At 69.0% G+C, this 56,399-nt stretch carries 53 protein-coding genes (2 of these 53 cut by a window edge); 30 read left to right on the forward strand and 23 right to left on the reverse strand.

Annotated elements, in window-relative coordinates; all coding sequences use genetic code 11:
* The 8 genes from BLV96_RS17990 to BLV96_RS18025 all read left to right on the forward strand — a co-directional run.
* Positions 1–1,328, forward strand: partial view of a dynamin family protein gene (locus BLV96_RS17990; RefSeq protein ID WP_086670950.1) — the 3' portion only. The gene continues 511 nt to the left of window position 1, outside the view; 1,328 of the gene's 1,839 nt are visible here — the last part of the coding sequence; the start codon falls outside the window, past its left edge; it ends in the stop codon at positions 1,326–1,328.
* A 104-nt stretch (positions 1,329–1,432) separates the two neighbouring features.
* Positions 1,433–2,134 (forward strand): hypothetical protein, encoded by a 702-nt coding sequence (locus BLV96_RS17995; RefSeq protein ID WP_086670952.1) that lies wholly within the window; start codon positions 1,433–1,435, stop codon positions 2,132–2,134.
* Between the two features lie 294 nt (positions 2,135–2,428).
* Positions 2,429–4,249, forward strand: coding sequence for a phosphoenolpyruvate carboxykinase (GTP) (locus BLV96_RS18000; protein WP_086670954.1), 1,821 nt, complete (start codon positions 2,429–2,431; stop codon positions 4,247–4,249).
* 81 nt (positions 4,250–4,330) lie between these two features.
* The gene (locus BLV96_RS18005; RefSeq protein WP_086670956.1) at positions 4,331–5,173 is read left to right on the forward strand and encodes a TIGR03621 family F420-dependent LLM class oxidoreductase; all 843 of its coding nucleotides are present in this window, start codon (positions 4,331–4,333) and stop codon (positions 5,171–5,173) included.
* A 13-nt stretch (positions 5,174–5,186) separates the two neighbouring features.
* Positions 5,187–6,068, forward strand: coding sequence for an LLM class F420-dependent oxidoreductase (locus tag BLV96_RS18010; RefSeq protein WP_086670958.1), 882 nt, complete (start codon positions 5,187–5,189; stop codon positions 6,066–6,068).
* A complete protein-coding gene (locus BLV96_RS18015; RefSeq protein ID WP_086670960.1) occupies positions 6,065–6,670 on the forward strand; it encodes an ABC transporter ATP-binding protein in 606 nt (201 codons plus the stop codon). The genes BLV96_RS18010 and BLV96_RS18015 overlap by 4 nt, the downstream gene beginning before the upstream one ends.
* A complete protein-coding gene (locus tag BLV96_RS18020) occupies positions 6,664–7,941 on the forward strand; it encodes a hypothetical protein (RefSeq protein WP_086670962.1) in 1,278 nt (425 codons plus the stop codon). Before BLV96_RS18015 ends, BLV96_RS18020 begins: the two co-directional genes overlap by 7 nt.
* 30 nt (positions 7,942–7,971) lie before the next feature.
* Complete coding sequence (locus BLV96_RS18025) at positions 7,972–8,550, forward strand: EndoU domain-containing protein (protein ID WP_086670964.1); 579 nt, start codon at positions 7,972–7,974, stop codon at positions 8,548–8,550.
* On the opposite strand, the gene BLV96_RS18030 is transcribed toward BLV96_RS18025, so the two are convergent.
* The 3 genes from BLV96_RS18030 to BLV96_RS18040 form a co-directional block, all read right to left on the reverse strand.
* Positions 8,547–9,362, reverse strand: a complete 816-nt coding sequence (locus BLV96_RS18030; RefSeq protein ID WP_086670966.1) for a GNAT family N-acetyltransferase — start codon at positions 9,360–9,362, stop codon at positions 8,547–8,549. The two genes, BLV96_RS18025 and BLV96_RS18030, sit on opposite strands and share 4 nt — an antisense overlap.
* A gap of 9 nt (positions 9,363–9,371) precedes the next feature.
* Positions 9,372–9,644 carry a helix-turn-helix domain-containing protein gene (locus BLV96_RS18035; protein ID WP_086670968.1) on the reverse strand — a complete coding sequence of 91 codons (273 nt, stop codon included), beginning with the start codon at positions 9,642–9,644 and terminating at the stop codon, positions 9,372–9,374.
* A 113-nt stretch (positions 9,645–9,757) separates the two neighbouring features.
* The gene (locus tag BLV96_RS18040) at positions 9,758–11,377 is read right to left on the reverse strand and encodes an alpha/beta hydrolase (protein WP_086670970.1); all 1,620 of its coding nucleotides are present in this window, start codon (positions 11,375–11,377) and stop codon (positions 9,758–9,760) included.
* Between the two features lie 188 nt (positions 11,378–11,565).
* On the opposite strand from BLV96_RS18040, the gene BLV96_RS18045 reads away from it, so the two are divergent.
* Positions 11,566–11,844: a DUF3311 domain-containing protein gene (locus BLV96_RS18045; RefSeq protein ID WP_086670972.1), complete on the forward strand. Its 279-nt coding sequence runs from the start codon at positions 11,566–11,568 to the stop codon at positions 11,842–11,844.
* Positions 11,841–13,496 (forward strand): monocarboxylate uptake permease MctP, encoded by a 1,656-nt coding sequence (gene mctP / locus BLV96_RS18050; RefSeq protein ID WP_086670974.1) that lies wholly within the window; start codon positions 11,841–11,843, stop codon positions 13,494–13,496. Before BLV96_RS18045 ends, mctP begins: the two co-directional genes overlap by 4 nt.
* Here the strand turns inward: mctP and BLV96_RS18055 are convergent.
* Positions 13,493–14,095 (reverse strand): hypothetical protein, encoded by a 603-nt coding sequence (locus tag BLV96_RS18055; protein WP_086671132.1) that lies wholly within the window; start codon positions 14,093–14,095, stop codon positions 13,493–13,495. The two genes, mctP and BLV96_RS18055, sit on opposite strands and share 4 nt — an antisense overlap.
* A gap of 32 nt (positions 14,096–14,127) precedes the next feature.
* On the opposite strand from BLV96_RS18055, the gene BLV96_RS18060 reads away from it, so the two are divergent.
* Positions 14,128–14,700, forward strand: a complete 573-nt coding sequence (locus tag BLV96_RS18060; RefSeq protein ID WP_086670975.1) for a peroxidase-related enzyme — start codon at positions 14,128–14,130, stop codon at positions 14,698–14,700.
* On the opposite strand, the gene BLV96_RS18065 is transcribed toward BLV96_RS18060, so the two are convergent.
* The 4 genes from BLV96_RS18065 to BLV96_RS18075 form a co-directional block, all read right to left on the reverse strand.
* A complete protein-coding gene (locus BLV96_RS18065; protein ID WP_091389333.1) occupies positions 14,697–15,629 on the reverse strand; it encodes a bifunctional helix-turn-helix transcriptional regulator/GNAT family N-acetyltransferase in 933 nt (310 codons plus the stop codon). The two genes, BLV96_RS18060 and BLV96_RS18065, sit on opposite strands and share 4 nt — an antisense overlap.
* 227 nt (positions 15,630–15,856) lie before the next feature.
* The gene (locus BLV96_RS49890) at positions 15,857–16,006 is read right to left on the reverse strand and encodes a hypothetical protein (protein WP_167379635.1); all 150 of its coding nucleotides are present in this window, start codon (positions 16,004–16,006) and stop codon (positions 15,857–15,859) included.
* A gap of 237 nt (positions 16,007–16,243) precedes the next feature.
* Positions 16,244–17,434, reverse strand: coding sequence for an ATP-binding protein (locus tag BLV96_RS18070; RefSeq protein WP_086670979.1), 1,191 nt, complete (start codon positions 17,432–17,434; stop codon positions 16,244–16,246).
* Between the two features lie 154 nt (positions 17,435–17,588).
* On the reverse strand, positions 17,589–18,323 hold the full coding sequence (locus BLV96_RS18075; protein ID WP_086670981.1) for a MerR family transcriptional regulator: 735 nt from the start codon (positions 18,321–18,323) through the stop codon (positions 17,589–17,591).
* 178 nt (positions 18,324–18,501) lie between these two features.
* Between BLV96_RS18075 and BLV96_RS18080 the strand changes: the two genes are divergently transcribed.
* Positions 18,502–19,053 (forward strand): DoxX family protein, encoded by a 552-nt coding sequence (locus BLV96_RS18080; protein ID WP_086670982.1) that lies wholly within the window; start codon positions 18,502–18,504, stop codon positions 19,051–19,053.
* Between the two features lie 60 nt (positions 19,054–19,113).
* Here the strand turns inward: BLV96_RS18080 and BLV96_RS18085 are convergent, their stop codons facing one another.
* Positions 19,114–20,403, reverse strand: coding sequence for an acetyl-CoA C-acetyltransferase (locus BLV96_RS18085; protein WP_086670984.1), 1,290 nt, complete (start codon positions 20,401–20,403; stop codon positions 19,114–19,116).
* 92 nt (positions 20,404–20,495) lie between these two features.
* Here BLV96_RS18085 and BLV96_RS18090 point away from each other — a divergent pair, with 92 nt between their 5' ends.
* Together BLV96_RS18090 and BLV96_RS18095 are read left to right on the forward strand one after the other, a co-directional pair.
* Positions 20,496–21,830 carry a 3-oxoacyl-ACP reductase gene (locus BLV96_RS18090; protein ID WP_086670986.1) on the forward strand — a complete coding sequence of 445 codons (1,335 nt, stop codon included), beginning with the start codon at positions 20,496–20,498 and terminating at the stop codon, positions 21,828–21,830.
* 1 nt (position 21,831) lies between these two features.
* On the forward strand, positions 21,832–22,662 hold the full coding sequence (locus BLV96_RS18095; RefSeq protein ID WP_086670988.1) for a MaoC family dehydratase: 831 nt from the start codon (positions 21,832–21,834) through the stop codon (positions 22,660–22,662).
* Here the strand turns inward: BLV96_RS18095 and BLV96_RS18100 are convergent.
* Together BLV96_RS18100 and BLV96_RS18105 are read right to left on the reverse strand one after the other, a co-directional pair.
* Entirely contained in the window at positions 22,654–23,202 is a 549-nt protein-coding gene (locus BLV96_RS18100) for a plasmid pRiA4b ORF-3 family protein (RefSeq protein WP_086670990.1), read from the reverse strand. The genes BLV96_RS18095 and BLV96_RS18100 overlap by 9 nt on opposite strands.
* Positions 23,203–23,205: 3 nt before the next feature.
* Complete coding sequence (locus tag BLV96_RS18105) at positions 23,206–23,862, reverse strand: TetR/AcrR family transcriptional regulator (protein ID WP_086670992.1); 657 nt, start codon at positions 23,860–23,862, stop codon at positions 23,206–23,208.
* Between the two features lie 126 nt (positions 23,863–23,988).
* Between BLV96_RS18105 and BLV96_RS18110 the strand changes: the two genes are divergently transcribed.
* The 5 genes from BLV96_RS18110 to BLV96_RS18135 all read left to right on the forward strand — a co-directional run bounded on the left by BLV96_RS18110 (position 23,989) and on the right by BLV96_RS18135 (position 30,878).
* On the forward strand, positions 23,989–24,651 hold the full coding sequence (locus BLV96_RS18110) for an SCP2 sterol-binding domain-containing protein (RefSeq protein WP_208608258.1): 663 nt from the start codon (positions 23,989–23,991) through the stop codon (positions 24,649–24,651).
* 69 nt (positions 24,652–24,720) lie between these two features.
* Positions 24,721–25,272 (forward strand): SCP2 sterol-binding domain-containing protein, encoded by a 552-nt coding sequence (locus BLV96_RS18115; RefSeq protein ID WP_086670996.1) that lies wholly within the window; start codon positions 24,721–24,723, stop codon positions 25,270–25,272.
* A 1,666-nt stretch (positions 25,273–26,938) separates the two neighbouring features.
* Positions 26,939–27,577 carry a hypothetical protein gene (locus tag BLV96_RS18125; RefSeq protein WP_086671000.1) on the forward strand — a complete coding sequence of 213 codons (639 nt, stop codon included), beginning with the start codon at positions 26,939–26,941 and terminating at the stop codon, positions 27,575–27,577.
* A gap of 67 nt (positions 27,578–27,644) precedes the next feature.
* The gene (locus BLV96_RS18130; protein ID WP_086671001.1) at positions 27,645–29,051 is read left to right on the forward strand and encodes a ParB N-terminal domain-containing protein; all 1,407 of its coding nucleotides are present in this window, start codon (positions 27,645–27,647) and stop codon (positions 29,049–29,051) included.
* Positions 29,052–30,878, forward strand: a complete 1,827-nt coding sequence (locus BLV96_RS18135) for a DEAD/DEAH box helicase (protein WP_086671003.1) — start codon at positions 29,052–29,054, stop codon at positions 30,876–30,878.
* Here BLV96_RS18135 and BLV96_RS18140 read toward each other — a convergent pair.
* Entirely contained in the window at positions 30,871–32,178 is a 1,308-nt protein-coding gene (locus BLV96_RS18140; protein WP_086671005.1) for a DNA cytosine methyltransferase, read from the reverse strand. The genes BLV96_RS18135 and BLV96_RS18140 overlap by 8 nt on opposite strands.
* 53 nt (positions 32,179–32,231) lie before the next feature.
* Here BLV96_RS18140 and BLV96_RS18145 point away from each other — a divergent pair, with 53 nt between their 5' ends.
* On the forward strand, positions 32,232–32,690 hold the full coding sequence (locus BLV96_RS18145) for a very short patch repair endonuclease (protein ID WP_086671007.1): 459 nt from the start codon (positions 32,232–32,234) through the stop codon (positions 32,688–32,690).
* Between the two features lie 76 nt (positions 32,691–32,766).
* Here the strand turns inward: BLV96_RS18145 and BLV96_RS18150 are convergent, their stop codons facing one another.
* Positions 32,767–33,243: an FxsA family protein gene (locus BLV96_RS18150; protein ID WP_086671009.1), complete on the reverse strand. Its 477-nt coding sequence runs from the start codon at positions 33,241–33,243 to the stop codon at positions 32,767–32,769.
* A gap of 69 nt (positions 33,244–33,312) precedes the next feature.
* Here BLV96_RS18150 and BLV96_RS18155 point away from each other — a divergent pair, with 69 nt between their 5' ends.
* Positions 33,313–34,668: a hypothetical protein gene (locus BLV96_RS18155; RefSeq protein ID WP_086671012.1), complete on the forward strand. Its 1,356-nt coding sequence runs from the start codon at positions 33,313–33,315 to the stop codon at positions 34,666–34,668.
* Here BLV96_RS18155 and BLV96_RS18160 read toward each other — a convergent pair.
* The 5 genes from BLV96_RS18160 to pdhA all read right to left on the reverse strand — a co-directional run bounded on the left by BLV96_RS18160 (position 34,625) and on the right by pdhA (position 40,851).
* Positions 34,625–36,571: an ABC transporter ATP-binding protein gene (locus tag BLV96_RS18160; protein WP_086671014.1), complete on the reverse strand. Its 1,947-nt coding sequence runs from the start codon at positions 36,569–36,571 to the stop codon at positions 34,625–34,627. The genes BLV96_RS18155 and BLV96_RS18160 overlap by 44 nt on opposite strands.
* Positions 36,572–36,591: 20 nt before the next feature.
* On the reverse strand, positions 36,592–37,176 hold the full coding sequence (locus BLV96_RS18165) for a TetR/AcrR family transcriptional regulator (protein ID WP_086671016.1): 585 nt from the start codon (positions 37,174–37,176) through the stop codon (positions 36,592–36,594).
* A 123-nt stretch (positions 37,177–37,299) separates the two neighbouring features.
* Complete coding sequence (locus BLV96_RS18170; protein WP_086671018.1) at positions 37,300–38,637, reverse strand: dihydrolipoamide acetyltransferase family protein; 1,338 nt, start codon at positions 38,635–38,637, stop codon at positions 37,300–37,302.
* Positions 38,638–38,653: 16 nt separating this feature from the next.
* The gene (locus BLV96_RS18175) at positions 38,654–39,646 is read right to left on the reverse strand and encodes an alpha-ketoacid dehydrogenase subunit beta (RefSeq protein ID WP_086671019.1); all 993 of its coding nucleotides are present in this window, start codon (positions 39,644–39,646) and stop codon (positions 38,654–38,656) included.
* Complete coding sequence (pdhA, locus tag BLV96_RS18180; protein WP_086671021.1) at positions 39,646–40,851, reverse strand: pyruvate dehydrogenase (acetyl-transferring) E1 component subunit alpha; 1,206 nt, start codon at positions 40,849–40,851, stop codon at positions 39,646–39,648. The genes BLV96_RS18175 and pdhA overlap by 1 nt, the downstream gene beginning before the upstream one ends.
* 370 nt (positions 40,852–41,221) lie before the next feature.
* Between pdhA and BLV96_RS18185 the strand changes: the two genes are divergently transcribed.
* Entirely contained in the window at positions 41,222–42,643 is a 1,422-nt protein-coding gene (locus tag BLV96_RS18185) for a M20/M25/M40 family metallo-hydrolase (RefSeq protein WP_167379643.1), read from the forward strand.
* Between the two features lie 51 nt (positions 42,644–42,694).
* On the opposite strand, the gene BLV96_RS18190 is transcribed toward BLV96_RS18185, so the two are convergent.
* Complete coding sequence (locus BLV96_RS18190) at positions 42,695–43,267, reverse strand: TetR/AcrR family transcriptional regulator (RefSeq protein ID WP_086671023.1); 573 nt, start codon at positions 43,265–43,267, stop codon at positions 42,695–42,697.
* Positions 43,268–43,351: 84 nt separating this feature from the next.
* Here BLV96_RS18190 and BLV96_RS18195 point away from each other — a divergent pair, with 84 nt between their 5' ends.
* Positions 43,352–44,356 carry a saccharopine dehydrogenase NADP-binding domain-containing protein gene (locus BLV96_RS18195; RefSeq protein ID WP_086671025.1) on the forward strand — a complete coding sequence of 335 codons (1,005 nt, stop codon included), beginning with the start codon at positions 43,352–43,354 and terminating at the stop codon, positions 44,354–44,356.
* Here BLV96_RS18195 and BLV96_RS18200 read toward each other — a convergent pair.
* From BLV96_RS18200 to BLV96_RS18210, 3 genes are read right to left on the reverse strand one after another with little or no spacing between them, the layout of a single operon-like run.
* On the reverse strand, positions 44,353–45,195 hold the full coding sequence (locus tag BLV96_RS18200; protein WP_086671027.1) for a transglutaminase family protein: 843 nt from the start codon (positions 45,193–45,195) through the stop codon (positions 44,353–44,355). The two genes, BLV96_RS18195 and BLV96_RS18200, sit on opposite strands and share 4 nt — an antisense overlap.
* On the reverse strand, positions 45,192–46,139 hold the full coding sequence (locus BLV96_RS18205) for an alpha-E domain-containing protein (RefSeq protein ID WP_086671029.1): 948 nt from the start codon (positions 46,137–46,139) through the stop codon (positions 45,192–45,194). The genes BLV96_RS18200 and BLV96_RS18205 overlap by 4 nt, the downstream gene beginning before the upstream one ends.
* 9 nt (positions 46,140–46,148) lie before the next feature.
* Positions 46,149–47,804, reverse strand: coding sequence for a circularly permuted type 2 ATP-grasp protein (locus BLV96_RS18210; protein ID WP_086671031.1), 1,656 nt, complete (start codon positions 47,802–47,804; stop codon positions 46,149–46,151).
* 466 nt (positions 47,805–48,270) lie between these two features.
* On the opposite strand from BLV96_RS18210, the gene BLV96_RS18215 reads away from it, so the two are divergent.
* The 4 genes from BLV96_RS18215 (at position 48,271) to BLV96_RS18230 (ending at position 53,119) form a co-directional block, all read left to right on the forward strand.
* Entirely contained in the window at positions 48,271–49,095 is an 825-nt protein-coding gene (locus BLV96_RS18215) for a transporter substrate-binding domain-containing protein (RefSeq protein ID WP_244180300.1), read from the forward strand.
* Between the two features lie 91 nt (positions 49,096–49,186).
* Positions 49,187–49,990, forward strand: coding sequence for an amino acid ABC transporter permease (locus tag BLV96_RS18220; protein ID WP_086671033.1), 804 nt, complete (start codon positions 49,187–49,189; stop codon positions 49,988–49,990).
* The gene (locus BLV96_RS18225) at positions 49,987–50,745 is read left to right on the forward strand and encodes an amino acid ABC transporter ATP-binding protein (protein WP_086671035.1); all 759 of its coding nucleotides are present in this window, start codon (positions 49,987–49,989) and stop codon (positions 50,743–50,745) included. The genes BLV96_RS18220 and BLV96_RS18225 overlap by 4 nt, the downstream gene beginning before the upstream one ends.
* 61 nt (positions 50,746–50,806) lie before the next feature.
* A complete protein-coding gene (locus tag BLV96_RS18230) occupies positions 50,807–53,119 on the forward strand; it encodes an oxidoreductase (RefSeq protein ID WP_086671037.1) in 2,313 nt (770 codons plus the stop codon).
* A gap of 42 nt (positions 53,120–53,161) precedes the next feature.
* On the opposite strand, the gene BLV96_RS18235 is transcribed toward BLV96_RS18230, so the two are convergent.
* Complete coding sequence (locus tag BLV96_RS18235; RefSeq protein WP_086671039.1) at positions 53,162–53,737, reverse strand: hypothetical protein; 576 nt, start codon at positions 53,735–53,737, stop codon at positions 53,162–53,164.
* 164 nt (positions 53,738–53,901) lie between these two features.
* Here BLV96_RS18235 and BLV96_RS18240 point away from each other — a divergent pair, with 164 nt between their 5' ends.
* The 3 genes in view from BLV96_RS18240 to BLV96_RS18250 are tightly spaced (at most 26 nt apart) and all read left to right on the forward strand, a layout consistent with a single transcriptional unit that may run on beyond the window.
* Positions 53,902–55,713 carry an NHL domain-containing thioredoxin family protein gene (locus BLV96_RS18240; protein WP_086671042.1) on the forward strand — a complete coding sequence of 604 codons (1,812 nt, stop codon included), beginning with the start codon at positions 53,902–53,904 and terminating at the stop codon, positions 55,711–55,713.
* A gap of 1 nt (position 55,714) precedes the next feature.
* Entirely contained in the window at positions 55,715–56,047 is a 333-nt protein-coding gene (locus BLV96_RS18245; protein WP_086671044.1) for a GroES family chaperonin, read from the forward strand.
* 26 nt (positions 56,048–56,073) lie between these two features.
* Positions 56,074–56,399: the 5' portion of a VanW family protein gene (locus BLV96_RS18250; RefSeq protein ID WP_091389335.1), read on the forward strand. Its footprint extends 1,735 nt past the window's final position; only the first 326 of its 2,061 coding nucleotides appear in the window; it begins with the start codon at positions 56,074–56,076; its stop codon lies off the right edge, out of view.

The raw sequence follows: 56,399 nt of genomic DNA on the forward strand, positions 1-56,399 counted from the left end.
CCGCGCTGCTGTTCGTCGTCGACGCCTCGGCGCCGTTCACCTCGACCGAGCTGCAGTTCCTGCGCGACGTCGGCGAGCGCGTCGAGACCGTGGTGTTCGCGCTGACCAAGGTGGACATGTTCCGCGGCTGGCGCGAGGTCATGGAGGCCGACAAGCAACTGCTGCGCGAGCACGCGCCCCGCTTCGCCGACGCCGTGTTCCACCCGGTGTCGGCGCGGATGTTCGAGACGGCCTCGAAGGCGCCGAACGAGCAGATGGCCGCGATGCTGCGGGAGAAGTCCGGCGTCGCCGCGGTGCAGACCGCGCTGCAGGAGCTCCTCGTCGGCCGCTCGGCCATGCTCGGCGAAGCGAACACGCTGCGTGCGCTGTCCAGCGCGCTCGGCGAGCTGAAGGCGAAGCTACAGGCCGAGAGCCGAGCGCTGTCCGCGGGCGAGGCAGAGGCCGAGCAGCTGCGCGAACGCCGTGACCAGCTTCAGGCGGAACGCCGGACGTCGACGCGCGGCTGGCAGCTGAAGCTGCGCGGCGAGGTGCAGCGCACCCGCGTCGAGGTCGGGCACGAAAGCGCCCGGCAGATGCGGGACGCGCAGACCCACTTCCGCCAGCTGATCGACGCGGCCAAGCGCGACGAGCTGGCCGCGTTGCCGCAGCAGGTCGACATCGCGCTGCAGACGACGTCGCAGCGCATTTCGATGCTGCTCTCGCAACGGCTGAACCAGGTCACCAACGTCTCGCTGTCGGAGCTGTTCTCCCCCGAAGAGCTCGACGTCATCCGCGCGCAGTTCGCCCGGGCCGGCGGCCCGCCGGTGGTGCTGCGCCCGCCGGACAAGAAGCCGCCGACGGCCGAGGACAAGCTGCTCGTCTTCATGGGCATCTCGGGCGGGGTCGGCGCGGGCAAGGTGGCCGCGCTGCCGCTGGCCGGCGTCGCGATCCTCAACCCCGTCGTGCTGCCCGCGACGATCATCATCGGCCTCGGCGCCGGCTGGTGGATGGCCCGCACGCGCAAGCACGCGGCCGACAAGCAGCACATGAAGCAGTGGCTGGTCGAGGCCATCGCGGATGCCCGGTCCACGCTGGACCAGCTCGTCGCCGAGCAGCTGATCGAGGCCGAGCAGCAGCTGTCGATGGCGCTGGACGAGGCACTGGGCCGGCGGATCGACGCCATCGAGGCCGAGCTGAAGGAAGTCGACAAGACGATCAAGATGGGTGCGCAGGAGCGCGCCAAGAAGATCGCCATCGTGTCGAAGCGGCTCAAAGAGGTCTCCGAAGGCCGTGACCGCGCCGAAGCCTTCCTCACCCGGATCCGGGCACTGCGGGACAAGACGGCCTGAGCATCCGCCCGGTTGTGAAGCGGAACCGAACGGGCCTACGGTGAGTCATACCTTCCGATAGCAGGTCAGAGACGGCGTTACCCGGTTCTAAGGGGGCAGTTCCCATGTGGGTCGACGAGAGCGGCGGCAGCGACACCGACGCGAGCGGTACGAACGCGATGACCGTCCACGTCGACGGCCAGGAGTACCAGGCCGAGGTCAACTACGACGTGAACGAGGACGGCGTCAACGACACCGCGATCGTCGAGCACGACGACGGCACCGCCCAGGCCTTCATCGACAGCAACCACGACGGTGAAGCCGACCAGTACGCCGTGCTGGACGAGAACGGGAAGGTCGTCGAGCAGGCCGTCTACGACGAGGCCAGCGGCGAGTGGGTCGAGTCCTCCGGGGGCGGCCACGACGACTCCGGCAGGAGCGGTCACGACGACAGCTCCGGCGGCCACATCCACGCGGACCTGCCGGACGGCGAGGTCGACGCGGGTGCCGCGACCATCGACACCGACCACGACGGACACAACGACACCGCCATCGTCGAGACGAAGAGCGGCGGCACGATCGCCTTCACCGACAAGGACGGCGACGGCGAAGCTGACATCGCCGTGCAGACCGACGCGGACGGCACGACCACGACGTTCGAGCACAGCGGACCCGGCCAGTGGACCGAAGTCTCCAGTGGACTGATGGACTCCGGCGGCGAGGGCGACCCGGCGGGTGACGCCGAGTGGGGCGGCGCCGGCACGCAGACGCTGGAGGGCGTCGCGCGCATCGACTCCGGCACCGGGCAGTGGATCTCCCCCAACTGAAAGTTAGCCAGGTCACAGTTTGAAAGCCCGAGGCTCCGGCCTCGGGCTTTCTTCATGTCTTCAATGAAAGAGAATTGACCATCTGAATCGATTCCCTTATCGGTCCTGTGAGAGAACGTACACGTCAGCTCTCGGTTACCTGCTGGTCATGCGGTTACTCTCGAAGAATCCCAAAACCCGCACACCGGTCGTCAGCCGGTGTGCGAAGCCATTCGGCCGCAGGCAATGAAGCCCGCACCGGAACAGCGTCGTTCCCGGTGCGGGCTCATTTGTCGTCGGAAGTCAGGAGTAGAGATGACCGCAGTCGCCATCCCCGGACTGGACACCGCGCCGACGACGCACACCGGCGTGCTGTCCTTCGTCCGGGAGGTCGCCGAGCTGACCAACCCGGACCGCGTGGTGTGGGTCGACGGGTCCGACGAAGAAGCCGCCCGGATCAACCAGGAGCTGGTCGACGCCGGGACGTTCGTGCAGCTCAAGTCGAAGCCCAACTCCTTCTGGGCCACTTCCGACCCCAACGACGTCGCCCGCGTCGAGGACCGCACCTTCATCTGTTCGGAGCGCCCGGAGGACGCCGGCCCGACGAACAACTGGATGGACCCGGCCGAGATGAAGGCCACCATGACCGAGCTCTTCCGGGGCTCGATGCGCGGCCGCACGATGTACGTCATCCCGTTCTGCATGGGTCCGCTCGGCGCCGAGAACCCCAAGCTGGGTATCGAAATCACCGATTTCGCCTACGTTGTCGCCTCCATGCGCGTGATGACGCGCGCCGGTAAGGCGGCCCTCGACAAGTTCGTCGCGCCGGATGGCACCGAGCGTGAATTCGTGCCCGCGCTCCACTCCGTGGGTGCGCCGCTCGAACCGGGTCAGCAGGACGTTTCCTGGCCCTGCAACGAAACGAAGTACATTTCGCACTTCCCGGAAGAGCGCGCGATCTGGAGCTACGGCTCGGGTTACGGCGGCAACTCCCTGCTCGGCAAGAAGTGCTACTCGCTGCGCATCGCTTCGGTGATGGCCCGCGACGAGGGCTGGCTCGCCGAGCACATGCTGATCCTCAAGCTGATCTCGCCCGAGGACAAGGTCCACTACGTCGCGGCCGCGTTCCCGAGCGCCTGCGGCAAGACCAACCTCGCCATGCTGCAGCCGACCATCCCGGGCTGGCGCGCCGAGACCCTGGGCGACGACATCGCGTGGATGCGCTTCGGTGAAGACGGCCGCCTGTACGCGGTCAACCCCGAGTTCGGCTTCTTCGGCGTCGCGCCGGGCACCGACTGGCACACCAACCCGAACGCCATGCGCACGATCGAGAAGGGCAACACGGTCTTCACGAACGTCGCCCTGACCGACGACGGCGACATCTGGTGGGAGGGCATGGAGAACCAGCCCGAGCACGCCACCTCCTGGAAGCACCAGGACTGGACGCCGGACTCGGGCGAGAAGGCCGCCCACCCGAACTCGCGCTACTGCACGCCGATGTCGCAGTGCCCGATCCTCGCGCCGGAGTGGGACGACCCGAAGGGCGTGCCGATCTCGGCGATCCTGTTCGGCGGGCGCCGCAAGACGACGGTGCCGCTGGTGAACGAGGCCCGCGACTGGCAGCACGGCGTCTTCATGGGCGCCACGATGTCGTCGGAGACCACGGCGGCCGCGGCCGGCGCGGTCGGCAACGTCCGCCGCGACCCGATGGCGATGCTGCCGTTCCTCGGCTACCACGCCGGTGACTACTTCAAGCACTGGCTGAACCTGGGCAAGAACGCCGACGCGAACAAGCTGCCGAAGATCTTCTACGTCAACTGGTTCCGCCGCGGCGACGACGGCCGCTTCCTGTGGCCGGGCTTCGGCGAGAACTCGCGGATCCTCAAGTGGGTCATCGAGCGCGTCGAGGGCAAGGGCAACGCCGTCGAGACGCCGGTCGGCTTCGTGCCGCGCGCCGAGGACCTCGACACCGAGGGCCTGACCGAGCCGATCGAGGACATCCAGGCCGCCCTGGACGTCAAGCCCGAGGAGTGGCGCGAGGAGCTGCCGCTGATCGAGGAGTGGTTCGAGAAGATCGGCGAGGTGCCCACCTCGCTGCGTGACGAGCTCGACGCGCTGGCCCAGCGCCTCAGCTGAGCTCTCCGAGACAGAAGGGGACGCCTTCCGGCCGCATCCGGGAGGCGTCCCCTTCTACCTGTCCAGGGTAGTTTCGCGACCATGAAACCGTTTCGCTTCGGGGTGGCGCTCGTGGCGCCCGGCTCGCGAGCCGAGTGGGTGGCGAAGTGCCGGCAGGCCGAGGACCTCGGGTACGACGTCGTCGGCGTGGTCGACCACCTCGGGCGGGTCGCCCCGGTGCCCGCGCTGCTGCTCGCCGCCGAGGCCACCGAGCGGGTCCGGCTCAACACGTACGTGCTCAACGCGAGCTTCCACAACCCGGTGCTGCTGGCCCGCGACCTCAGTGGGCTCGACGACTTCACCGGGGGCCGTGTCGAAGTCGGCATCGGGGCCGGGTACGCCCGCGCGGAGTTCGAGGCCACGGGCATCGAGTGGGGTACCGCCGGGCAGCGGTTCGAACGGCTCGTCAACGCGGTCACCGAACTCGAGCGCGCCTACGAAGGCCGCCCCCGCCCACCGCTGCTGCTCGGTGGCCGCGGCGACCGCATGCTGACCTTCGCCGCGCAGCACGCCGACACCATCGCCTTCACCGGCACCGCGCCCGGCGCGGCCGAAGGCCGGCTCGCCCTGGCCGGCCCCGACGCGATCGCCGAGCGCGTCGCGTTCGCCAAGAGAGCGCTGGGTGGCCGCGACGCCGAGCTCAACCTGCTGATCCACTTCATCCGCGTCACCGACGACCGGCGCTCGGCGCTCGAAACCGCGCACCAGCTCGTGCCGCACCTCGGTGCCGACGAACTCGGTGCGCTGCCCACCGTCGTCATCGGCTCGGCGGAGGCGGCGGCCGAACAGCTGCTGCGCACCCGCGAGACGCTCGGCGTCAGCTACTTCACGGTGATCGAAGAAGACCTGACCCGGCTGGCCCCGGTGATCGGAAAACTCCGGTGAGTACGTTGGGATCATGACTCGGGATTTCCGCTTCGGTGTCAACATGGTCGTTCCGGACAGCCGCGCCGCGTGGGTCGAAAAGTGCCGCAAGGTCGAGGACCTCGGCTACGACGTGCTCTCGGTCGCCGACCACCTCGGCATGGCCACGCCGTTCCCGTCGCTGGTGCTCGCGGGCGAGGCCACTTCCCACGTCAAGCTGAACACCTTCGTGCTCAACGCGCCCTTCTACAACCCGGTGCTGCTCGCCCGCGACGTCACGGGCACCGACCAGTTCACCGACGGCCGGCTGGAGCTCGGGCTCGGCGCGGGGTACGTCAAGGCGGAGTTCGAAGCGGCCGGGATGCCGTTCCCGTCCGCCGGCGAGCGCGTCGACCACCTCGAGCGCACGATCCTCGAGCTGAAGCGGCGCTACGCCGACCCCGAGCACAAGCCGTCGCCCGTGCGCCCCCAAGGGCCGCCGCTGCTGCTCGGCGGACGCGGTGACCGCGTGCTCGGCCTGGCCGTCGAGCACGCCGACATCATCGGCTTCACCGCCACGGCGAAGACGCCGGACGGCGCGCCCATCGCGGCGGGCACCCTCGCGGACGTCGACGAGCGCGTGGCGTTCGTCCGCGCGAAGCTCGGCGAGCGAGCGTCCGAAGTGGAGTTCAACCTGCTCTGCCAGTTCGTGAAGGTGACGAACGACCGCGCGGCCGGCCTGGCGGAGCTCGAGCAGCTCGTCCCCGGCGGGATGAGCGCCGAGGAGATCGGGGAGCTGCCGATCGCGCTCGTCGGCACGCCGGCCCAGATCGCCGACCAGATCCGCGGGCACCGCGAGCGGTTCGGCTTCACCTACTTCACCATCCTCGAGATGTTCTTCGAAGAGTTCGCCCCGGTGCTCGAGCACCTCCGATGATCGACGCGCGGGGCATCGGCGTCCGGGCCGGCGAGCTGTGGCTGTTCGACGACCTGGACTTCTCCGTCGACCCGGGTGAGTGCGCGGCGATCGTCGGGCCGAACGGGGTCGGCAAGTCGACTCTGATGCGCTGCTTCTACGGGATGCAGAAGCCGCAGCGGGGTCGCGTGCTCGTCGACGGCAAAGAGCCGGACGAACGGGACGTCGAGTTCCGGCGCAAGGTGTCCGTGCTGTTCGACGACTCGGACTTCTTCGCCGAGCTGACGCCGGTGCAGCACCTGGAACTGCTGTCCGGCTCGTTCGGTGCCGACCTCGGCGACCACGAGGAACTGCTGCGCGACGCGGGCCTGGGCGATCGCATGCGCGTCACGTCCGGGCACTTCTCCGCGGGCCAGCGGCGTCGCCTGCTCCTGCTCGGCGTCACCGCGCGGCCGCACCGGCTCCTGCTGCTCGACGAGCCGGAGCGTGCGCTGGACACCGCGGGCAAGGAATGGCTGGTCGAGCTGATCGCCCGGTCGACGGCGGCCGGCGCGGCGGTCGTGGTGGCCACGCACCACCCGCCGCTGCTGGAAGCCGCCGACAGCACGCTCGAGCTGTGGTGACCCTCGCGCCGCGGCGGATGCGGATCCCGGGCCGCAAGCGGTTCGGCGGGATCTTCAGCGGTGACACGGCGTCGTTCGTCTTCCTGTTCGGCTTCGGGTTCCTGTTCACCGCGTTCTTCCACGTCGACGGCTGGCGCCAGGCCGTCTACGGCTCGGCCCACGTGGACTTCCCGGCCGTGCTCGGCCTGCTCACGCTCTGCTGCGCGGTGGGCTGGCGCGGCCTGCTGCGCCGCGGCTTCGCGTGGGTCGAACCGGCCGAACTGACCTGGCTCGACTTCGCGCCGGTGGACCGCGGCCGCGTCGTCACGCTGCGGCTGCTCGGCGCCTGGACCGGCGTCGCCGCGGTGACCGGTTACCTGGCCGCGCTGCTGCTCGCGGTCGGCGGCGCCGGGCTGGACCAGTGGCGGGCGGGTGTCGCCGTCGTGGCCGCCACCGCGGTGGCGGCGTTCGTGAGCGCGCGGCGGACGTCGTTGCGGTTCGACGCGTTCGGCCCGCTGGTGCTCGCGGTGGCCGGGCTGGCGATCGCCGCGTTCGGCCTCGGCCCGGTGACCGCGGAGCTCATCGCCGCCGGCGTGCTGGTCGCGGCGCTGCCGCTGGCTTTCGGCGGCGAGCCGGTCTCCCGCGCGGGCCGGTCGGTGCTGCTCGCCGGGTGGGACGGCCGCGTGTTGCGCTCGGTCGCCGTCACCTTCCTCGACCCGATGATGCTGCTCCCGCCGTCCGCGCCGGTCGGGCTTTCGGTCCGGCGGCCGACCCCGCTGCGGCTGGCGGTCGCGGGCACGCTCGGCCGGTCGCGGTACGCGGGCGCGGCGGTGCTGGTCGGCTTCGCGGTCGTCGTCGCGCACATCGCGTTGCCGACCCTGCCGGGCGCGGTCCTGGCCGGCCTCGGCGCGTACGTCGCGCTGACGCCGTTCGGCGCCGGGCTCGGCGAGCTGTGGCGCAACCCGGGCCGCCGCCGCTGGCTCGGGTCGCCGGACCGCGACCTCGTGCTCGCGCACGGCGTGGTGCTCGCGGGCACCGGCCTGCTCTGGACGGGTGTGCTCGCGGCGGTCACCCTCGCGGGTGGGACGTCGTTCGGCGCGGGCGCATGGCTCGCCGTGCCGCTGGCGGTGCTCTCGATCCTGCGCACGGTCACGCGGACCGCCGTTGACTACGCGAATCCGGCTTTCGTGGACACCCCGATGGGGCCGATGCCCGCCAACCTGGCCCGCCAGCTGTTCCGCGGCCCCGACCTGCTCGTGGTCGGCATCGTGGTGCTGTCGGCCGCCGTTTGACCTACGCTCGTTCCGTCGAAGGGAGCAGCGGTGGGCGGCGGACACGCACCGGGCGTCGGGCGGCGGGCGACCAGTGAGTTCCCGCCCGGCTGGACCGACGAGCACATCATCTCGGTGGTCAAGGACGTCGCGAACGACCCCAGCGAGGCCCGGCGGCGGCAGCCGAACGGCCGCTGGCGCTGCGCGGGCGAGCGGTACAACGTGCACCTGATCGTCCTGGTCGAGGAGAACGGTCACGTCCACACGGCGTACCCGGTGGCGGGCCCCGGCGTGGTCCGCAACCCGGACGCGGCCCGCGACCCGGCCAACCCGACGGTGGCGGACCTCAAGGAGAACCGGATCAGCTTCTTCGGCGACAGCGTCCTGACCCAGCTGGCCGACCGCCTGTCCCCGGCGGACTACACGCACTACCGGACGCTGCTGTGGTCCGGCGAGTGGGAGGAGCTGGCCGACGTCCTGGCCGCCCACGCGGTCAAGGTCGGCTTCGGCTTCTCGACCGACGAGTTCTCCGACTTCGAACGGCTGCTGAACAGCTACGACCTGCCGGTCCCGGCGTGCGCGTTCCTCAACGACCGCGAGCACATCCTGAACCAGCTCCGCCCGGTCTAGCGGAAGTCGTACCCGGTGAAGTTCGCGATCGGGACGTACCCGAGCCGCCGGTACAGGGCGTTGCTGGTGACGTTGCCGGGATCGGTGTAGAGGACGACGTCCGTCGCGCCCGCGGCCAGCGCGGCCTGGCTGACGGCGAACGTCACGGCGCCCGCGTAACCCCGGCCGCGGAACCGGGCCGGGGTGTAGACGGGGTCGACGCGGACCATGCCCGCCAGCACCGGGGTCGAGCCGGCCATGGCGACGGGAGCGTCGGTCTCCCAGAACGTGAACTGCTTGGCGGCGAAGTTCGAGGCGGCCCAGGACCGCTCGTCGGTGAGGGGCGCTTGCCCGACCGCGACGGCGAACTCACTGCACCAGCGGACGATCTCCGCGTGCTCCAGCGCGTTCGCCGGGTGGCCGTCGGGCATCGGCTCCGGTGGCACGAGCGTGCCGAGCCGGTGCAGCCGGACCCGCACCCCGGGCACCGGCACCGCGCCGGTTCGCCGTTGCCACGCCTCGGCGAACGCGGCGGCGGTGTCGTCCTCGGCGGTCACGCCGTTCACCGGCTCGCCGTCCAGTTCCGCGGCGAGCGTGTCGGCCTGCTCGGGGGCGACCGCGGTGAGGAGCAGCCGTTGCGACGGACGGCGGTAGCAGACCGCGCGGACCTCGCCGTCCTCCTCCAGCCGTCCGAAGACGGTGCCCTTTTCTTCGTTCGTCCGCAGCTGCTCGAGCCGGGTCAGCTGCGAGGTGTGCAACGCGGGTCGCGAGCGCAGGAAGTCCCCGGTCCGGGCGAGGAAGCCGTCGATGTCCTCGGTGAGGTGCCAGCCCATGTGCCGGGGTCAGCTCGCCTGCGAAAGCGGTGGTGACGGCGTCGACGCGACCGTTGCGCGCAGCTCATCCAGGGGCAGGCCCACGGCGTCCGCGATGGCCGTGACCGTGAAGAACGCCGGGGTCGGGATCCGCCCGGTCTCGATCTTGCGGAGCGTCTCGACCGAGATCCCGGCCTCCGCGGCGACGTCGACCATGCTCCGGCCGGCCCGCGCCGTCCGCAGTGCTTGGCCGAGGCGTTCGCCCCGTTCGCGCTCTTCGTCCGTAAGCGGTACCCGCACCATGACGCCAATACTAATACCAGAGTTGTCCACAGGTGGTGGACAACTCTGTGCACAGGTGTGGAAAAGCCCCGCCGAACGTCCGTCCGGCGGGGCTTCCACAACACCTAGTGGCGTCAGGCGCCCGGAGGCACCGGAAGTGCCACACCCGGCAGGCTCTGGTCGTTCGGCACGACGCCGTCGACCAGGTAGGCCTCCACGACCTTGTCCACACCCGCGTTGCCGCCGGCGTAGATGCCGTGGTCACCCTCACCGGTGATGGTCAGCATCCGCGAGTTCTCGAACGCCTTGTGCGCGCGCCGCGCACCCTCGATCGGCGTCGCCGGGTCGTGCTCCGACTCGACGATCAGCACCGGCGGGACACCCTTGCCGTTGAGCACGGGCAGCGGCGCCGGCTGCTTCTTCCAGAACAGGCACGGCTGGATGAACCAGCCCGCGCCGAGCAGGGGCAGCTGCTGGTCGATCAGCTTCTGCGACTGCTTGATGGCGCTCTGGGTGGAGCCGGTCCACGGACCCTCGTTGCACGGGATCGTCCAGAACGAGGCGTCGTAGGAGTCACCGTCGGTCGGCACCATCAGCGGCTGCGCGCCGGGCGTCACGGTGCTCTTGTCGGCGACCTTGACCTTCTGCGCGGCCGACGTCTTGGCCTGCGCGGACGCGGTGCCCTGGGTCAGCGTGCGGACGCTGACCAGGTAGTCGGCCAGCGCCGGGAAGGCGCGCTTCGAGTAGATCTGCGACGCGATGAAGGCGTCCAGGCCGTTGGCCGACACGCTCGAGCCGTCGGGCAGGGTGACCGCGCCCTGGGTCAGGGCGTAGCGGACCTGCTCGTAGGTCTGGCGGGCGGCTTCGCCGGAGGTGCCGAAGTGGTAGAGCTTGTCGTACTTCGCCATCCACGGGAGGAAGTCCGAGCGGAAGCGGCGCTCGAAGCCGAGCGGCTGCCAGTCGAACGACTTCTGCCAGGTCGTCGTGAACTCCGTCGAGGAGTCCAGGACGAACCGGCCCGTGCGCGTCGGGTAGGCCTGCGCGTAGTGCGCGCCCATCCAGGTGCCCGCCGAGTAGCCGACCCAGTTGATCTTGTCGCGGCCGAGCAGCACGCGCAGCAGGTCGATGTCCTTGACCGTCTGGTCGGTGTTGATCAGCGGGCCCAGCTCGCCGGACTTCGCCTGGCAGGACAGCGCCGCGTACTTCGTCGCCTGGTTGATCAGGTTCAGGTTCTGCTTGTTGCGGTCACGCGGGTCCAGGTCCGAGCCGGTGCCGATGGCGCCACCGCACGTGATGTTCGTGCTCTTGCCGGTGCCGCGCGGGTCGAACCCGACGATCTCCTGGTGCTCGCGCAGCTTGGGCTGGTTGCGCAGGCGGGCCGGGAAGTTGCGCCCGGGCGCCCCCGGGCCGCCCGGGTTGGTGACGACGCTGGCCGTCGCGTCCTTCGTCGCCTTCAGCCGGCTGACCGCGATGGTCAGGTCGATCTGGGCGTTCGCCTGGTACCAGTTGCGCGGCGTCTTGTAGGTCGCGCACTCCATGTCCTCGGCGCCCGCGGGCGGGGCCGTCGGCAGCTCGGAGGGGACAGCGCACTTGTGCCAGTCCAGCTTCTGGTTCGCGTACTGGGCCGGGATGTTCGTGGAGTTCAGCGGCTGCTTGCCGGCCGCGGCATCCTGGCCAGCGAACGCAGGGGTGAACCCGGCCAGCAGGGTGCCGGCGATCGCCGGGATCACCACCGCGTAGCGGAGTCGTGTCATACGGTTGCCCCTTATCGGGTTTCGCGTGCGGAGTCCGGCTATTGATATAGGCCGGGTGGGGGCGGGGCAACCGACGTTGGTCGGCAACGCGGACCGCGGCGATCAAATCGATATCGGACAGACGTGACTCCCTGTCACCCAGGTTCTAAGGTCAGGCGGTCGGTTACGGGAGTGTTAGGTGAGGTCCGATGTCGACTGCGAAGCACGACGGGAAGGTGCGCGGGCTGCGGTTCAGCCCGTGGAACCTGCTCCTGATCGTTCCGCTGCTGGTCCTGGTCACGCCACTGTTCAACATGGACGGTCCGCGGCTGTTCGGGATGCCGTTCTTCTACTGGTTCCAGTTCCTGATGGTGGCGGTCGGGGTGCTCAGCACCTGGATCGTCTACCTGATGACGCGGGACAAGCCGACCGCTGACGCGCCGGACAACCTGAGCGTCGAGGACCTGGACGAGGGGGACGCTCGATGAGCAACCTGCAGTGGCCCGAGCTGATCATCTTCACGATCCTGTTCGCGCTGGTGACCGTCCTCGGCTTCATGGCGTCGCGCTGGCAGCGCGGCAGCACGCTGGACCACCTGGACGAATGGGGTCTCGGCGGCCGCAAGTTCGGCTCGTGGATCACGTGGTTCCTGCTCGGCGGTGACCTCTACACGGCGTACACGTTCGTCGCGGTGCCCGCGCTGGTGTTCAGCGCCGGCGCGCTCGGCCTGTACGCGCTGCCGTACACGATCGTCGTCTACCCGATCGTGCTGCTCCCGGCGCTGCGGATGTGGTCGGTCTCGCGGGTCCGCGGTTACGTGACCCCGGCCGACTTCGTGCGCGGCCGCTTCGGCTCGCCGATCCTGGCGCTGCTGGTGGCGATCACCGGCATCGTCGCGACCATGCCGTACATCGCGCTGCAGCTGGTCGGCCTCGAAGCCGTGCTGCGGACGATGGGCATCAACGGCTCCGGCATCGTCGGGCACCTGCCGCTGCTGGTCGCGTTCGTGATCCTGGCCTTCTACACCTACCAGTCCGGCCTGCGGGCGCCCGCGCTGATCGCGTTCGTCAAGGACATCCTGATCTACATCGTGATCCTGGTGGCGATCATCTACCTGCCCTCGAAGCTGGGCGGCTGGTCGCACATCTTCGACGCGGCGGCGAAGAAGCTCGGCACGCCGAGCCCGACCACGGGCAAGCCGGCCGGGTCGATCCTGCTGACGGCCAACAACCAGCTGCAGTACGCGACGCTGGCCCTGGGTTCGGCGCTCGCGCTGTTCCTGTACCCGCACTCGCTGACCAGCGTGCTGGCTTCGCGCGGCCGCAACGTCATCAAGCGGAACATGGTCGCGCTGCCGGCGTACTCGCTGGTGCTGGGCCTGCTGGCGCTGCTCGGGTACGTGGCGATCACGGCCGGCGTCAAGCCGCTGACCAACGCGGCGACCGGCAAGGCGGACGGCAACACGATCGTCCCGGTGCTGTTCGACACCCAGTTCTCGTCGTGGTTCGCCGGCATCGCGTTCGCCGCGATCGGCATCGGCGCTCTGGTGCCGGCGGCGATCATGTCGATCGCCGCGGCCAACCTGTGGACGCGCAACATCTACAAGGAGTACATCCGCAAGAACGCGACCCCGGCCGAAGAGGCGAAGCAGGCCAAGCTGGCTTCGCTGGTCGTGAAGCTGGGCGCGGTGGCCGTGATCATCCTGATCGACCCGCAGTTTTCGATCGACCTCCAGCTCATCGGCGGCGTGCTGATCCTCCAGACGCTGCCGGCGGTCGCGCTGGCGCTGTACACGCGCTGGTTCCACCGCTGGGGCCTGATCGCGGGCTGGGTCGTCGGCATCGGCTGGGGCCTGATCATGCTGTACGGCATCCCCAACCCGGCCAACGGCAAGCAGCACTTCGGCGGTTCGGCGCTGGCGCTGGGCAACATGTCGATCTTCGGCTGGCACCCGTTCTCGGGTTCCCAGGTCCAGATCTACGTCGGCTTCGTGGCGCTGATCGCGAACCTGGTCGTGGCGGCGATCGTCACGGTGATCGCCCGGCAGCTGAAGGTCTTCAACGGCACGGACGACACCAACGCCGAGGACTACCACGCCGACGAGAACGACAAGGACCTGCGTCCCATCGGTGTCCACTAAGTCCACTGAGGACGGATGGCCGCCCGGGAAACGAGGTAGAGCACCAGCCCGTTGAGCAGGTGCCAGAGGAAGTGCGTGCCGACCGGGACGTAGTCGCACACGTCCCGGTCGAGCGTGCGCAAGGAGAGCGAGAGCGCGAAAACCGCGCCGGCGACGGCGAAGCGCGTCCAAGCGGTGTCGCGCTGGTAGGCGAGCACCGCGGCGAAGGCGAACAAGCCGATCAGCGGCGCGAGGTAGAGCCCACCGCCCAGCAAGGCGGTGACGACGGTGAGCGCGAGAAACCCCGGCGCGGCAACCCAAGCCCACCGCCGGCTCCAGAACTCCCGCACGAACACGACGGCGTACACCAGCACGAAGACGAGGATCGCCCCCGAGTCCGCGGCGCCCGCCCACCGCGTCGCGACCAGGTGGAAGACGCTGCTGGCGACGAAAACCAGCCCGATCAGCACGGCCAGCAGCCGTCCGATCCGATCCCCCTTGGCCAGCCGCCAGACGAGAATCGCGGCCACGAGGAAGGCGAGGTTGCTGAGATCGTTGAGCGGCTCACCCCAGAGCCCGGGCGCGACGCGTTCGCAGTACCCGTCGACGTAGTCCGTCACGAACACAGCCAACCACGACTAGCGTGCGGGGTATGAGCGACGTGAGCCGGTTCCCGGTGGTGGAACTCGAAGACCTGCCCGACGACCTGCGCGAGCGCGTCGGCGCGATCGCCGAGAAGTCGGGCTTCGTCCCCAACATCTTCCGCGCCCTCGGCCACCGGCCCGCCGAGCTGCGCGCCTTTCTCGACTACCACGACGCGCTGATGGAACGCTCCGACGGACTCAGCAAGGCCGAACGCGAGCTGGTCGTCGTCGCCACGTCCGGGGCGAACCACTGCACCTACTGCGTCGTCGCGCACGGCGCCATCCTGCGCATCCGCGCCAAGGACCCCGAGCTCGCCGACCGCGTGTCGAGCAACCCGTGGCAGGTCGAGCTGGACGAACGCGGCCGCGCGATCGTCGACCTCGCGCTCGCCCTCGCCCAGGACTCCGCGTTGTTCGGCGAAGGCGACCTCGAAGCCGCGCGCGACGCCGGCCTCACCGACGACGAAATCTGGGACGTCGGCGCGATCACGGCGTTGTTCGCGATGTCGAACCGGCTCGCCCACCTGACCGCGCTGCGCCCGAACCCCGAGTTCTTCCTGCTCGGCCGCACACCGCGTTAGAACTTCAAGCGCCAGGTCTCGTCGGTCAGCTTCGGCCCCCAGTCGGCGAAGTCCTCTTCGCGGACCAGCTCGAAGCCGGCCGCTCGGTAGATCGACCGCGCGGCGGTCAGGATCGAGACCGTCGACAGCTCCATCGCGCGGTACCCGTGCGCGCGGGCGAACTCGACGCACTCGGTGACCAGCCGCTTGCCGACGCCGTGGCCCCGGGCCGCCGGTTCGAGCAGCAGCAACCGCAGCTTCGCGGTGTTTTCGTCCGGACCTCGGGTGCACGCGATGCTGCCGACGCGCTCGCCGTCGAGCTCGGCGATCCAGAACGCCTGCCGGTCGTCGTCCCGCTCGGCGAAGTCGGCGATGATCCGGGCGACCAGGCCCTCGAACTGCGAACCGAAGCCGTACTCGCGGCCGTAGAGCGCGCCGTGGCGTTCCACCACCCATCCGAGGTCACCCGGTCGTGGTGGGCGAAGGACGAGCGTGGGGTCGTGACGGCGGTCGCCGACCAGGTCGCCGATCGTGCGCATCGCGGTCAGCAGCCGATGCTGGTCTTCGTCGGCGAACCGGCGCAGCAGCCCGCCGATCTGGTCGGTGGACCGGGCGTTCAGCACGGCGAACGCGTCCCGGCCCGCGGCCGTCGGGCGCACGAGCTGGCGCCGCGCGTCCTCGTCGGACCGCTCACGCGTAATCAGCCCGCGTGCTTCGAGTCGGGTGAGCAGCCTGCTGGCGTAGCCGGCGTCCAGGTCGAGACGTTTGCGCAGCTCGGTCACCGGCAGCGGGTCCTGCCGGAAGCCCGCGAGCTCGAAGAGCACGCGGGCTTCCGGCAGCGAGTACTCGGCGTCGGCCGGTCCCTCGTCGAGTACGCCGATGACTCCGGTGTACAGCCGGTTGAAGGCCCGGACCGCGGCCACGCGGTCGGCGAGCTGAGTGTCGTTCATTGACCACCTCAACAAGTTCGTTGACGAAGTCAAAGATTACTCGGCAAGCCGGCCTGGGCAAGGGGTTTACCGGGGAAATGGGAAACCCCGCGATGCTGCCAGGTCGGGGGTCCGCCAGCATCACGGGGTCGTAGGGGGTATCGACAGCACTTTGCGTGTCGTTACACCTTCAGCACTTTGTGGCATAGGTCACTCGAATGGGCGACCGCCACAGGGTGAAACAGAGGTCAGCGCATGTAGCCCGAGCGAGCCTGCGCGATCGCGATGAGTTCCTGACGGACCGTCGCGGTCGCGGCGGTGTCGATCGCCCGGTTCAGCGCCCGGCGAGTGCGAACCTCGGCGCGACGGGCACGGAGCTTGGCGGCGATGTTGTTCATCGTTTTCTGCATCCCCTTCGAGGGTCTTGGTGGCTTGTGCCTCTAGTATGCGCCTTTTTTCACAAGGAAGCCAACGAATATCCGGTGATGTGGCGCACTCGCCGATGAATCATCGGCAAACTTGGGTATGGGCCGGAGAGATCGGGGGTGGCGGCGGTCACGACGAGGCAACCCGCTACATGCCTCTAAGGCTCTCTAGCGCGAGAGCTAGAGAACCTTAGGAACGCGGATAGGCCGTCAGTCGCGGCCGAGCAGGTAGTGGCCGAAGTGCGGGACGGTGAAGGCGATCTGGCCCCGCTCGGCGGAGTAGACCAGGCCCTTCTTCATCAGGCTGTCGCGCGCCGGTGACAGCGAGGACGGCTTCCGCCCGAGGAAGACGGCGACGTCGGCGGTGCCGGCGGGCTCGTCGCGGCCCTGGGTCAGCTCGGCCATGGCCTGCAGGTACTCGCGCTCGGCCGGCGTCGCCCGGTCGTAGCGCGAGCCGAAGAAGCCGACCGCCAGCTCGGACTCCGCTTCGGGCGCCGCGACCTGGACGTCCTTGACGGTGATCGGGTCGGACGGCGCCGCGTCCCAGGCCGCCTTGCCATAGGCCTGGATGAAGTACGGGTAGCCGCCGGACGCGTCGAAGAGCGCGTCGAGGGCTTCGGGCTCGATGCCGGCGTCCTCGCGCTCGATCGGCGCCATCACCGCGTAGTCGGCGTCCTCGCGGTCGAGCCGGTCGATCCGCGAGTACCGGAAGAGCCGCTCGGAGTAGGACTTCGACGCCGACAGCACGGCGGGCAGGTGCGGCAGCCCGGCGCCGACGACCACGAGTGGCGCCCCGGACTGGGACAGCTCGTGGCAGGCCGCGCACAACGCCGAGACGTCGTCCGGCTGCAGGTCCTGCATTTCGTCGATGAGCAGCGCGACGCCGGTCCCGACGTCCGCGGCCAGCTCGGCGACGTCGGTGAACAGCTCGACGAGGTCGATTTCGATGTCCCCGGAGTCCGCGCGGCCCTGGGCGGCGGGCACGTCGATGCCGGGCTGCCACCGGTCGCGCAGCTTGGCGTCGGCCTTGTTGGCCCGCAGCGCGAACGCCTTGAGCACGCCGAGCACCTCTTCGACGCGGTCCGGAGCGCGGTGCCGCACGGCGAGGTCCCGGATGGCCCGGTGCAACGCGGCCGACAGTGGCCGCCGCAGTTCGGCGTCCGGCCGGGCTTCGATCTTCCCGGCCCCCCACTTGTGCCGCACGGCCATCGCGCGCAGCTCCCCGAGCAGCACGGTCTTCCCGACGCCCCGCAGTCCGGTGAGGACGAGACTGCGTTCGGGTCTCCCCCGCGCGACCCGTTCGAGCACGACCTCGAAGGCCTTGAGCTCACGCTCACGCCCGGCCAGCTCGGGCGGCCGTTGCCCGGCGCCCGGCGCGAAGGGGTTGCGGATGGGGTCCACTCTGCCAAGCTATCGACGTATCTAGCGCGAGCCCGATATTCCGCCATAGACGGCTAGGGCGTGTCGCCGGAGTTCGACCGGATGGCCGTACATAGAGACGAACAGGTCTGCAGCCCTGCTCGTCCCTACCCCCAGCGCGCACTACGACGTAGGACTAATCGCCGAGGTTCCGTTCCGCGTAGATCTTCATCGCATCCCGGACGAATTCCGCTCCGCCGCCTTCGAACCCGTACCGCGGGTCGTCGACGTACAACTGTCCGAGCCCCGCGAAGTAGCCCGCGGACACGGACGAAACCGCCGGCCGCAGCCACTCGTGCAGCCGCCGCGTGGTCGCCTGGACCTCGTCGCTGTCCGAAGCCAGACCCGAAGCGCGGGCCGCGCCGAACGCCGTCGCGATGTCCACCTGCTCCTGCTGGTGGGCCTTCTTCTCGTCGGCCGACAACGAACTCCACCACTGGTCACCGCGCCGGTAGGCGTCAGCGCCCCAGCGGCGCGTGACCTCCTCCTCGTACCGCGTGTGGTCGAAGCCGTCGAAGACTTCTTCTGCCATCAGTCGTTCACCTCCCTTCAGTTTCCGCAAAGTGGTCCGGACCGAATCGATCTGCCGTCCGATCCGCCGCCGCTCCTGTTCGAGCAGCTCCAGGTGGGTCTTGAGCGCCGCCGAGCTGTCGCGTTGCCCGTTCAGGACCTCCGCGATCGCCGGGAGCCCGAGGCCCAGTTCGCGCAGCAGCAGGATCCGCTGCAGCCGGACGAGCGCCTGCTCGTCGTAGTAGCGGTAGCCGTTGCTGCCGACGCGGCTGGGATCGAGCAGGCCGACCGCGCCGTAGTGGCGCAGCGTCCGGCTCGTGGTCCCGGCCGAGCGGGCGAGGTCCTGGATCGACCACTCCATGCCGACGACGATAGAAGTTGACGCAACGTCAAGGTCAACCGCTAAAGCTTTATAGCTCTCTCTAGTAATGATGCGATATTTTTGCAGAAAGCCCGATGAGGATTCGACGACGGGACGAGCGGGCACTCAGCGAGTAGGTTCGACCAGGCAGCGGCCCGTACGAGGAAGGCAAACGACCGTGATACTCCGTCGAGTGGCACGTCCCCTGCTCGCCACGATCTTCGTGACGGGCGGAATCAATGCGCTGAGGCAGGCCGAGGGGCACGCGAAGGCGGCGGAACCCTTCCTCAACAGCGCGTTCGACAAGGTCGGCGACAAGGTGCCGGAGCAGGTTCCGCGCGATCCGGTGACGCTCGTCCGCATCGACGCCGCCGTGAAGATCGGCGCCGGCCTCGCGTTCGCCGCCGGCAAGGCGCCGCGGCTCGCGGCCGGGCTGCTGCTCGGCAGCCTCGTGCCGACGACGCTCGCCGCGCACAGCTTCTGGACCATCAAGGACCCGCAAGAGAAGCAGAAGCAGCAGATCCAGTTCTTCAAGAACGCGAGCGTGGCCGGCGGCCTGCTGCTCGCGGTCAGCGACACGCACGGCAAGCCGTCGGCGGCGTGGCGCGCGAAGCACGCCGCGAAGGACGTCACGCGGGACGTCAGCAACGCGGCGGGCAAGTTGAGCCGCAAGGGCCAGAAGCGTGCCAACAAGCTCGCGAAGCGCGCCCAGAAGGCCCTCCCCAACTGACACTTTCATAGGGAAAGTGCCGCCCCGGGACTTCCGGAGGCGGCACTTTCCCTATGAAAGCTACTTTTCGAGGATCGCGGTGACGCCCTGACCGCCGGCCGCGCAGATCGAGATCAGGCCGCGGCCCGAGCCCTTCTCGTGCAGCAGCTTCGCCAGCGTCGCGACGATCCGGCCGCCGGTCGCGGCGAACGGGTGCCCGGCCGCCAGCGACGAGCCGTTGACGTTCAGCTTCGCCCGGTCGATCGCGCCGAGCGGCGCGTCCAGGTCCAGCTTCTCCTTGGCGAACGCCGGGTCCTCCCACGCCTTGAGCGTGGCCAGCACCTGCGACGCGAACGCCTCGTGGATCTCGTAGAAGTCGAAGTCCTGCAGCGAAAGCCCGGCGCGCGCGAGCATCCGCGGCACGGCGTACGCGGGCGCCATCAGCAGGCCCTCTTCACCGTGGACGTAGTCGACGGCCGCGGTCTGCGAGAACGTCAGGTACGCCAGCACCGGCAGCTTGTGCGCCTTCGCCCACTCGTCGGTGGCGAGCAGGACCGTCGACGCGCCGTCGGTCAGCGGCGTCGAGTTGCCCGCGGTCATCGTGCCGTCGGGGCCGCCGAACGCCGGCTTGAGCTTGGCGAGCTTCTCCGCGGTCGAGTCCGCGCGCAGGTTCTGGTCGCGCGCGAGCTTGAGGAACGGTGTCACGAGGTCGTCGAAGAACCCGCGGTCGTACGCGGCGGCGAGGTGCTGGTGGCTGGCCGCGGCCAGTTCGTCCTGCGCCTCGCGGGTGATTTCCCAGATCTTCGCGGTCAGCGCCGCGTGCTCGCCCATCGACAGGCCCGTGCGCGGCTCCTCGTTGCGCGGGATCGCCGGGACGATGTGGCCGGGCCGGATCTTCGCGACGAGCTTGAGGCGGTCGCCGAGCGTCTTCGCGGAGTTCAGCTGGATGAGGATCTGCCGGAGGTCCTCGTTGACGGCCAGCGGCGCGTCGCTCGTGGTGTCGACGCCGCCGGCGATGGCCGAGTCGATCTGGCCGAGCGCGATCTTGTTGGCGACGTTGACGATGGCCTGCAGGCCGGTGCCGCACGCCATCTGGACGTCGGACGCGGGCGTCGCGGGTGAGAGCTTGCTGCCCAGCACGCTCTCGCGGGCCAGGTTGAAGTCCTTGGAGTGCTTGAGCACGGCTCCGGCGGCGACCTCGCCGATCACCTCGCCCTGCAGTGAGAAGCGGCTGACCAGACCGTCGAGGGCGGCGGTGAACATGTCCTGGTTCGACGCCTTCGCGTACGGCCCGTTCGACCGCGCGAAGGGGATCCGGTTGCCCCCGATGATCGCGACCTTGCGTACAGCGGAAGTTTTCCTCGGCGGCATGACTTCACCTCTCTGGTCGTGTCCCTCACACTGTAACCTACTCGGGAGTAGGTTAGACTGCGACGTGACGCAGACTGCACGGGAGGCAACCGATGGCTGACAGGTACCAGCAGTTCACGAAATCCCCGGTGGGGAAGTTCGTGGTGCCGAAGCTCGGCCTGCCCAATCCCGCCACGCTGCGCCGCTTCAAGCCCGGGCAACCCGCCCTCGAGGGTCCCGCACTTCTCGGCTCCGCGCCTGGTAGCCGGCTCGAGAAGACCCTGCGCGACCGGCTCGCCGACGCCGGCATCGAGGTCGTCACGTCGGCGGCCGACCGGCACGCGGCGCTCGTCTTCGACGCCACCGGCGTCACCGACCCTTCGCGCCTGCGCGAGGTCTACGACTTCTTCCACCCGGTGATCCGTAGCGTCGGGCCGTCCGGCCGGGTCGTCGTCCTCGGCACGCCGCCGGAGCAGGTCGAAGGCCGCGAGCGGATCGCGCAGCGCGCTCTCGAGGGCTTCGTGCGCTCCGTCGGCAAGGAGCTGAAGCGCGGCGCGACGGCGCAGCTCGTGTACGTCGCCGAAGGCGCCGAAGAGGCGACGGAGTCGACGCTGCGCTTCCTGCTCTCGGCGAAGTCGGCGTTCGTCGACGCGCAGGTCATCCGGATCGGCGCCGAAGGCAAGACGGCTTCGGCGCCCGCGAACTGGGAAAAGCCCCTCGACGGCAAGGTCGCGCTGGTCACCGGCGCGTCCCGCGGCATCGGCGCGGCGATCGCCGAGGTGCTGGCCCGCGACGGCGCGCACGTCGTCGCGCTCGACATCCCCGCCCAGGGCGGCGACCTGTCGAAGGTGGCCAACAAGATCGGCGGGTCGTCGCTGCAGCTCGACATCACTTCGCCGAGCGCGCCCGCGAAGCTCGCGGAGTACCTGAAGGAGCGTCACGGCGGCGTCGACGTCGTTGTGCACAACGCCGGTATTACCCGCGACAAGACGCTGGGCAACATGAGCGAGAGCGCGTGGGACTCGGTGATCGCGGTGAACCTGGCGGCGCAGCTCGCGGTGAACGACAAGCTGCTCGGCGATCGCGTGCTGAACGAGAACGGCCGCATCATCGGCGTCTCGTCGATCGCGGGCATCGCCGGCAACGTCGGCCAGACGAACTACGCGACGTCGAAGGCGGGCGTCATCGGCATGGTGAACGTCGGCGCGCCGCAGCTGGCGGAGTACGGCGGCACGATCAACGCCGTCGCGCCGGGGTTCATTGAGACGAAGATGACGGCGGCGGTCCCGCTGTTCATCCGCGAGGCCGGCCGGCGCCTGTCCAGCCTCGGCCAGGGCGGCCTGCCGGTCGACGTCGCCGAGACGATCGCCTGGTACGCGAACCCGGCGTCGGCCGCGGTGAACGGCAACGTGGTCCGCGTCTGCGGCCAGGCCCTGCTGGGGGCGTGACGTGGCGATCCGCGAACTCGACAGCACGCCGAGCCTGGCGACGCTGTACCCGAAGGCGCTGCTCGGCTTTCGCAAGACGGGCTCATCGCTGCCCGACACGGAGCTGGTCCGCACGGGTGTCGTCGTCGACCCGGCGCACCTCGCGGCGTACAACGCGGTCTGCGGCTTCCGGCTGAGCGACGAGCTGCCGGCGACGTACCCGCACATGCTGGCGTTCCCGCTGCAGATGGCGCTGATGACCGAGCCGGGGTTCCCGTTCCCGCTGCTCGGCATGGTGCACGTGGCGAACCGGATCACCCAGCACCGCGCGTTGCGGCTGGGCGAGGCGTTGACGATCCGGGTGCGCGCGGAGAACCTGCGCCCGCACGAGAAGGGGCGTCAGTTCGACGTCGTCAGCGAAGCCTGGGTCGGCGACGACCTGGTGTGGAGCGACGTGAGCACGTACCTGCGTCGCGGAGGCGGCTCTTCTTCGTCGCGCCGCGAGCAGCTCGCCCCGCCGACGCCGGACGCGATCTGGCGGATCCCGGGCGACATCGGCCGCCGCTACGCGGAGGTCTCGGGCGACCGCAACCCGATCCACCTGCACCCGCTGACGGCCAAGCTGTTCGGCTTCCCGCGCGCGATCGCCCACGGCATGTGGACGAAGGCCCACGCGCTGGCGGCGTTCGAAGGCCGCCTGCCGGCGGCGTTCACGATCGACGTCAAGTTCAAGCAGCCGGTGCTGCTCCCGGCAAAGGCGGGCTTCACGTCATGGGCGGACGGCGACGGGTGGGCGTTCGAGCTGTGGAGCGGGTCGAAGCCGCACCTGGAGGGCTCGATCAGCTCACTCTGACGGGAAGCGGCCGGCGATCGCCCGGTTGACCGCGGCGATGTCGAACGCCGCCGGGTCGAACTCGTCGGCCGCCTCCAGCCCGAGCCATTCCAGGGTCTCTTCGTGGTCCTCGTGGCCGGGGTCGGCGAGGATGTCGAGCAGCTCTTCGTATCCGCCGATGCCGCCGCAGTCCTCCGGCGGTCCGGCCCGGCGTCCGTCGAGGCAGCGCGGACGGCCGCGCGCTGGTTCACGGGCTTCGAGCGTGACTTCGTGCAGCCAGTCGTCCCCGAAGTCGTACTGGTAGCTCAGCGTGTCGGCGGGAGCGCGGAGCACTTCACCGAGCCGCTTGGACCGGGCGTCGGCGTGGCTGAGCTCGGGATCCGGAAGCCCGTACGCGCCGTCCGCCGTCTCGAACACCCACAGGTGACTGCGCTCCCAGCCGAAGGCGTCCTGGATCAGCTCGTGCAGGTCGGCCAGCGAGAAGTCATCGGGGACGGCCACTCGCCGCCAGATCGCCGGCTTGCTGTCGGCCAAGGTCATTTTCAGCGTGAGTGTGGTCATGCGTTACTCCGAAGGTTTCCAGACTTCGCCCTCGATGAGGTCGTTGAAGCCCAGCCAGACGAGGTTCATCAGCCAGGACGCCAGGACGCCGTCGGAGATGTCGGGGTGGTCGAGGGCCCAGTCGGCCAGCGACTCGGCCGCCCCGACCAAGGCCGCGGACAGGCCTTCGCCGGAGAACTCGGCCTGCTCGCCGACGCCCTTGCGGGTGCCCGCCGACACGACCAGGGCCGCGACCAGCTGGATCGCCCGCGCTCGCATGTCGGTGATCTCCGCGGCGAACGCCCCGCCGACGGTGAGGGCCTGGCGGTGCAGGACCGTCCACGACTCGCGGTACTCCGCGACGAAGCGGTAGAACGACCGCAGGCCGTGCCAGAGCTGCATGTCGGGCGGCAGATCGGGCTGCACGCCGGCCTGGATCGCCTCGAGCAGCCGCGTCGCCTCGCGGCGGATGCACGCACCGAACAGGTCCTCTTTGGACCCGAGGTAGGTGTAGATCATCGGCTTCGAGACGCCGGCGACGTCGGAGATCTCGTCCATCGAGGCCGCGTGGTAGCCGTGGCGCGAGAAAACCTGGACGGCGGCGTCCAGGATCTGCCGCTCGCGCACCGCACGCGGCAGCCGCCTGGCCCGTTCGGGCGGACGCTGATCATCCTCTGACACGCTGGACCTCCCTGTTGCTGACCGGAGACGGTACCGGGCGCTGCCCCGTCAGGGTGATTTCGGCACGCTTGCCCGCCTACCTACTGGCGGGTAGCCTTACGCGTGAGTAACAGCAGAGGAGTGACCATGGCCGACAACGCCGGGATGACCAGCGCCGATCAGGTCGCGGTGCTCCGTGGGGCGGCGCTGCTGGACGCCCTGGAGCGGCTCGACCCGCTGAGCCCCGAGGCGCACGCCCTCGACGTCAACGCCCTCGCCGACGCGGTCAACCCACGCGACCTCGGCAAGGACGACTTCCGAAGACTTCTGAACGCGCTCCTGCGGCTCGCCGCCCAGGCCCCGGCGTTCGACTTGAGCAAGGTCGAGCCGGCCCGGTTCGCGTCCCTGGTGTCCTCGGCATCGCGAGCGCAGCTGGAGAGCGTCGTCGCGGAGAGGCCCCTGCGCGAGCGGGTACTGGACGAGATCTTCGCCCGCATGGGCGCGCACATCAGGTCCGACCGTGCCCGCGACCTGCACGCGGTGGTCCACTGGCGCCTGTCAGGAGGTGTCGGCGAGGGCGGCTACGACCGCTACGAGACGGCAATTTCGCACGGCGCGTGCACGGTGAGCCGCGAGATGCATTCAGCCCCGAGGGTCACGATCACGATCGCCCCGGCCGACTTCTTCCGGCTCATCACCCACCAGGCGACGCCGGCGGTGTTGTTCGTCACGGGAAGAATCAAGGTCAAGGGCGATCTGGCGTTCGCGGCGGGCCTGATCGGATACTTCGACCTACCCCATCCCGTGTAGTTTGTCGCTGTGCCCCGAAAAGCGAAGTGGCGCCTTTCCCGGCCCCGCGGAGTACGCGCCGGCCACGCGGTGAACGCGTTCGCGGACAAGCTCGTCATCGGCAACTTGACCCCCGCGCAGTTCATCCAGGTGTTGGAGACGCTGCACATGCTGGGTTCCGCGGGAGCGGGCATAGAGCTGAGCTCCCTGTCGACGGACGTCCTGGTAGACGTGGTCCGCCGAGCCTCCCGCGACCAGCTGAAGGCGATCGCTTCTCACGCTGAGCTACGTTCTGTGTTTCTAGACGAGATATTCCGCAGAATGTCGGAGCACTTTTCACCGGCCCGGGCGCGTCACGTGGATTTCGTGGTTTCCTGGCGCTTTTCCGAAGGAACGGGCGAGGACGGCTACGACCGTTTCCAGACGGTGATCGAGGACGGGGTGTGCGTATCGTCAACGGACCTGTCCCGCAGCCCGGACACCACGATCACGCTGTCGGTGGACGACTTCATCCGGATGGCCACGGGCAACGCAGCAGTGGCGGCGATGTTCGTGACGGGCCGGGTGAAGGTAAAGGGCGAGTACGCCCCGGCGGTCCGCTTCTCAAGCTACTTCGACATCCCCAAGCCGTCTGACGCGTAGGCCGGCCGAGTGCGTCGGCCTACGCGTCATGCCCGGCCGGCTACTAGAGGAGTGACTGCAGCCACTCGATGAGCCAGTCGGCCGCCTTCTTCCCCAGGGAGTAGAGCGCGCCGCGGGCGAAAGATGCCGGCCAGCTGGGCTCTCCGCTCACCCGTCCGGTGGCCTGTGCCGGCCTCCTGGAACGCGTGATCTTGGCGTTACGGGTCCGCGAACCCCGCTTCGGGCGCTTAGACTTGACCATAGGAACTCCTGACTGGTTTGCGCTGGTGGGGGTTCTGAAGGGGAAAGTCGGCCGGTGTCTGCTTACCGGCTTGCCGGCTGGCTTTCCCTGGGCACGCTGGGGTCTGGGACGCCTCGGTGAGGCGCCCCAGGGTGGGGCTTGCGCGCGCACCCGGTGGCTTGGGTACGTGCCCGGCGAGGTGCACCACCAAGTTTCCTCCTGCAAATGTGTCATCCATCACGTGTCACCCATCACGAACGGTGATCCTGCGCTCGGACGCGAGTCCGGTACAAACGAATCGCGAAATGGGTTGATTCGTCCACGTGCTGTCGTGGTGGAAGCGGAAGTGGGCAGGGCGGCTCTCGAACGGCTTCTCCTTTCCGTGGTGTCAGTGAAGGGGCGGGTCGGCAAGTTACGTTGCGCCGGTCGACTTCGGCTTATCGGAGGACCGGCGCAACGGAATCTCGTGCGAGATCCGCTGATTCAGCCTGGATCAGCACCGGGACCTCAGCCCGGGACGGCTCCAGTAACGCGAATCGGGACAAGCTCAGCCGTGACCGGGCGATCTCCCGCAGTTCAAGAAGGGATCGCAGAGCACACGGGAGCGGGGCACGGCCGCCCTGCTGCGCCAGTGAATACATGCGCTCCAAAGTGCTGGAGCTGGGAACCCTGCGCGCGTTGGCGAAGTGTGACAACGCTGCTGGGGACACCCACAACTGCTTTGCCCGCTCGGCCTGTGTCCGGGCCTCCATGCACTTGCACAGCTGGACGACGAGGTCGGCAAGGCGACGCTGTTCCGTCGTCGAGGCCGGAGGGTAGCGCCCACCGGCGTGCCCGAGCTTCATCTGCTTTCCCTTTCGAATCTGGGTGCACTTGATAGAGGGCAGAACCGGCGCTTTGCTTGCGCGGAGAGGTCGCCCTTGACGCCGGCTTGAGTCGCCCTGACGCTGGCGTGAGCCGGTGATGTGACGGTTGTCTAGGTGTGTTCTGGGGTGTCGGCCTCCTGGTGAGCGTGCGGCTGCGGATCGGGCTCGGCTGCAGTGGCTGCCAGTCGAGGCTTAGTGAGCGTAGCAGTCCTTCGCGCGCTTCGGGCCGCGTTGTCGCCCTGTGTTGCGAAGGCGTGTGAAGCAGCGAAGCGGCGATGTAGCCTTCAATCGTGCATCGTCGAGGATCTACGGTCGCTCTTCAGCTGGCTGTAAAGGTATTAGTGCAGCTTGCGGCGCCGCGCGCCCTCCGCAGCTCGCAGATGATCTTGAATTGAGATTGCATTGTTTACAGATCTTGTAAACACGCAGACCGCTTCTTGTGTCGGCGAGCGTGCTACAAAGAAAGAAGTTCCGGGCGTGTCGCCCGCTCCGCGAAGCTGCCGGCGCAGTGCGCTCGGCCGCGAACAGAAAGTGAAGGTAAGCTTTGCGCCCGTCTTGGACAGATCCCAACCTGGGGACCATGAAACGCGTTGCCTTGTGGCTGCTCGACGTAGTTGGTGAAGGAAACGAGTTCACCAAGGAGGAGATGCGCGCAGCATTCCCGGGCGTCTCGCAGATCGATCGCCGGATGCGTGACCTGCGCAGCTTTGGGTGGCGTATCGACACGAACCGGGAAGACCCGTCTCTGACATCGGCCCAGCAGCGCTTTGTGGAGAGCGGCCAGCCGGTGTGGGAGAAGGGTATGGCCTCGCGGCCTCAAACCGCTGCGGCGATCGGGGCGGTACGCCGGCGCGAGATTATCTCCAGAGACGGCAACATGTGCCGCTCGTGCGGGATCGCGCCGGGAGACCTCTATCCGGAAACCTTCGAAGGTGCCCAGCTCGACATCGCGCGCAGGGATGTCGAGCTGCCAGATGGAAGCGTTGAACAGCAGCTGGTCACCGAGTGCAAGAAGTGCCGTATCGGCGCGAAGGACCTTGTGGTCGACCTCCCTGCCGTGATTGATCGCGTGAACACCCTGGCGCCAGACGAGCGGAAGCTCCTGGCCTCGTGGATGGACGCGGAACAGCGTCCCTTCAACCCAGCTGAGCGGGCATGGTCTGAGTACAAGACGTTGCCAGCGGACGCACGCGCAGCGGTGCGTGGTTCTCTGGGCTGACCAGGCCTGCGCCATGGACCGGGATATCGTTTGCCGTTGCTGCGCACGTAGGTAGTACAGGAGAATCATGATCAAGGACTACGGACGGCCGCCCAGGTCCAACGAGAACCGCGACCTCATCGAGCGCCGCCTCAAAGAGGTGGTCGAGGCCGGTGGCTCACGCGAGACGCAGACCGTCGACTGGCGGGGCAGTCAAGTACACCTCGACGTCATCCAGATGCCGGCCGGTGACTTGTACTACAACCCGGCGACGCACCGGATCCGTGCGCAGCGCAGTCACGACCCGCAGCTCGACCAGCTCGTTGACGAAGACCCCTGGAGCAGCGCGAGCCAGGAGTACCTCGGATATCTCCTGCAGGCGCTGCCAGCAGATCCCAGCAGGACCGACCCGGCCTTCACCGAGCTGTCAGAAAGCTTGCGCGATTACGAGCAGACCGAGCCGGGGCTGATCACGCGCGACGGCGTGCTCGTGAACGGCAACACCCGGCGTGCGGCCCTGCTGAAGATGGGCGGGCCGCAGCAGCCCATCAGGGTCGCCGTGCTCCCGGAGTCCTGCGACTGGACCGACATCCGGGATGTCGAGCTGTCGCTGCAGCTGAGGAGGGAGCATCGCCGCGACTACTCGTACATCAACCGTCTGCTGGCGATCGACGAGCTGGTGAGCCAGGGCATACCGATCGCGAAGATCGCCGCGATCTTCCGCAGCACCGTGCCGGCTTGCAAGCAGGACCAGTGGGTCTTCGCGTGTATCAAGTCGATGATCGAGCGCAGCGAGGTGAGCGGCCACCGCATCCCGCTCATCGCGTTCGAGGATCATCAGGAGAAGCTGAAGGAGCTGCACAGGCGTTACCAGAAGGATCTGGCGACGAGCGGTGACCGCGCGGAGCTGACTAAGGAGTCGAGGCTCGCGGCGATCATGCTCGGGTTCTCCAAGACCGACGTTCGCTTCATCGAGTCGGACTTCCAGTCCCGCTACCTGAACAGCGCGCTGCCGGCTGACCTCAAGCCGGAGCCGGCTCCATCGAAGGTTGCGATCCCCGGGCTGGGCGTTTCAGTCAAGGGCGCGTCGGACGATGTGGCGACCGCCAAGGAACTGACGGACACCGTGCTGAAGGCACGCACGGTCGAGATCACCCACGCCAGCGGGTATGCGGTTGAGCTCGCCGAAAAGCCGGCAGAGCTAAAGGAAGCGATGGACAAGGCCATCAAGCTTGCTGGGCGTAACGCGCAGCTGCAAAAACGCAAGCAAGCGGCCCCTGACCGGTTGAACTCCGCTACCGCTGAGATCGACCAGTGCGTCACGGAGCTGGCCATGTCGCGTGCGACTCGCGCATTCGACGAAGAGACGTTCAACGACGCGCTCATGGGTTTCCGTCGTAGCCTGCGGAAGCTTGCTGTCGAGGTGGCCCGGACGGTCGAGGATGAGAGCGAAGGTACCGCCTGGCTACGACAGCTTCTCGAACTGGAGTCCTGAGTGGAGCACAACGGTCCAAGCCTGATCATCGGTTTTGACCTGACGCGGACGCAGGCGAAGCTGGAGACGGTGAACCAGTTCCGCGAGAACCTGGCTAGCCTGCTGGCGGCGTTCCCTGGTGGTCAGATGACTGAGCGCCTTGCTGCGGCGATACCGATCGATGAGTTCATCGGGGGTGTCGAAGCCCTGGTGGGCTGGCCGGCTCCGGATTCGGTGGTCTGGGAGGACTCGTTCCGCACTCTGGTCACGGAGATGATCAACGATGCGGAACGCTCGGAGCGCTTGCTCGCCGGTGAAGAAGACGACCTCGTTGTCCACGAAGAAGACGTCGCGGGAGAGCTGGATCCCACCTGGACCGGGGATCTCACGCCGTTCCAGCGGCGAGACATAGCAAAGCTCGTTTCACTGGGCCATGGAGCGAACTTCAGTGTCCCCGGGGCGGGCAAGACCCGCGTGGCGCTGGCCGCTTTTTCCATCTTCCGCCGGCGCCAGCGGGTCAAGCGCTTGCTGGTCGTCTGCCCGAAGTCGGCGTACGAGGCGTGGCAGGAAGAGAGCGAGAAATGCTTCGCGAGCGCACTGGACGTCCAGGTCTACGACGGCAGGCCTTCGTCGTCCGCGGACGTGCTGCTGGTGAACTACGAGCGCCTGGAGCGCTCCCTGGGGAGCATCACCGATTGGCTGGAGTCGGCGCCGACGATGATGATCCTGGACGAAGCGCACCGGATGAAGCTCGGCACGGCCGGTGTGTACGGAGCTGCCTGCATGGCTCTCGGGCCGCTTAGCGTCATCAGGATGATCCTCACGGGTACTCCCGCTCCGAACGGTCCCAAAGACCTGGAAAGCTTGCTGGCCTTCGTCTGGCCTGGTCGTGGAAAACGGGTCGTCAACGAGGCCATCGACGGTGGCAATCTCATTTACGCCAGCCGCGTGCTCAAACCCCTCTACACCAGGACGACCAAGCACGAGCTCGGGCTGCCGCCGGTGTCTCTGGGCATGCGCATGGTCGACCTCCCCCCGCTCCACCGGGAGATCTACGACGCCATCGTGGGCCGGTTCACCGCTAGAGCCGAACGAAGCCGATCCGACTTCGACGCGCTCGGGCGAACCGTACTGCGGTTGATCATGGCAGCGACCAGCCCCGCCCTGCTGTCTGAGGGAACCTCGCGGTACGAGCCGCTGTCCCTCCAGGTGCCGCCGCTGGAGATTCCGATAAGCGACCCGCTGCACACCCTGCTCGGCTCTCTTTCCGAATATGAGATGCCACCGAAGTACCAAGAGGTACTCGCCATAGTCAGGGAGAACGCCGGGAAGAACCGGAAGACGCTGGTATGGGCTAGTTTCGTCCGCTCCATAACGACTCTCGAAGTTCTCCTCGCCGACTTCAACCCTGCTGTCGTGCACGGGGGCACGCCTGACCGTGACGCGCAGATCGACGCCTTCCGCACTGATCCGGATTGCGCCGTGCTCATCTCGAACCCCGCCACCCTGGGTGAGGGGATCAGCTTGCACCAGGTCTGCCACGACGCCGTCTACGTTGACCGGGACTTCCAGGCCGGCCGTTTCCTGCAGAGCCTGGACCGCATTCACCGGCTCGGCCTGGCACCTGACACCGAGACCCGCATAACCATCCTGGCGGCACGCGGAACGGTCGACGAGGTTGTGGCACTGAGGCTCAACGAGAAGCTCGAGTTCATGGGCAAGCTCCTCGACGATGCGTCAGTCCAGCAGCTCGGCGACCCGTTCGAAGAGCCATCCGTCATCGCCGGCATGGACGCCGCGGACGTGAAGGCCCTGCTGCGGCACGTCCGGAAGCCGGAACTCAGCTGATCTTGGCCCGGTTCTGGAGGAACTTCTCGTGGCGCTCGTGGTTGGCCTGACCGATGAATGCTTTGAACTCGCCAAGCTTGTAGGCAAAACTATCGTCAGGCAGACGCTGAGGGTCGATGTCGAAGTCACGGCGAAGCTGGGTGATGCGTTCTTCGAGCTCCGCGATCCCGTTGCGAAGCTTGGCGCGCTTCAGAATCACGTCAGTGGGTACGTAGCCTCCGAGCTCCCGGAGCACCTTGTAAACGGGATCGTGGCTCGAGGTCTCACGCGAGACGACCTCGCCCTCGTGCTTGAGCGCCTTCAGGATCGCTGACCCCACCGCTTCAGCGACTGGCGGCGGGAATGCGTTGCCGATCTGCCGGTAGCGAGTTGTCTTCCGTCCGGTGAACTCCCACTCGTAGCCCTTCCCCCATCCTTGGATGCGGGCGACCATCTCGGTGGTCAGCTTCGGCCCGGGAGCCTTGTTCGTGCCGGTGTTGAACCTGGCGTCTCGCGCAGGCGGGGCATCCGCCACACCCATCGCGTCGACACTCAGCTCGGCCCATGCGCGCTTGGCCCTGGTCGGTCCCAGGTCCGCGCCACCGTGCTTCTTGGAACCACCGACGATCGTGGGCCCGATCTTGTCAGCGTCCTTCATCCACTGCTCGAGCCCTTCCCAGCCGTTGGCGCCCATGAGGTCGTGAATGGCGGCACTAACGGTGAGCTGCTCCTCGACGGGCTCGGGCCACTGGAAGTACTTGGCGTCATCCTCTTGCATTGCGACCAGGACGAACCTGGGCCGTAGCTGCGGCACCCCGAAGTCGCACGCGTTGAGCAACCGCCATTCGGCGACGTACTTGAACTCGGCGAGCCGGTCCAGGACGTACTGCCGGTAACCCGAAAACCGGGGCAGGCTGAGCCCGCGGACGTTCTCCAGCATCAGGGCTCGCGGCCGGACCTTGTCCACCTGCTCCACAGCCCAGGCGAAGAGGTCGCGTTCATCGTTTGCACCGAGCTGCTTGCCAGCGATCGTGAAGGGAGGGCAAGGAACTCCGCCGGCGAGCAACGCGACCTCGCGGTGATCTTCGGGATTGAAGATGGCGGGGTCGGCGACGTCGCCCTGCTGGACGATGTCGCGTTCCTCTTCGTTGATCTCGATCTTGCCCGGGATGTTGGTGTGCAAGGTCGTGAAGGCATTGGAGTCCAGCTCGACCGCAAGGCGGTGCCTGAACCCGGCTCGCTCGAGACCCAGGGCCTGGCCACCCGCGCCAGCGCAGAGTTCAACGACCTCGAAGGAGCTGTCGTCGGGGGCGCCGGTCATCGGAGTCCTTCCCAGGGTGGCGTGGCGAGGTAGCGCCTGAGACTATCTGGCGCATGGCGCGCCGCGAGACACCCCCGCCAACTGATGGAAAAGCGAAGCCGAAGCCCTATCCCGCTGCTGCCAGCGAGGGCCGCTCGCGCAACATGCGAGCTAACAGGCGCACGGACACCAAGCCCGAGGTGACTCTTCGCAAGGAACTGCATCGGCTTGGTTATCGGTACCGCAAGGACCTGCCGATAGTGCTCGAAAGTGTGCGTGTTCGTCCCGACATCGTCTTCACCAAGCGAAAGGTCGCGGTCTTCGTCGACGGCTGCTTCTGGCACGTCTGCCCGCAGCACGGACGCCAGCCGACCAGCAACGAGTGGTATTGGACGCCGAAGCTCCGGCGCAACATGAGCCGCGATGAGCTGGTGACCGAAGCGCTCGAAGATGCGGGCTGGCGCGTGGTCCGCATCTGGGAACACGTGCCGCTGCGCGATGCCGTCTCGGCAATCGAGGCCGCGATCTCGTAGCACGAACACGCGTTCGATCTTAAAGACCGCACGTGCAAACGCCTAGCAGCATCAGCTCGCGTGTCGTTACGGCTGTTCAGCCCTCGATGACCCGCCCCTCGATCACCGTCGGCTGGTCGCGGTCGCGCCTCGGCTCCCCCGTAGGCGGAACCACCTCACTGTCCACCACCATCACCGGCCCCCGCCGCTGGTTGGCGAACCGGACCGCCCGCTTCTCCACCCGCTTCAACCACCACCGCCGGACCACCGCCCGCGACGGCGGCAGCATCAACAGCAACCCCAGCACGTCGCTAACAAACCCCGGGACCAGGATCAACACCCCGCCGAGCGCGACCAGCATCCCGTCGGTCAGTTCCTTCTCCGCCGGTTGCCCCGCCCGGGCCGCCGACATGAACGCCCGCATCGCCTTGCCGCCTTCGCGGCGGGCCAGCCACGAGCCCAAGAACGCGCCGGCCAGGAGGAGGCCCAGCGTGCCGAGCACACCCACGGCCGAGCCCACCGCCCAGATCGCGGCGATCTCGGCGAAGACGTAGAGCAAGAACGCGACAGCCATACCCGGTCAACGAACGAGCTGTCCGATTTGCTCCCGCGCCCTCCGACGCACCGGCTAGTCTCACTCCTCGTGTCCGACTGGCTCCGCTGGCTCCTCATCGCCGCCGCGGTGCTCGCCGTGGTCGGCCTGGTCGTCGGACGGCGGGTGTCGCCGGCCCGGCTGGGGCTCTCCTGGTTGCGGACGCCGGATCTCGACGGGCGGGGCTCGATCCTGCTGTCCGTTCTAGCTTGGCTGGTCGTCGCGGTCGTCGTCGCCGGGGGGACCACTGGTGGGTTGCTGTGGTTCCTCGGCTGGCCGAAGCTGCCGACCGCCGGGGTGTTCGGGGTCGATCAGCTGCTCGACCTGCTCAAGATCGCCCTCTCCGTCGTCGCCGGGTTCGGTGGCGTGGTGCTGCTCGCCGTCAACTACCGCAAGCAGCGGGTCACCGAAAAGGCGCACGACCTCGCCGTCGACAAGGCTGATCGTGAGACCGTCCAGAGCTTCAACGAACGTCTCGGCACCGCCGCCGAACAGCTCGCTCACGAGAGCCCGGCCGTTCGGCTGACCGGTGTCTACGCCCTCGCCGGCCTCGCCGACGACTGGGCTGACAAGCGCCAGGTCTGCGTGGACGTCCTCTGCGGTTACCTGCGCCTCCAGCCCGACGTCATGACGCCCGGCGAGACCGAGGTCCGGCAGGCGATCCTCCGGATGATCCGGGATCGGCTCACGGGCTTCGAGTGGTGGCTGCCCGTCGACTTCGACTTCACCGGGGTCGTGTTCGAGAACGCCGACTTCTCCGGCCTGCGGTTCCCCGGCCGGGTCATCTTCGACCGGGCCGACTTCACCGGTGAGCTGACCTCCTTCGACCACACGCGCTTCCAGGGACTGCTCAGCTGCCACGGCACGCACTTCACCGCCGACCGGACGTCCATCGCCCACTCGTCGTTCACCGGCGGCGTCGAGTTCGTCGGTGCCGAGTTCGCCGGCGAGGAACTGGTGTGCTCGAACTGGGACGCCCGTGGGCCCGTCGACTTCTACCGCTGCCGCTTCCCGGTCCGCGCTCTGGACTTCTCCGCGCTCACCATCGAGAACGCGGTGGTCCGGTTCGAGCAGACGGAGTTCGGCGACGCCGCTCTCGACTTCGGTCTGCTGCGCAACTGGACGGGTAGCGGTGCCTTCGCCCGGCTGAGCTTCGAAGATGTGCGGTTCACCCGATGCCGGCTCGACCTGCAGTTCCTGTCCGACAGCGAGCGAGCGATCTGGTTCACCGACTGCGTGCTCGACACCACCGTCGTCATCATCGACGACCGCGATGCGCTGATGCCGTGGCTGAACCTGCGGAACGTGGAGCTGCGCGGAGGCACCGAAATCCCCGAGGGGATCATCCGGCGCCCCCGGTCGCTCAGCTCGGCACCTCGTCGAGGTACGCGCGCGCCTGGAGGGTGAACAGGTCCGCGTAGCCCGCCTTTGCCGCCATCAGCTGCTCGTGCGTTCCGTACTCCGCCACCTTCCCGTGGTCCAGCAGCAGGATCCGCTCCGCCTGCCGCACCGTCGAGAACCGGTGCGAGATGTACAACGTCGTCCGGCCCTCGGACAGCTCGCGCAGCCGCGAGAACAAGTCGTGCTCGGCCTGTGCGTCCAACGCCGACGTCGGCTCGTCGAGGATCAGCAGCGGCGCCTCACGCTGGAACGCCCGCGCCAAAGCGATCTTCTGCCACTCGCCGCCGGACAGCGAAACGCCCTGGTCGAACCAACGACCCAACGGGCTGTCGTAACCGGACGGCAGGCGCTCGATGCGCTCGTCCGCGCCCGCTCGGCGGGCCGAGTCCTCGATGTGGCGACGGTCCTCCAGACGCGAAAGGTCGCCCAGTCCGATGTTCTCCGCCGCCGTTCCCTGGTACGTCACGTAGTCCTGGAACATCGCGCTGATCCGCGTGCGCAGCTCCACCGGGTCGTACTCGCGGATGTCGACGCCGTCGAGGCGAATAGTCCCGCCGGTCGGGTCGTACAGCCGGCAGAGCAGCTTGAACAGCGTCGACTTGCCCGCGCCGTTGCGGCCGACCACCGCCACCGTCTCGCCCGGGCGGATCTCGAAGCTGACGTCGTCCAGCGCCGGCTCGTCCGCGCCCGGGTAGCTGAAGGTCACCGAGTCGAACTCGATGTGACCCTCCACAGTGGACGGCATCGGACGTGGCGAGGGAGGCGCCGTGATCTCGGGCTTCGTGTCCAGGAAGCGGTACAGCGTGTCCAGGTAGAGGTTGTTCTCGTACATCCCCGAAAACGCCGTGAACAGCCCGGACACCGACGTCTGCACCGAAGTGGCCGCGGCCGTGTACAGCGCCAGGTCACCGAGCGTCAGCCGCCCGCCGACCGCCTCCAGCGCGATGTACAACGCGATCGCCGAGCCCGCGAACGTGCTCAGCAGCCCCCAGGACGTCGAGCTGATGTTGCGGTTGATCGTCAGCTTCCGCTGCCGCTCGTACGACACCAGGCCGAGCCGGCGGAACCGGTCGACGAAGTACGGGCCGAGCCCGAACAGCTTCGTCTCCTTGGCGTACGTGTCCGTCGTGACCAAAGAGGACAGATAATCCATCCGGCGCTTGATCGGCGACATCAGGAACGTCAGCCAGAACGCGCGCGAGCCGTACTTCGACTGCGAGATGAACGCCGGGATCGGCGCCAGCAACGCGACCAGCGCCAGCAGCGGGCTGATCGAGACGAGCAGCGCGATCATGCTGCCGAACGTGATCAACGTCCGGACCAGGCCCAGCGCGGAGTTCATCATCGACAGCGGCCGCGTCGGTGCCTCCTGCGCGGCCTGGCGCAGCATGTCGTAGGACGCCGAACCCTCGAAGTACGCGAGGTGCAGCTCGCTGGCGTGCGCCATCACCTGGTGGCGGATGGTCAGCGTCATGCGCTCCTGCAGCAGCGACTGCGCGATCGACGTCATGGCACTGCTGAGCGCGGTCGCGGCGAGCACGCCGAACTGGAACAGCGCGACGTTCACGATGTCGCCCGTGGTCCCCTTGCCCTGGATCGCCGCGACGACCGAGTCGAGCAGCAGCTTCGCGACGTACGCGGTCACGGTCGGCAACAGGCCGGACAACAGCGTGATCAGCGCCAGGAGGATCGTCAGGACCGGGCTGGCCTGCCACGTCAGCTTGACGACCTTGGGCAGGCCGCGGACCGTGCCCGCCACGGACGTCCTCGCGCGCTTGAGCCGCGAGCGCAGGTCCTTCGGCTGGTCTTCCGGCTTGGGTTCGGGAATGTCGACGGGCCCGGTGAGCCCGCTCTCCGGCACCGTCGACGCGTGGCGCCGCCGGCCCCGCCTGGCCAGCATGAACTCCATGCCGCCCCCACCGCCCGGGATCACTTGGCCTCCACGGCGCCGTGCAGGAAGACGTCGACCACCTGGCGCGTGGTGGGGGCGTCGTCGATCGGCGCCATCCGGCGGCCGCCGAACAGCAGGGTCAGGAACAGGGCGGCCAGCTGCTCGGGGGTCAGCCGCAGCCGGTCCGCGTCGGGCTCGAACAGTTCGGTGATCGCGCCGCGCATGGCGGTCATCGACTCGCCGCGGCCGCCCTTCATCGTGCGGTTCTTCAGGCGCTGCTCGGGGTCGCGCTGCTTGTGCCGGCCGGACGCGTGCAGGGCGCCCATCAGCGCGCCCATCCGCTCGAAGTGGGCGCCGAGCGCTTCGGCGGCCTCGACGAGCCGGTCCGCCAGGGGCTGCTCGACGGGGATCTCGGCGATCGCGTCGAGGACGTGGTCGGGGCGCAGCACCTCGGCGGTGCAGGCGTCGAACAGCTCGTCCTTGTCCTTGAACGCGCGGAAGATGGTGCCCTCGCCGATGCCGGCGGCGCGGGCGATCTGGCTGGTCGTGACCGCGGTGCCGTGCTCCATGAGGAGCGGCAGCACCGCGTGCACGATCATGGCGCGCCGGTCTTCGGCGCTCATGCTCGGCGCTCTGCGCCGGGTCTCGGGTGCTGGTGTCATGCCACCAGTGTGCGGAGTGAGTGCTCACTCCGTCAAATGAGTAAAAGTGAGGACCGCCCGAAGACGGCCCTCACCTGCGGAAACTCAGTACGTCATCGCCATGGCCGGGTCGGCCAGGAGCGCGCCGACGTCGGCCAGGAACTCCGAGCCCTGCTGGCCGTCGACCACCCGGTGGTCGAAGCTCAGCGACAGCTGGAGGACCTTGCGGACCTTGATCTCGCCGTCCACCACCCACGGCTGGTCCTTGATCGCGCCGAGGCACAGGATCGCGGACTCGCCCGGGTTGATGATCGGCGTTCCCGTGTCGACGCCGAACACGCCCACGTTGGTGATCGTGATCGTGCCGTTCGCCATGTCCGCCGGGGACGTCTTGCCCTCGCGGGCGACGTCGGTCAACGCCGTCAGCGCCTGAGCCAGCTCCTTCAGCGACATCGAGTCGGCGTCGCGGACCTTGGGCACGATCAGGCCGCGCGGGGTCGCCGCCGCGATGCCGAGGTGCACGTAGTCCTTGAAGACGATCTCCTGCGCGGCTTCGTCCCACACCGCGTTGATGTCCGGGGTGCGCTTCGCCGCCAGGCACACGGCCTTCGCCGCGAACGTCAGCGGCGTGACCTTCACGCCGGCGAACTCGCGCGACTTCTTCAGCTTCTCGCGGAACTCCATCATCGGCGTGACGTCGATGGTCAGGAACTCCGTGACGTGCGGAGCGGTGTACGCGCTCTGCACCATCGCGGCCGCGGTCATCTTGCGCACGCCCTTGATCGGCACGCGCCGCTCGCGGGAGCCACTGTCCACAACGGACTCGACGACCGGGGTGCCGTTAGCCGCCCGCTCGACGTCTTCACGCGTGATGACGCCACCGGAAGCGGTGCCGGTCAGCGCGTGCAGGTCGACGCCGAGGTCCTTCGCCAGCTTCCGCACCGGCGGCTTCGCCAGCGGGACGTACCCGCCGCGCGGAGCAACCGGAGCAACCGGAGCAGCGGGAGCAACCGGAGCGGGCGCCGGAGGAGCGGCGACAGCGGCAGCCGGGGCCGGCTCAGCGCCCTTCCGCGCCCGCCGCTGGGTCACGACAGCCTTCGAGCCGTAACCGACCAGCGGCTTCATCTCTTCTTCTTCGACCGGCGCGGCAGCGAGTGCGGCCGCGGCGGGGGCCGCGGCCGGAGCGGCCGCCCCACCGGGGTCGACGTCGATGGTGAGGATCGGCGTTCCGACCTCCACCGTCTGACCCGGCTCGACGTGCAGCTCCGTGACGACGCCGGCCCACGGGATCGGCAGCTCGACGGCGGCTTTGGCGGTCTCGATCTCGACCACGATCTGGTTGACCGTCACCGTGTCGCCCGGCTTGACGTGCCAGTTGAGGATGTCGGCTTCGGTCAGCCCCTCGGCCGTGTCGGCCAGGGGGAACTGTTTGAACGTAGGCATTGCGCGGAGATCCCCCTTACCAGGCGAGTGAGCGGTCGACGGCGTGCAGCACGCGGTCCAGGTCGGGGAGGTAGTGCTCCTCGAGCTTGGCCGGCGGGTACGGCGTGTCGAACCCGGTCACCCGGAGGACCGGCGCTTCCAGCGAGTAGAAGCACTCCTGCTGGACGCGCGCCGCGATCTCCGACGTCAGCGACGACTCCGATGGCGCCTCCGACAGCGCGATCAGGCGGCCGGTCTTGCGGACCGACTCGAACACCGGGCCGAGGTCCAGCGGCGAGAGCGTGCGCAGGTCGATGACCTCGAGGGACTTGCCCTCGTCCTCCGCCGCGGCGGCCGCGTCGAGCGCGACCTTCACCGACGGGCCGTACGCGACGACCGTCGCCGTCGTGCCCTCGCGCACGACGTGCGAGGAGAACATCTTCTGCGGCGTGCCCGCGACGTCGATCTCCGCGCGCAACGCACCCGAGTGGTACAGGCGCTTGGGCTCGAAGAACAGGATCGGGTCGTCCGACTTGATCGCTTCCTGGATGCCCCAGTAGGCGTCGACGGCGTTCGAAATGGACACGACCTTGAGGCCCGGGATGTGCGCGAACAGCGACTCCGGCGACTCCGAGTGGTGCTCGACCGCGCCGATCCCGCCGCCGAACGGCACCCGGATCACGACGGGCATCTTGACCTTGCCCTGCGTCCGGTAGTGCAGCTTCGCCAGCTGCGAGGAGATCTGGTCGAAGCCCGGGAAGATGAAGCCCTCGAACTGGATCTCGCAGACCGGCCGGAAGCCGCGCACGGCCAGGCCGACCGCGGTGCCGATGATGCCCGACTCCGCGAGCGGCGTGTCCAGCACGCGCTGCTCGCCGAAGTCCTTCTGGAGGCCGTCGGTGATCCGGAAGACGCCGCCGAGCTTGCCGACGTCCTCACCCATGATCAGGACCTTGGGGTCTTCTTCCATCGCGCGGCGCAGGCCGAGGTTGAGCGCCTTGCCGATGGTGAGTTTCTGGAGGTCGGTCATCAGTGCTCACCCGCCGTTGCGAAGCCGTCGAGGTAGGACAGGAACTCTTCGCGCTGCGCGTCCAGCACCGGGTTGCCCTCGGCGTAGACGTTGCTGAAGATCCGCTCCGGCGGCGGTTCGGGCATGTTGAAGGTGTAGTCGCGCAGGTCGGCGGCGAAGGAGTCCGCTTCGGCCTGGACGCTGTCGAAGAACGCCTGGTCGGCGTAGCCGCCGCGGGCCAGGAACGCCCGGACGCGCTCGATCGGGTCCTTGAGCTTCCACTCCTCCAGCTCGTCGGAGAGGCGGTAGCGGGTCGGGTCGTCGGTCGTCGTGTGCGCGTCCATCCGGTAGGTGAACGCCTCGATCAGGACCGGGCCGTTGCCGTGGCGGCACTCGTCGAGCGCCCAGCGCGACACCGCGAGGCACGCCAGGACGTCGTTGCCGTCGACGCGGATGCCGGGGAAGCCGTAGCCGCGGGCGCGCTGGTACAGCGGCAGGCGCGACTGGCGCTCGGTCGGCTCGGAGATCGCCCACTGGTTGTTCTGGCAGAAGAACACCAGCGGCGCGTCGTAGACGGCGGCCCAGACGAATCCTTCGTGGACATCGCCCTGCGAAGTCGCTCCGTCACCGAAGTAGCAGATGGTGGCTTCGCCGTCGTCGTCGCCGACCTTGCCCTCGAACTTCTGGCCCATCGCGTAACCGGCGGCGTTGAGCACCTGGTTGCCGATCACGATGGTGTACGGGTGGAAGCCGGTGCCCTGGTAGTCCCAGCCACTGTGGTCGGTGCAGCGGAAGATGCCCAGCAGGTCCTTCATGTCGACCCCGCGCGCGTACGCGACGCCGTGTTCGCGGTAGCTGGGGAACGCCATGTCGTTCTTCTTCAGCGCCCGGCCGGAGCCGATCTGCGCGGCTTCCTGCCCGAGCAGCGGGACCCAGATGCCGAGCTGGCCCTGGCGCTGCATGGCGTTGGCTTCGCGGTCGGCGCGGCGCACCAGCACCATGTCGCGGTAGAGCCCGCGCAGCGCTTCGGCGTCGATGTCCTCGACGTACTTGTCGAACTGGGGCGAGGGGACCCGTTCGCCTTCGGGGGTGAGCAGCTGAGTCAGCTCAGCGCCACCTTCGCTGGTTGCCCGCAATCCGGCGATCACCTGCTCGGGGGAAGGCTGGGCCGCTACGGCGGCCGGCCCGTCTCCGGGCTCCGGGTGCGTCCACTGTTCGGACGGCATGCGCAGTACTCCTCGGTGTCGGTGCCTCTGGCGGCCGCTTGTGGCGACCACAGCGACTGCACCGGCGGGGACCAGCGCATCGGGTCCGAAGCGCTCGGTCACCGTCGGCGTTGACGGTTCACGCCGACATCCTGGCACGAAGGTCGTGGCTTTGGTCAGACGCGGTTGCTGATTTGTTGCTGAGAAAGGGGGTCTGAACAGGGAAAACGTTTGGAAGCCCGAGCATCGGACCTACGAGAGTAGGGAATCGACGCGCGCGCTCACCAGGCTCGTGAGTGCTCCGCGCGGTCGGAACTGCCCTGATCACTCACGAGCGGTAGGCGACCTTGTGATGTGCCGCACGCCGGGACGCCCATGGCACGATGGCGGCGTGGAGCAGAAATCCGTTCGTGAATCCGTCGTGACGTCGTGGACCGACGACGTCATCCCGAGCCTGTCCGGGCTGGTGGCCATCCCCGCCCTGTCCCCGGCCTTCGACGCCGACTGGGCGAACACCGGGCACCTGGCCGCCGCCGTCGACCACGTCCGCGAGTGGATCGCCGCGCGCGACCTGCCCGGGGCGACCCTGGACGTCGTCGAGCTCGAAGGCCGCACCCCGCTGCTGCTCGTCGACGTCCCGGCGACCCCGGGCGCGGCGGGCCAGGGCACCGTCCTGATGTACGGCCACCTCGACAAGCAGCCGCCGGTCGGTGGCTGGTCCGAGGGCCTCGGCCCGTGGACGCCGGTGATCCGCGACGGCCGGCTGTACGGCCGCGGGTCCGTCGACGACGGCTACTCCGGCTACGCGGCGACGACGGCGATCCAGGCCGTGCACGCGGCCGGCGGCGAGCACGCCCGGATCGTCGTGCTGCTGGAGACCGGCGAGGAGTCCGGCAGCCCCGACCTGCCCGCGTACGTCGAGCACCTGGCCGACCGGATCGGCGACGTCTCGCTGGTGGTCTGCCTCGACGCCGGCGGCAGCGACTACGAGCGGTTGTGGCTGGTCACGAGCCTGCGCGGGATGCTGCACCTGGACGTCACCGTGCAGCTGCTGGGCTCGGCCCAGCACTCCGGCGTGGCGTCCGGCGTCGTCGCCAGCTCGTTCCGCGTGCTGCGCAAGCTGCTCGAACGGCTCGAGGACACCACCACCGGCGAGCTGCTGCTCGACGAGCTCAAGGTCGACGTCCCGGCGAACCGGCTGGCCGAGCTCAAGGCCGTCTCGCAGGACTTCCCGGAGGCGCTCTCGACGGCGTTCCCGCTGGTCGAAGGCGGCCGCGTGATCTCCGAGGACGCGCTGGAGCTGGCGCTCAACAACACCTGGCGGCCGACGCTGTCGGTGATCGGCGCCGACGGCTTCCCGAAGCCCGCCGACGCCGGCAACGTGCTCCGCGAGAGCACCACGCTGACCTTGAGCTTCCGGCTCCCGCCGACGGCCGACGCCGAGAAGGGCCTCGAAGCCGTCAAGAAGGCCCTGACCACCGACGTCCCGTACGGCGCGAAGGTCACCTTCGGGCACAACCCGCAGGCTGAGGACGGCTGGAACGCGCCGACCGAGGCGCCGTGGCTGACGAACGCCCTGCGCACGGTCAGCGACGAGGTCTTCGGGCAGCCGCACCGGGCGGCCGGCATGGGCGGGTCGATCCCGTTCATGGGCCTGCTCTCGCGGAAGTACCCGGAGGCGCAGTTCCTGGTCACCGGCGCGTGCGGGTCGGACTCGAACATCCACGTGCCGGACGAGTGGCTGCACCTGGACTACGCGCAGCGGGTCACCGAGGCCGTCGCGCACATCCTGGACGCGCACGCCCGCGGCTGAGCACCCGCAGCTTTCACGTGAAAGCTACCCGGAGGCCCCTCCGGGTCGCTTTCACGTGAAAGTGCCGCCGCAGGCGCGGAGGAACGCCGAGGTGGCCGCGTCGAGGTACACCCGGAACTCCTCGGCGCCGTCCGCGTCGATCCAGCGGTCGAAGGCGTCGCCGAGGATGATCGCCGCGACCTGCGCCGCCGGTTTCGCCAGCTCGGGCGCGGTTCCCCGGCGTTCCAGCGCGTCCCGGATCGCGGCCGTGATCGCCGCGCCCTTGCTCCGCTCGCGTTCGCGGAGTTCGGCGCTCGACGCGATCACGGCCCGCCGTTCCGGTGACGGGTCGACGAGCCGCGTGACCTGTGTGCCGACTTCGACGAGCGCGCCGAGCGCCGTGCGAAGCGGCGACTCCGCCTCTTCGGCGGCGAAGACGGCTTCGGCGACCGCGGGCGGTAGCTGCTCCGCGCCGGCGAAGAGGACTTCGCGCTTGTCGGGGAAGTAGCGGAAGTACGAGCGGCGGGTAATCCCGGCGCGCTCGGCGATCTGCGTCACGGTCACGGCGTCGTACCCGTGCTCGGCGAACAGCTCCAGCGCGGCTTTCCGCAGCCGGTCCGCGGTCCCGGGATCCCATCTGGCCACGGTCCCAGCCTACAAGTGATGTCTCAGTGTGTCGTCACGTGCTAGCCTCAGTGATGACACACTGAGACATCACTGGAGGTCGACATGGACATCTGGGTTCTGGGCGCGTCGGGTCGTACCGGCCGGGCCGTCACCGCCGCGCTGGCCGCACGCGGGCTGGAGGCCGTGCTGGTCGGGCGTGACCAGGCGCGGCTAGAGGCGCTCGGCGGGAAGTTCGTCGTCGCCGACGGTGCTGACGCCATCGCGGCCGAAATCCGGCGGCAACGGCCCGCGGTCGTCATCAACACGATCGGCGAGTATGCGGCGACGGCGCCGGCGATCGCCCGCGCGTGCCTGCCCGGTGGCCACTACGTCGACCTGGCCGCGGACCTCGTCGCGATCCCGCGGCTGCTCGACCTGCACGAAGAGGCTCAGGCCGGCGGTAGCACGTTCCTGACCGGGGTCGGCTTCGGTGTCTTGGCCACCGAGGCCGTCGTGGTCAAGCTGTGCGAAGGGCGGCCGACGCCGGCCTCCGTGCGGGTCGACGCGCTGGCGTCCGTCGCCATCGAGGAAGGCGCCGTGGGGGTCGCGCTGGCCGCCAGCATCGTCGACGCCCTGACCACGGCCAGGTCCGGCGCGGCCCCGAGGACCATCGCCCTGCCGGACGGCGAGTCGATGACGGCGGCGGGTGCTTCCTCCGGTGAGCTGATCGCCGCCCAGCGCGCGAGCGGTACGTCGGACGTCACGGTCTACTCCGGACTCGCGCCGGTCTCCCCGGTGGTCCGGGCGCTGGTGCCCTTGCTCGGCCGGCTGGTGGCGATCCCGGCGGTGCGCCGGTTCGCCGTCCGGCGGCTCGCCGCGATCCGCACGAAGCCCGCGCCCCGCCCGCGCACGCACTCGTGGGGCCACGCGATCGTCACCTGGCCGGACGGCACGACGCGCGAAGGCTGGCTCCGCGCGGGCGAGGCCATGGACTTCACCGCCGCGACCGTGGCCGAAGCGGCGGCCCGGCTCGCCCGCGGCGAAGCCAAGCCCGGCGCCGGAACACCGGCGGCCGCGCTCGGCGCCGAGGTCGCCGAAGCCGCGGGCGGGACCTTCGTCGGCTTCTAAGCCAGCCGCGTCAGGTGGACCGAGACATCCAAAGTGGACTGACCGCCACCGGTGAAGATGCCCTTCAACGGCGCCACGTCCGCGTAGTCCCGGCCCATCGCCACCCACACGTGCCGCGGGCCGACCGGGATCGCGTTCGTCGGGTCGTACGCCCACCAGCCGCCGGTCCAGACGTCGACCCAGGCGTGCGACTCGCCCTCGACCACCTCGCCGAGCTTGGCGTCCGGCTTCGTGTGGAGGTACCCCGAGACGTACCGCGCCGGGACGCCGATCGCCCGCAGCATCACCAGCGTGACGTGCGCGAAGTCCTGGCAGACGCCTTCGCGCGCCTGCCAGGCGTCCGTCGCCGTCGAGTGGACGCCCGTCGTGCCGGGCTGGTACTTGAGCTGCTTGTTCACCCACTCGCAGACGGCCAGCACCGCGTCCGCCGGATCCAACCCCGTCCGCAACGCACGGGCTTCGCGCGCCAGTTCCGGGTCGTGCGGGGTGTAGTCGGTCGGCGTCAGGTACTCGGTGCGGTGGTCGACGACGGTGTCGGACCGCAGGTCCTTCCAGGTCGCGGTGCGGATCGGCTCGGCTTCGTCCGCCGTCTCGACCACCGACGTCGCCAGCACCGTGAACTCCGTGTGCGGCGCGTGGAGGTCGAACGACGTCACGACCGTGCCCCAGTAGTCGGTGTACCGGTACGCGCGGGTCGCCGGGGTCGTCTCGATGCGCGTCGCGACCGTCGTCTGGCGGCGGTCCGAGCGCGGGGTCAGCCGCGCCTCGTTGTACGACTGCGTCGCCGGCGTCGCGTACCGGTACCCCGTGCGGTGCGCCACCCGCAGCTGCCACGTCACAGCGAAACCTCCGCACCGCTCCACGCCACCCACGGCGACGTGCTGAAGTACTGCAACGACACCGCTTCCCCGATCTCCTTGATCGACGTCTGCAACGTCCCGAGCCGCCGCGGCAGGTCGGTCAGCAGGTCCGCCGGGCGCAGGAACTCCAGTTCGCTGCGGGCCCGGCCGAGCTGGCGCAGCGCCTCGGACTTCTCGTTGTTGCGCGCGCCGCCGCCCGGGTCGAGCCGCTGCAGGCACTCCTCCGCCTGCCGCAGCGCGTGGAACACCGAGCGCGGGAACAGCGTGTCGCGCAACAGGAACTGGACGACGCGACCGGCGTCGAGCGCGCCGCGGTAGGTCCGCAGGTACGTGTCCTGCGCGCCGGCCGAACGCAGCACGGTGATCCAGCCCGGCGAGGACGCGCGGTCCGCGACCCGCGACAGCAGCAGCCGGACCAGCATGTCAGCGCGTTCGATCGAACGGCCGAGGACCATGAACAGCCAGCCGTCGTCGCGCGACATCGTCGAGTCGGCGAGGCCGGCGAACATCGCCGCGCGTTCTTCCACGAAGGACAAGAACGCGTGCGGCCCGGCCCGGCGCGCGTAGCGCTGCCGGTCCGGGACCGCGTTCCACGTCGCGTTCAGGCATTCCCACAGCTCGGTCGAGACGACTTCACGCGCGCCCCGCGTGTTCTCGCGCGCGGAGTTGATCGAGCCGACGATCGACGCCGGGTTGTCCTTCGCGTACGCGACCAGCTCGGTCAGCTTCCAGACGTCGAGGGCTTCCCCGTCGGGGGTGTCGATGCCCAGGACGGCCAGCAGCTGGCGGCTCGCGTGGTCGGAGTCGACCGTCGCGTCTTCCAGCAGCTGGTGGACCGAGACGTTGAGGATCCGGGAGGTGTCGTCCGCGCGTTCGACGTACCGGCCGATCCAGTACAGCGACTCCGCGTTGCGTGCCAGCATCCGATCCTCCTAGCTCTGCTGTTGCTGCTGTTGCTGGGACGAGGTCAGCTCGGGCCCCTGCTCGGCGACCAGGCCGTCCACAGTGGACAACGCGCCGAGCGCCGGCGACTCCAGCTCGCGCTCCGCGGTCGACGCCCGGGACGCCAGCACCCACGTGTCCTTCGAGCCGCCGCCCTGCGACGAGTTGACGACCAGGCTGCCCTCCGGCAGCGCCACCCGCGTCAGGCCGCCGGGCAGGACGAAGATGTCCTTGCCGTCGTTGACCGCGAAGGGCCGCAGGTCGACGTGCCGCGGCGCGAGCCGATCGTCCACCTTGGCCGGCACGGTCGAGAGCTGGACCACCGGCTGCGCGATCCAGCCGCGCCGGTTCGCGCGCACCTTCCGCCGCAGCGTCGCCAGTTCCGCCGGCGTCGCTTCGGGCCCGAAGACGATCCCGTAGCCGCCCGACCCTTCGACCGGCTTGACGACCAGCTCGTCCAGGTGCGCCATGACGTGGTCGAACTCGTCCGGCAGCCAGCACCGGAACGTGTCCACGTTGGGCAGCAGCGGCTTCTCGTTCAGGTAGTACTTCACCATCTCGGGCACGTAGGTGTAGACGAGCTTGTCGTCGCCGACGCCGTTGCCGACGGCGTTCGCGACCACGACGTTGCCCGCGCGCGCCGCGTTGAGGACGCCGGCGATGCCGAGCACCGAGTCCGGCCGGTAGTGCACCGGGTCGAGGAACTCGTCGTCGATCCGCCGGTAGATGACGTCGACCTGGCGCTCGCCCTCGGTCGTGCGCAGGTAGACGACGTTGTCGCGGCAGAACATGTCCCGGCCTTCGACCAGTTCGACGCCCATCAGCCGCGCCAGCAGCGAATGCTCGAAGTACGCCGAGTTGTAGACGCCGGGGGTCAGCACGACGACCATCGGGTCGGCCACGTTCGCCGCGGCCGCCGCCCGCAGGGCCCGGAGCAGGTGTGACGCGTAGTCACCGACCGGGCGGACCCGGTGCTGGGCGAACAGGTCCGGGAAGACCCGCGCCATCGTCCGCCGGTTCTCCATCACGTACGACACCCCGGACGGGTTGCGCAGGTTGTCCTCGAGCACCCGGAACGTGCCCTCTTCGTCGCGCACCAGGTCCACCCCGGACACGTGGAGGCGCACGCCGTTCGGCGGGTTGATGCCGAACGCCTCCCGCTGGAAGTGCTCGCACGAGGTGATCAGCCGCCGCGGCAGCACGCCGTCACGCAGGATCTGCCGGTCGCCGTAGATGTCGGCGAGGAACGCCTCGAGCGCGCGGACGCGCTGGGCGACACCGCGCTCGAGCTTCGTCCACTCGGCCGCCTGGATCACCCGCGGCACCAGGTCCAGCGGGAACGGCCGCTCCTGCCCGGACAGCGAGAACGTGATGCCCTGGTCGACCATCGCCCGGTCCAGCGCCTGCGACCGCGACTGCAGGTCGTGCGCGTCGAGCGCGGCGATCGACTCGTAGAGCGCGCGGTACGGGCCGCGGACCGTCCCGTCGGGGGCGAACATCTCGTCGTAGGCGCCGGCGTGCGGGCGTTCCGGGGAGAGGTACCCCTCGAACCGCGCCCCCGGCCGGGTGATCCGGCGGGTCGTCGCCTTCCTCGCGCGTCGACCGGACGGGGGCAGCCGGGGCGGGGTCGCGTTCATGAACGACATCCTCACCCACACGGGCGGCACGACGCGACACTTCTACTCGGGTGCCGCGGTACGAAACGTCGTCTTAACTCGAGCCGCGCATGTACGGCTCGGCCGGCGTCAGCCGGAAGCAGCGCTCGTCAATTGTTCTGGACCTGCACACATTCGGGTCGGTTGGCGAAGCCCCCCCGACGAACCCTTCGGCCAGCGTGTCCGCAACGGCCGGTCCGCCGGCCGCCACGACCGATCCGGCGATCACACCCGGCCAGGACGGCCGCTCTGCCGCGATTCGACATCTCCATTCCTCCCTCCTGACAGAGTGTGATCCAGTTCACTCCCATTGGATCGTCGCAGCCGATTGCCCTCTGAAAGTTGCGCGCCACCCCGGTCATCGCAACGTGTCTGTAACGGGCGGTCGCTGGGCGTTGAGTCGATTGAGTGGCAGTATGCGTACTCTCAGAACCTGAGAACTACGAGGAGTGACGACGTGGCCCGAGTACCCCAACTCAAGGCGCTCGCCCTGATCCCGGCCCTCGCCCTGGCCGCCGGTGCCTTGGCCGCGTGCGGGGGCGACGAAGGCGGCACGGCCGCCGGTGGTGTCCAGCTCATCGCGGCAGGCAAGCTCACGACCTGCACGCACCTGCCCTACCAGCCGTTTCAGGTGAAGCAGGGCGACAAGATCGTCGGCTTCGACGTGGACCTCGTCGACTTGGTCGCGAAGAAGCTGAACGTCCAGCAGAACATCGTGGACATCGCCTTCGAGAACATCGAGTCCGGCGAGGCCATGAACTCCGGCCAGTGCGACCTGGCCGCGGCGGGAATGACGATCACCGACAAGCGCAAGCAGAAGTTCGACTTCTCGGAGCCCTACTTCGAGGCCACGCAGGCGCTGCTGGTCAAGGCGGGCTCGCCGATCAAGGACTTCAGCAACGTCGCGGGCAAGAAGATCGGCGTCCAGTCGGCCACGACCGGCGCCGACTACGCCAAGGAGCACGCGAAGGGCGCCGAGATCGTCACGTTCGACGACCTCGCCCTCGAGGAGCAGGCGGTCAAGAACGGCACGGTCGACGCGGGCGTCAACGACAACGGCGTCCTCTACGACTTCGTGAAGACGAACCCGGACACCGCCGTCGCGACCGAGTTCAAGACCAACGAGTTCTACGGCATCGGCGTCAAGCAGGGGAACTCCGCCCTGGTCACGGCGATCAACGACTCGCTGAAGGCCTCGGTGTCGGACGGCACCTACGCGCAGATCTACCAGAAGTGGTTCGGCAAGGCGCCGACTTGGCTGCCGGGTAACCCGACCCAGTAAGACCCCCGCCTGTGGCCGGTGCTTCGGCACCGGCCACAGCGGCGTTTCCAGTGTGTTTGACTGCCCGTTCCGGGCCTGCTCGAGGAGTGAAATGGCACTGAGCCGACGCCAGCGACGATCGGCGTTCCGGGGTGCGCAGTACGTCCTGTTGCTCGTGATCGTCGTCGTGCTCGCCTTCCTGGCCAACTGGGGCCAGATCGGCCGGGCGTTCTTCGACCTCGACGTCGCGGCGAAGCAGTTCCCCGACGTCATCACGGTGGCGCTGAAGAACACCATCATCTTCACCGCGCTCGGCTTCGCGCTGGGCCTGGGCCTGGGCCTGGTGCTCGCCCTGATGCGGCTGTCCTCGGTGGGGCCGTACCGGTGGTTCGCGCGCGCCTACATCGAGTTCTTCCGCGGCCTGCCCGCGCTGCTGATCTTCCTGGCGGTCGGCGTCGGCGTCCCGATCGCGTTCCCGGACACCCACCTGCCGCGCAACATCTCCATCATGATCGCGCTCGGCATCGTGTCCTCGGCCTACATGGCCGAGACGATCCGGGCCGGCATCCAGGCCGTCCCGCGCGGGCAGGTCGAGGCCGCCCGCTCGCTCGGCATGTCGCCGGCGCGGTCGATGATCACGATCGTCATCCCGCAGGCGTTCCGGATCGTGCTGCCGCCGCTGGCCAACGAGCTGATCATGCTGACCAAGGACTCGTCGCTGGCGTTCCTGCTCGGGACGACGCCGGCGCAGCAGGAGCTCGCGCAGTTCAGCCGCCAGGCGCTGCTGGAGGCGAAGGGCCTGACCCCGATCGTCGTCGCGGGTGTCTGCTACCTGGTCATCACCATCCCGCTGTCGATCCTGCAGCAGCGGCTGGAGAAGAAATACGGGGCCGGAGTGGCCGGGGGTACCAAGTGAGCGACGTGATCGTCGAAGTTTCCGGCCTGCACAAGGCGTTCGGCCCGCTCGAGGTGCTCAAGGGCATCGACCTGCAGGTCGAACGCGGCCAGGTCGTCTGCATCATCGGGCCGTCCGGGTCGGGCAAGTCCACCTTGCTGCGTTGCGTGAACCTCCTGGAGGAGCCGCAAAAGGGCAAGATCGTCGTGAACGGCAACGAGATCACCGACGAGGACGTCGACATCGACGGCGCCCGGCGCAAGATCGGCATGGTCTTCCAGGGCTTCAACCTCTTCGCGCACCTGACGGTCCTGGACAACCTGACCGTCGCGCAGCGCAAGGTGCTCAAGCGCGGCAAGGAAGAGGCCCAGCGGATCGCCCGGGAGAACCTCGAGAAGGTCGGCCTCAGCGAGAAGGAGACGTCGCTGCCCGGGCAGCTGTCCGGCGGTCAGCAGCAGCGCGTCGCGATCGCGCGGGCGCTGTCGATGAACCCGGACGTCATGCTGTTCGACGAGCCGACGTCCGCGCTGGACCCGGAGCTGGTCGGCGACGTGCTCGCCGTCATGCGGCAGCTGGCCGAAGAGGGCATGACGATGCTGGTCGTGACGCACGAGATGCAGTTCGCCCGCGAGGTGGCCGACAGCGTGCTGTTCATGGACGGCGGCGTCGTGGTCGAGCAGGGCCCGCCGAGCCAGGTGATCGGCGACCCGCAGCACGACCGGACGAAGTCGTTCCTCAACCGGGTCCTCAACCCGACGCACAGCATCGACGACTGAAACGCCTGCGAATTCCGTTCGCGTTCGCTACTTTGAAAGTGGGTGAGGGAGGGGGCAGTCCGTGACGACCGAAAACGCGCTGCCACCCCTCGACCCCTTCGCGGGCATTCCCGACCGCCGCTACGAAGTCAAGGCGTCCGACCTGCTGAAACCCGGCAACGGCGGGCTGCTGCGCTGGCGCCGGACGGCCACCAACGCGCCGATCGTCTACGTCGAGGACGCCTACATCACCGGCACGCTCGACCTGCGCGCCGCGGACCTGAAGTACCTCTTCCGGTTCGAGCGCTGCCGGTTCGAGCAGCCGCCGGACGTGCGGGAGGCCAACCTGCTCGGGCTGGTGTTCCGCAAGTGCTGGCTGCCCGGGCTCAAGGCCCGCAACATGCGCAGCCGCAACGACGTGCGGCTGATCCGCAGCGTCGTGCAGGTCGACGGCGCCGACCGGGAGGTCGAGGAGACCACCGTCCAGCGCGGCGACGACCGCGAGCGCGGGATGCCGAACGCCGCGGTCAACCTGACCGACGCCGTGATCGAGGGGTCGCTGGTGCTGACCCGCACGGTGATCGCCCACCCGCACGGCAAGGCGATCCACGCCGACCGGCTGGTGCTCGCCGGCGCACTGCTGGCGTACCGGATGGTCGCGAACGGCGAAGTCCGGCTCCCGGGCCTGCGGACCGGCGGTAACGTCAACTTTTCGGGCGCCACGCTGAACAACCCGGACGGCTTCGCGCTCAACGGCAACGGCCTGCACATCGGCGGCAGTCTCCTGTGCGAAGTCGACAACTACGGGCCCGCCAGCCAGCGGAAACGCTTCTCCGCGACCGGGATCGTGTACCTGCCGAGCGCCACGGTGGACAGCGACATCGTGCTGCGCGAGGCGAAGCTGACGGTGTCCCAGCAGGGCCCGATCGCCGTCGACGCGTGGAAGTCCAACGACCCGTACCTCGACCCGCGGCCCGCGCTGGTCTTCGACCGGATGCGCGTCGACGGCAACGTCGAGCTGTCGGACGGGTTGCAGGCGCTCGGCACGCTCCGCATGGTCAACGCCCGGATCGGCGGCTCGCTGCGGCTGGCCGGCGCCGAGGTCAGCGTGGTGCGGGGCAAGTCCCAGCCGTACTACGACCGCGCGTTGCACCTGGACGGCACCGAGATCGGCGGCGACATCGAGGCGACGAGCCTGCGAGTCCCCGCCGGTCAGCTGCGCCTGGCCGACGTCACGGTCGGCGGCAACTTCCTGGCCTGGAACTCGATGTTCCGCCACCCGGGCCGGGACGTGTTCTCGGCGCGGCGGTCGAAGATCGCGGGCAACTTCCAGCTCACGGACGCGACGATCCACGGCACGCTGCGCCTGCAAGGCGTCGAGGTCGGCGGTTCGATCAACCTGGCGGGCACCCGGCTGACCGAGCCGGGGCTGCGCGCGACCAGCAGTTTTTCGCTGGACGTCCGAACGGGCCGGATCGGCCGCGACCTGACACTGCGCGACAACAACGGCCGCCCGTTCGTCGCGGAGGGCGGCGTCAACCTCGACGGCGCACAGGTCGCCCGCCGCGTGGACCTGCGGGGATCGGAGCTGAGGTCGCTGCCGCCGTTCAGCGTGGCCCTGGACGCGGGCGACGTCGCGGCGGACGAGTTCTCGCTGACGCCGAACCTGCCCCCGGCCGGCCGCGTGGTCCTGCGCCGCGCGCACTGCGGGACGTTGACGGACAACGACGAGTTCTGGGCGTCGTCCGGCGGGATCGAGCTGGAGGACTTCCGCTACGACGCCTTGGGCCGAGGCATCCCTCTGGCCGACGACAAGGCCCTGGATCGCCGCATCGAGCTTCTCCGCCGGGCGATGCGCGGCTACCGCCCGGGCCCGTACGACCAGCTGGCCCACATGCTCCGCGCGGCGGGCAACGAAGAGCACGCGTCGACGGTGGCGTTGCGCAAACAGCAGTTCAGGTACGAAGCCCTGGCGCGCGGTTTCAAGTTCTTCGGCCCGGGTGTCCGGCTGTGGAGCTGGCTGCAGCGGTCGATGGTGGGCTACGGCTACCGGCCGGTGCGGGCGCTGGGCTGGCTGTTCACGCTGCTGGTGCTGGGGAGCCTCTGGTTCGGGCTGGGCACGGACGACTGCACCACGTGGAAGTCGGACGAGACGCACCAGATCATCGCGAACGGGCCGAGGTGCGTGGTCAACCAGCAGGACACGGGCCTGCAGTGGAACCCGGTGATCTACACGGCGGACCTGCTGGTGCCGATCGTGGACTTCGGCAACAAGTCGCGCTGGTACATGCACGGAACGGACATCTGGGTGGCGGCGGGCTTCACGGCGTCCGGCTGGATTCTGGCGACGACCGTGGCGGCCGGGGTGAGCCGGATGCTGCGCCGGGAGAATTGAGCTCTCTTCGGCTTTCTAGTGTCAAGGCTAGAAAGCGCCAGACTAGTCGATGAAGCGGGACCAGAACTCGATGTACCTCGGCCCATCGGGTGGCGCCGTGCTGATGCCGCCCGTCGCGAACTCGCGGTGCAGGTAATCCCGCAGGTCAGAGCCGTAAACGATGATGTCCGTCTGGTACACCGACAGCACCGGGTAGCCCGCCGAGCCCGGCAACCCCGGCAGGTACCGGTGCCCGCAGACCGGCACCAGTTGCGGCACGCCGGCCAGGCGGCGGCGGGCTTCGCGGACCGCGTCCTCCGGGCCGACCGGGCGCGTGCCCCAGTCGGGGAGCCAGAAGCCGTTGTGCTCGACGTCGTACAGGACGCCGTCGACCGGCCAAGCCAATCGTTTGCGCAGCTGCTCGGAGTTGCCGCAGCGCCAGTCCGGCCAGCGGTCGCCGATCGGGACGCCGGCGGACAGGAACGTGCGGTGGTCCGCGGCGAAGCGGAAACCGAAGCGGCGCTCGACGTCGTCGAGCTCGGGTCCGGTCAGCCCGGGACGCACCGGTTCCCGGAGGTTCTCCTGCAGGTGCCGTGCCTCCTCGAAGGTGAGGGCGCCGGCCGGCTGGACGGGGGTCATGTGCCGAGCCTAAGCGGCGGCTCACCGCGCCGCGCGTCCTTTTCCGCCGTTTTCACGGGGCACCCCATGGGGTGAGTTTGTTCTCTCATCGGCTGGACTTCGGAACAGAGCGTGAACGCGTGTAGTTCACTCTTGCCGTGACTTCACCCCGACCGCAGGCCCGCGTGCGCGCCCCCGAGCTGCGCGGCGACCTCTGGCTGAACACCGGCGGCCGCCCGCTGACCCTCGCCGAGCTGCGCGGACGCATCGTCCTGCTGGACTTCTGGACCAGCGGCTGCATCAACTGCCTGCACGTCCTCGACGAGCTGCGACCGCTGGAGGCCGAGTTCGCGGACGTGCTCGTGACGATCGGCGTCCACTCGCCGAAGTTCCTGCACGAGGGCGAGCGCGCGTCGATCGAGGCCGCGGTCCGGCGCTACGACGTGCACCATCCCGTGGTCAACGACCCCAAGATGGAGCTGTGGTCGCAGTACGCGGTCCGCGCGTGGCCGACGCTGGCGGTCGTCGACCCCGAGGGGTACGTCGTGCACGTCGCCGCGGGCGAAGGACACGAAGAAGCACTTCGCCGCGTCATCGCGGAGCTCGTCACGAAGCACGAAGCGAAGGGGACGCTTCGCCGCGGCGGCAGCCCGTACGTGCCGGTCGAAGAGCAGGTCAGCGAGCTGCGGTTCCCGAGCAAGGCCGTCGCGACGGCCGAGGGACGCGTCCTCGTCGCCGACACCGGCCACCACGCGATCGTCGAGTTCGCGTCGGACGGCGAGACCGTCATCCGGCGCTTCGGCAGCGGGGAGCGCGGCGGCCAGGACGGGCCGTTCGACATCGCGACCTTCGCCGAGCCGTCGGGCATCGCGCTGCTGCCGTACGACGTCGCCGAGCGCGCCGGCTACCACGCCGTCGTCGCCGACACGGCCGGTCACCGGCTGCGCGGCCTCGACCTGATCACCGGCGAGGTGCGGACGGTCGCCGGCACCGGCGCGCAGTGGCGCAGCGGGCCGGACTCGGGCAAGGGCGTCGAGGTCGACCTGACGAGCCCGTGGGACGTGGCCTGGTACGGCCCGGCCGGCGGGATCGTCGTCGCGATGGCGGGCAACCACACCCTGAGCGTGTTCGACCCGGTCTCCGGCACCATCCGCCGCTTCGCGGGAACGACCGTCGAAGGGCTGCGAGACGGCGACGTCGGCGAAGCGTTCTTCGCGCAGACGTCGGGTCTCGCCGCGGACGGCGACAAGCTGTGGCTCGCCGACGCCGAGACGTCCGCGCTGCGCTGGATCGAGCCCGACGGCGAGTCGTTCACCGTGCACACGGCGATCGGCGTCGACCTGTTCTCGTTCGGCCACACCGACGGCCCGGCCGACAAGGCGCTGCTGCAGCACCCGCTCGGCCTCGCGGTGCTGCCCGGCGACAAGATCGCGATCGCGGACACCTACAACGGCGCCGTACGCCGCTTCGACGTCTTCACGCGCGAAGTGACGACGATCGCGACCGGGCTTTCGGAGCCGCAAGGGCTGCTGCTGCACGACGGCGAGCTGCTGGTCGTCGAGTCGGCGGGCAACCGCATCGGCCCGCTGGCCGCTGCCGAGCCGACGGTCGTATCGGGAGACGCGCACGCCGTCCGCCGTCCGCCGACCGTGCTCGCGCCGGGCGAAATCGACTTCTCGGTCGTCTTCGCCGCACCGCCGGGCGAGAAGCTGGACGACCGCTTCGGCCCGTCGACGCGGCTGGAGATCAGCGCGTCACCGCCGTCGTTGCTGGTCGAGGGCGGCGGTACCGGGACGGACCTGTCGCGCAAGATCCGGCTGGCCGACGGGGTGACCGAGGGCGTGCTGCAGGTCGTCGCGCAGGCCGCGAGCTGCGACGACGGTGGTGAGCACCCGGCGTGCCGGATCACGCGGCAGGACTGGGGCGTGCCGGTGCGCCTGGCGGCGGACGGGGCCGGCGAGCTGAGCCTGGTCATGGCGGGTGCGCCCGCCGAGTAGCATGCGAACCGTGTCTGCCGGCCCGAAACTCGAGATCCAGATGCTGCACGACCGCGTACTCGTGCGGCTGTCGCCGGAAGAGGGCGAGCGCCGCAGCAGCGGCGGCATCGTGATCCCGGCAACGGCGCAGGTCGCGCGGCGGCTCGCGTGGGGTGATGTACTGGGCGTCGGCAACAGTGTGCGGAACGTCAAGACCGGCGACCGCGTGCTCTTCAACCCGGACGACCAGCTCGAGGTCGAGATCCAGGGCGAAGCGCACTTGGTGATGCGCGAACGCGACATCCACGCGGTGGCAATGGAGCGGACCGAGCACGGCACGGGGCTCTACCTGTAGGCCGGCTCCCGCGGAGGGGCAGGAGCGTGGCAGACGACAACGAGCGCGAGCGCGCCGAGCCGGGGGGTTCCGCGGTGGCCGAGCCTGGGGCGGAGGAGCCGGCCGAAGTCGCGCCCGAGGTGGTGGACGCCGGGGAGCCGGAGCCGCCCGGGACCGAGCCCGCCGAGTCCGCTGAATCGCTCGCCGCCGGAAGTGCGGCCGAGTCGCCTGCCGTGGCTTGGCCCGCGGAGCCGTCTACCGCCGAGCCCACTGCGCCGGCCACCGCTGTCCTGGCTCCGGCTGCCGATGAAGCCGCCGTCACCACCGATCTCTTCTCCGATGATCTCCTCGGCGAACTCCTCGAAACTCCCGC

The sequence above is a fragment of the Amycolatopsis pretoriensis genome (genome assembly GCF_900107925.1).
GTDB classification, from domain to species: Bacteria; Actinomycetota; Actinomycetes; order Mycobacteriales; family Pseudonocardiaceae; genus Amycolatopsis; species Amycolatopsis pretoriensis.

Excerpts from the sequence above, each read along its gene's own strand:
- BLV96_RS18175 (WP_086671019.1), bottom strand. The coding sequence starts at position 39,646 with ATGACCGACCTCCAGAAACTCACCATCGGCAAGGCGCTCAACCTCGGC.
- BLV96_RS18245 (WP_086671044.1), top strand. The coding sequence starts at position 55,715 with ATGCGAACCGTGTCTGCCGGCCCGAAACTCGAGATCCAGATGCTGCAC.
- BLV96_RS18045 (WP_086670972.1), top strand. The coding sequence starts at position 11,566 with ATGTCGACTGCGAAGCACGACGGGAAGGTGCGCGGGCTGCGGTTCAGC.
- BLV96_RS18030 (WP_086670966.1), bottom strand. The coding sequence starts at position 9,362 with ATGGGCTGGCACCTCACCGAGGACATCGACGGCTTCCTCGCCCGGACC.
- BLV96_RS18000 (WP_086670954.1), top strand. The coding sequence starts at position 2,429 with ATGACCGCAGTCGCCATCCCCGGACTGGACACCGCGCCGACGACGCAC.
- BLV96_RS18145 (WP_086671007.1), top strand. The coding sequence starts at position 32,232 with ATGGCGCGCCGCGAGACACCCCCGCCAACTGATGGAAAAGCGAAGCCG.
- BLV96_RS18165 (WP_086671016.1), bottom strand. The coding sequence starts at position 37,176 with ATGAGCGCCGAAGACCGGCGCGCCATGATCGTGCACGCGGTGCTGCCG.
- BLV96_RS18060 (WP_086670975.1), top strand. The coding sequence starts at position 14,128 with ATGAGCGACGTGAGCCGGTTCCCGGTGGTGGAACTCGAAGACCTGCCC.
- BLV96_RS18090 (WP_086670986.1), top strand. The coding sequence starts at position 20,496 with ATGGCTGACAGGTACCAGCAGTTCACGAAATCCCCGGTGGGGAAGTTC.
- BLV96_RS18075 (WP_086670981.1), bottom strand. The coding sequence starts at position 18,323 with ATGGAGTGGTCGATCCAGGACCTCGCCCGCTCGGCCGGGACCACGAGC.
- BLV96_RS18195 (WP_086671025.1), top strand. The coding sequence starts at position 43,352 with ATGGACATCTGGGTTCTGGGCGCGTCGGGTCGTACCGGCCGGGCCGTC.
- BLV96_RS18040 (WP_086670970.1), bottom strand. The coding sequence starts at position 11,377 with ATGACACGACTCCGCTACGCGGTGGTGATCCCGGCGATCGCCGGCACC.
- BLV96_RS18100 (WP_086670990.1), bottom strand. The coding sequence starts at position 23,202 with ATGACCACACTCACGCTGAAAATGACCTTGGCCGACAGCAAGCCGGCG.
- BLV96_RS18235 (WP_086671039.1), bottom strand. The coding sequence starts at position 53,737 with ATGACCCCCGTCCAGCCGGCCGGCGCCCTCACCTTCGAGGAGGCACGG.
- BLV96_RS18170 (WP_086671018.1), bottom strand. The coding sequence starts at position 38,637 with ATGCCTACGTTCAAACAGTTCCCCCTGGCCGACACGGCCGAGGGGCTG.
- BLV96_RS18220 (WP_086671033.1), top strand. The coding sequence starts at position 49,187 with ATGGCACTGAGCCGACGCCAGCGACGATCGGCGTTCCGGGGTGCGCAG.
- BLV96_RS18035 (WP_086670968.1), bottom strand. The coding sequence starts at position 9,644 with ATGGTGCGGGTACCGCTTACGGACGAAGAGCGCGAACGGGGCGAACGC.
- BLV96_RS18125 (WP_086671000.1), top strand. The coding sequence starts at position 26,939 with ATGAAACGCGTTGCCTTGTGGCTGCTCGACGTAGTTGGTGAAGGAAAC.
- BLV96_RS18140 (WP_086671005.1), bottom strand. The coding sequence starts at position 32,178 with ATGACCGGCGCCCCCGACGACAGCTCCTTCGAGGTCGTTGAACTCTGC.
- BLV96_RS18005 (WP_086670956.1), top strand. The coding sequence starts at position 4,331 with ATGAAACCGTTTCGCTTCGGGGTGGCGCTCGTGGCGCCCGGCTCGCGA.
- BLV96_RS18160 (WP_086671014.1), bottom strand. The coding sequence starts at position 36,571 with ATGGAGTTCATGCTGGCCAGGCGGGGCCGGCGGCGCCACGCGTCGACG.
- BLV96_RS18205 (WP_086671029.1), bottom strand. The coding sequence starts at position 46,139 with ATGCTGGCACGCAACGCGGAGTCGCTGTACTGGATCGGCCGGTACGTC.
- pdhA (WP_086671021.1), bottom strand. The coding sequence starts at position 40,851 with ATGCCGTCCGAACAGTGGACGCACCCGGAGCCCGGAGACGGGCCGGCC.
- BLV96_RS49890 (WP_167379635.1), bottom strand. The coding sequence starts at position 16,006 with ATGAACAACATCGCCGCCAAGCTCCGTGCCCGTCGCGCCGAGGTTCGC.
- BLV96_RS18085 (WP_086670984.1), bottom strand. The coding sequence starts at position 20,403 with ATGCCGCCGAGGAAAACTTCCGCTGTACGCAAGGTCGCGATCATCGGG.
- BLV96_RS18150 (WP_086671009.1), bottom strand. The coding sequence starts at position 33,243 with ATGGCTGTCGCGTTCTTGCTCTACGTCTTCGCCGAGATCGCCGCGATC.
- mctP (WP_086670974.1), top strand. The coding sequence starts at position 11,841 with ATGAGCAACCTGCAGTGGCCCGAGCTGATCATCTTCACGATCCTGTTC.
- BLV96_RS18015 (WP_086670960.1), top strand. The coding sequence starts at position 6,065 with ATGATCGACGCGCGGGGCATCGGCGTCCGGGCCGGCGAGCTGTGGCTG.
- BLV96_RS18110 (WP_208608258.1), top strand. The coding sequence starts at position 23,989 with ATGGCCGACAACGCCGGGATGACCAGCGCCGATCAGGTCGCGGTGCTC.
- BLV96_RS18130 (WP_086671001.1), top strand. The coding sequence starts at position 27,645 with ATGATCAAGGACTACGGACGGCCGCCCAGGTCCAACGAGAACCGCGAC.
- BLV96_RS18210 (WP_086671031.1), bottom strand. The coding sequence starts at position 47,804 with ATGTCGTTCATGAACGCGACCCCGCCCCGGCTGCCCCCGTCCGGTCGA.
- BLV96_RS17995 (WP_086670952.1), top strand. The coding sequence starts at position 1,433 with ATGTGGGTCGACGAGAGCGGCGGCAGCGACACCGACGCGAGCGGTACG.
- BLV96_RS18065 (WP_091389333.1), bottom strand. The coding sequence starts at position 15,629 with ATGAACGACACTCAGCTCGCCGACCGCGTGGCCGCGGTCCGGGCCTTC.
- BLV96_RS18010 (WP_086670958.1), top strand. The coding sequence starts at position 5,187 with ATGACTCGGGATTTCCGCTTCGGTGTCAACATGGTCGTTCCGGACAGC.